Source organism: Streptomyces sp. NPDC049585 (genome assembly GCF_040675615.1).
GTDB lineage: Bacteria > Actinomycetota > Actinomycetes > Streptomycetales > Streptomycetaceae > Streptomyces > Streptomyces luteosporeus.
This window is the reverse complement of record NZ_JBFAPE010000029.1, coordinates 1-57,671: the sequence shown is the minus strand read 5'-3', so window position 1 is coordinate 57,671 and position 57,671 is coordinate 1. Positions and strand designations below refer to the sequence as shown.

37 protein-coding genes and 3 pseudogenes (1 of these 40 running past the window's edge) are annotated in these 57,671 nt (G+C 72.6%); 17 read left to right on the top strand and 23 right to left on the bottom strand.

The genetic code is table 11. The features are described from left to right. The 4 genes from AB0K17_RS24795 to AB0K17_RS24780 form a co-directional block, all read left to right on the top strand. On the top strand, window positions 1-436 hold the 3' portion of the coding sequence (locus AB0K17_RS24795; RefSeq protein WP_365984292.1) for a GNAT family N-acetyltransferase. 377 nt of this gene lie to the left of the window's left edge; only the last 436 of its 813 coding nucleotides appear in the window; the start codon falls outside the window, past its left edge; it ends in the stop codon at window positions 434-436. Window positions 437-480: 44 nt separating this feature from the next. Then, on the top strand, window positions 481-1,458 hold the full coding sequence (locus AB0K17_RS24790) for a pyridoxal-phosphate dependent enzyme (protein WP_365984291.1): 978 nt from the start codon (window positions 481-483) through the stop codon (window positions 1,456-1,458). After that, window positions 1,455-2,321 (top strand): TauD/TfdA family dioxygenase, encoded by an 867-nt coding sequence (locus AB0K17_RS24785; protein WP_365984290.1) that lies wholly within the window; start codon window positions 1,455-1,457, stop codon window positions 2,319-2,321. The genes AB0K17_RS24790 and AB0K17_RS24785 overlap by 4 nt, the downstream gene beginning before the upstream one ends. A 122-nt stretch (window positions 2,322-2,443) precedes the next feature. Further along, complete coding sequence (locus AB0K17_RS24780) at window positions 2,444-3,340, top strand: aminoglycoside phosphotransferase family protein (RefSeq protein WP_365984289.1); 897 nt, start codon at window positions 2,444-2,446, stop codon at window positions 3,338-3,340. Here the strand turns inward: AB0K17_RS24780 and AB0K17_RS24775 are convergent. Beyond that, entirely contained in the window at window positions 3,321-4,163 is an 843-nt protein-coding gene (locus AB0K17_RS24775; RefSeq protein ID WP_365984288.1) for a hypothetical protein, read from the bottom strand. The genes AB0K17_RS24780 and AB0K17_RS24775 overlap by 20 nt on opposite strands. 47 nt (window positions 4,164-4,210) lie before the next feature. Here AB0K17_RS24775 and AB0K17_RS24770 point away from each other — a divergent pair, with 47 nt between their 5' ends. After that, window positions 4,211-4,918 carry a VC0807 family protein gene (locus AB0K17_RS24770; RefSeq protein WP_365984287.1) on the top strand — a complete coding sequence of 236 codons (708 nt, stop codon included), beginning with the start codon at window positions 4,211-4,213 and terminating at the stop codon, window positions 4,916-4,918. Window positions 4,919-5,005: 87 nt separating this feature from the next. On the opposite strand, the gene AB0K17_RS24765 is transcribed toward AB0K17_RS24770, so the two are convergent. From AB0K17_RS24765 to AB0K17_RS24755, 3 genes are read right to left on the bottom strand one after another with little or no spacing between them, the layout of a single operon-like run. After that, a complete protein-coding gene (locus AB0K17_RS24765; RefSeq protein WP_365984286.1) occupies window positions 5,006-6,553 on the bottom strand; it encodes a PfaD family polyunsaturated fatty acid/polyketide biosynthesis protein in 1,548 nt (515 codons plus the stop codon). Beyond that, a complete protein-coding gene (locus AB0K17_RS24760; RefSeq protein ID WP_365984285.1) occupies window positions 6,550-8,979 on the bottom strand; it encodes a 3-hydroxyacyl-ACP dehydratase in 2,430 nt (809 codons plus the stop codon). Before AB0K17_RS24760 ends, AB0K17_RS24765 begins: the two co-directional genes overlap by 4 nt. Continuing rightward, the gene (locus AB0K17_RS24755; RefSeq protein WP_365984284.1) at window positions 8,976-14,876 is read right to left on the bottom strand and encodes an SDR family NAD(P)-dependent oxidoreductase; all 5,901 of its coding nucleotides are present in this window, start codon (window positions 14,874-14,876) and stop codon (window positions 8,976-8,978) included. Before AB0K17_RS24755 ends, AB0K17_RS24760 begins: the two co-directional genes overlap by 4 nt. A 204-nt stretch (window positions 14,877-15,080) precedes the next feature. Here AB0K17_RS24755 and AB0K17_RS24750 point away from each other — a divergent pair, with 204 nt between their 5' ends. Then, a complete protein-coding gene (locus tag AB0K17_RS24750) occupies window positions 15,081-16,703 on the top strand; it encodes a metallophosphoesterase family protein (protein ID WP_365984283.1) in 1,623 nt (540 codons plus the stop codon). Window positions 16,704-16,734: 31 nt separating this feature from the next. Here AB0K17_RS24750 and AB0K17_RS24745 read toward each other — a convergent pair whose 3' ends face one another. Together AB0K17_RS24745 and AB0K17_RS24740 are read right to left on the bottom strand one after the other, a co-directional pair. After that, window positions 16,735-17,268, bottom strand: coding sequence for a YrhB domain-containing protein (locus AB0K17_RS24745; RefSeq protein ID WP_365984282.1), 534 nt, complete (start codon window positions 17,266-17,268; stop codon window positions 16,735-16,737). A gap of 99 nt (window positions 17,269-17,367) precedes the next feature. Continuing rightward, the gene (locus AB0K17_RS24740; protein WP_365984281.1) at window positions 17,368-18,213 is read right to left on the bottom strand and encodes a hypothetical protein; all 846 of its coding nucleotides are present in this window, start codon (window positions 18,211-18,213) and stop codon (window positions 17,368-17,370) included. A gap of 138 nt (window positions 18,214-18,351) precedes the next feature. Between AB0K17_RS24740 and AB0K17_RS24735 the strand changes: the two genes are divergently transcribed. Then, window positions 18,352-20,652 carry an MMPL family transporter gene (locus AB0K17_RS24735; RefSeq protein ID WP_365984280.1) on the top strand — a complete coding sequence of 767 codons (2,301 nt, stop codon included), beginning with the start codon at window positions 18,352-18,354 and terminating at the stop codon, window positions 20,650-20,652. 70 nt (window positions 20,653-20,722) lie between these two features. Here the strand turns inward: AB0K17_RS24735 and AB0K17_RS24730 are convergent, their stop codons facing one another. The 4 genes from AB0K17_RS24730 to AB0K17_RS24715 all read right to left on the bottom strand — a co-directional run bounded on the left by AB0K17_RS24730 (window position 20,723) and on the right by AB0K17_RS24715 (window position 34,973). Continuing rightward, window positions 20,723-26,050, bottom strand: coding sequence for a beta-ketoacyl synthase N-terminal-like domain-containing protein (locus AB0K17_RS24730; protein ID WP_365984279.1), 5,328 nt, complete (start codon window positions 26,048-26,050; stop codon window positions 20,723-20,725). A 29-nt stretch (window positions 26,051-26,079) separates the two neighbouring features. Further along, a complete protein-coding gene (locus AB0K17_RS24725; RefSeq protein WP_365984278.1) occupies window positions 26,080-32,148 on the bottom strand; it encodes an SDR family oxidoreductase in 6,069 nt (2,022 codons plus the stop codon). 80 nt (window positions 32,149-32,228) lie between these two features. Beyond that, window positions 32,229-33,860: a PfaD family polyunsaturated fatty acid/polyketide biosynthesis protein gene (locus AB0K17_RS24720; protein WP_365984277.1), complete on the bottom strand. Its 1,632-nt coding sequence runs from the start codon at window positions 33,858-33,860 to the stop codon at window positions 32,229-32,231. Between the two features lie 3 nt (window positions 33,861-33,863). After that, window positions 33,864-34,973, bottom strand: coding sequence for an SDR family oxidoreductase (locus AB0K17_RS24715; RefSeq protein WP_365968097.1), 1,110 nt, complete (start codon window positions 34,971-34,973; stop codon window positions 33,864-33,866). Between the two features lie 280 nt (window positions 34,974-35,253). On the opposite strand from AB0K17_RS24715, the gene AB0K17_RS24710 reads away from it, so the two are divergent. The 3 genes from AB0K17_RS24710 to AB0K17_RS24700 all read left to right on the top strand — a co-directional run bounded on the left by AB0K17_RS24710 (window position 35,254) and on the right by AB0K17_RS24700 (window position 37,341). Continuing rightward, window positions 35,254-36,219, top strand: coding sequence for a hypothetical protein (locus tag AB0K17_RS24710; RefSeq protein WP_365984276.1), 966 nt, complete (start codon window positions 35,254-35,256; stop codon window positions 36,217-36,219). 127 nt (window positions 36,220-36,346) lie between these two features. Further along, on the top strand, window positions 36,347-36,832 hold the full coding sequence (locus AB0K17_RS24705) for a hypothetical protein (protein WP_365984275.1): 486 nt from the start codon (window positions 36,347-36,349) through the stop codon (window positions 36,830-36,832). A gap of 50 nt (window positions 36,833-36,882) precedes the next feature. After that, complete coding sequence (locus AB0K17_RS24700; RefSeq protein WP_365984274.1) at window positions 36,883-37,341, top strand: hypothetical protein; 459 nt, start codon at window positions 36,883-36,885, stop codon at window positions 37,339-37,341. 205 nt (window positions 37,342-37,546) lie between these two features. Here the strand turns inward: AB0K17_RS24700 and AB0K17_RS24695 are convergent, their stop codons facing one another. The 6 genes from AB0K17_RS24695 to AB0K17_RS24670 form a co-directional block, all read right to left on the bottom strand. Further along, window positions 37,547-38,281 (bottom strand): alpha/beta hydrolase, encoded by a 735-nt coding sequence (locus tag AB0K17_RS24695; protein ID WP_365984273.1) that lies wholly within the window; start codon window positions 38,279-38,281, stop codon window positions 37,547-37,549. A 452-nt stretch (window positions 38,282-38,733) separates the two neighbouring features. Further along, window positions 38,734-38,922, bottom strand: coding sequence for a hypothetical protein (locus tag AB0K17_RS24690; RefSeq protein ID WP_365984272.1), 189 nt, complete (start codon window positions 38,920-38,922; stop codon window positions 38,734-38,736). A 597-nt stretch (window positions 38,923-39,519) separates the two neighbouring features. Then, a complete protein-coding gene (locus tag AB0K17_RS24685) occupies window positions 39,520-39,912 on the bottom strand; it encodes a VOC family protein (RefSeq protein WP_365984271.1) in 393 nt (130 codons plus the stop codon). Between the two features lie 585 nt (window positions 39,913-40,497). Beyond that, on the bottom strand, window positions 40,498-40,764 hold the full coding sequence (locus AB0K17_RS24680; protein WP_365984270.1) for a hypothetical protein: 267 nt from the start codon (window positions 40,762-40,764) through the stop codon (window positions 40,498-40,500). Between the two features lie 836 nt (window positions 40,765-41,600). Next, on the bottom strand, window positions 41,601-41,966 hold the full coding sequence (locus tag AB0K17_RS24675) for a hypothetical protein (RefSeq protein WP_365984269.1): 366 nt from the start codon (window positions 41,964-41,966) through the stop codon (window positions 41,601-41,603). Window positions 41,967-42,281: 315 nt separating this feature from the next. Next, window positions 42,282-42,839, bottom strand: coding sequence for a hypothetical protein (locus tag AB0K17_RS24670; RefSeq protein ID WP_365984268.1), 558 nt, complete (start codon window positions 42,837-42,839; stop codon window positions 42,282-42,284). An 842-nt stretch (window positions 42,840-43,681) separates the two neighbouring features. Here AB0K17_RS24670 and AB0K17_RS24665 point away from each other — a divergent pair. Beyond that, entirely contained in the window at window positions 43,682-44,353 is a 672-nt protein-coding gene (locus AB0K17_RS24665) for an SMI1/KNR4 family protein (RefSeq protein WP_365984267.1), read from the top strand. Between the two features lie 132 nt (window positions 44,354-44,485). Here AB0K17_RS24665 and AB0K17_RS24660 read toward each other — a convergent pair whose 3' ends face one another. Together AB0K17_RS24660 and AB0K17_RS24655 are read right to left on the bottom strand one after the other, a co-directional pair. After that, on the bottom strand, window positions 44,486-44,923 hold the full coding sequence (locus AB0K17_RS24660) for an alkyl sulfatase C-terminal domain-containing protein (protein ID WP_365984296.1): 438 nt from the start codon (window positions 44,921-44,923) through the stop codon (window positions 44,486-44,488). Window positions 44,924-45,043: 120 nt separating this feature from the next. Then, window positions 45,044-45,390, bottom strand: a pseudogene (locus AB0K17_RS24655) (alkyl sulfatase dimerization domain-containing protein); the annotation flags it as partial. Between the two features lie 84 nt (window positions 45,391-45,474). Between AB0K17_RS24655 and AB0K17_RS24650 the strand changes: the two are divergent. Next, a pseudogene (locus AB0K17_RS24650) lies at window positions 45,475-46,089 on the top strand (MFS transporter); the annotation flags it as partial. Between the two features lie 148 nt (window positions 46,090-46,237). On the opposite strand, the gene AB0K17_RS24645 reads toward AB0K17_RS24650, so the two are convergent. Further along, window positions 46,238-46,999, bottom strand: coding sequence for a GNAT family N-acetyltransferase (locus AB0K17_RS24645; RefSeq protein WP_365984266.1), 762 nt, complete (start codon window positions 46,997-46,999; stop codon window positions 46,238-46,240). Between the two features lie 612 nt (window positions 47,000-47,611). Here AB0K17_RS24645 and AB0K17_RS24640 point away from each other — a divergent pair. Genes AB0K17_RS24640 through AB0K17_RS24625 form a run of 4 tightly spaced genes read left to right on the top strand, consistent with a single transcriptional unit; the run spans window position 47,612 to window position 52,371 of the window. Beyond that, window positions 47,612-48,781 carry an AAA family ATPase gene (locus tag AB0K17_RS24640; RefSeq protein WP_365984265.1) on the top strand — a complete coding sequence of 390 codons (1,170 nt, stop codon included), beginning with the start codon at window positions 47,612-47,614 and terminating at the stop codon, window positions 48,779-48,781. Beyond that, window positions 48,778-50,505: a Mu transposase C-terminal domain-containing protein gene (locus tag AB0K17_RS24635; RefSeq protein ID WP_365984264.1), complete on the top strand. Its 1,728-nt coding sequence runs from the start codon at window positions 48,778-48,780 to the stop codon at window positions 50,503-50,505. The genes AB0K17_RS24640 and AB0K17_RS24635 overlap by 4 nt, the downstream gene beginning before the upstream one ends. After that, a complete protein-coding gene (locus AB0K17_RS24630) occupies window positions 50,502-51,245 on the top strand; it encodes an ATP-binding protein (RefSeq protein ID WP_365984263.1) in 744 nt (247 codons plus the stop codon). The genes AB0K17_RS24635 and AB0K17_RS24630 overlap by 4 nt, the downstream gene beginning before the upstream one ends. Window positions 51,246-51,258: 13 nt before the next feature. Further along, window positions 51,259-52,371: a hypothetical protein gene (locus tag AB0K17_RS24625; protein ID WP_365984262.1), complete on the top strand. Its 1,113-nt coding sequence runs from the start codon at window positions 51,259-51,261 to the stop codon at window positions 52,369-52,371. Window positions 52,372-52,403: 32 nt separating this feature from the next. On the opposite strand, the gene AB0K17_RS24620 is transcribed toward AB0K17_RS24625, so the two are convergent. Both AB0K17_RS24620 and AB0K17_RS24615 read right to left on the bottom strand, forming a co-directional pair. Further along, a complete protein-coding gene (locus tag AB0K17_RS24620; protein WP_365984297.1) occupies window positions 52,404-52,751 on the bottom strand; it encodes a hypothetical protein in 348 nt (115 codons plus the stop codon). A 60-nt stretch (window positions 52,752-52,811) separates the two neighbouring features. Beyond that, window positions 52,812-53,351, bottom strand: a pseudogene (locus AB0K17_RS24615) (hypothetical protein); the annotation flags it as partial. Between AB0K17_RS24615 and AB0K17_RS24610 the strand changes: the two are divergent. After that, window positions 53,350-53,931, top strand: a complete 582-nt coding sequence (locus AB0K17_RS24610) for a hypothetical protein (protein WP_365984261.1) — start codon at window positions 53,350-53,352, stop codon at window positions 53,929-53,931. The pseudogene AB0K17_RS24615 and the gene AB0K17_RS24610 sit on opposite strands and share 2 nt — an antisense overlap. A gap of 12 nt (window positions 53,932-53,943) precedes the next feature. Here AB0K17_RS24610 and AB0K17_RS24605 read toward each other — a convergent pair whose 3' ends face one another. Both AB0K17_RS24605 and AB0K17_RS24600 read right to left on the bottom strand, forming a co-directional pair. Further along, complete coding sequence (locus AB0K17_RS24605; RefSeq protein ID WP_365984259.1) at window positions 53,944-56,619, bottom strand: Helicase associated domain protein; 2,676 nt, start codon at window positions 56,617-56,619, stop codon at window positions 53,944-53,946. 43 nt (window positions 56,620-56,662) lie between these two features. Next, window positions 56,663-56,959, bottom strand: a complete 297-nt coding sequence (locus AB0K17_RS24600) for a hypothetical protein (protein ID WP_365984258.1) — start codon at window positions 56,957-56,959, stop codon at window positions 56,663-56,665. Between the last annotated feature and the right edge of the window lie 712 nt (window positions 56,960-57,671).

Sequence of the window (57,671 nt, the reverse complement as noted above, 5' to 3'; positions counted from 1 at the left end):
CACCCCCTTCACCCACACCCCCCTGGACTTCAGCGCCCCCAGCCCGCTCGCCCCCGACGGTTACACCTTGGTGCGGATCGACGCGGAGACCTTCTCCGGCCTCGATTCCCCGATGGCGCGCAGCATTTTCGGCACGGGCGCCCGGTACGCCGACCATGCGGCCGGCTTCGCCCTGGTCAAGGACGGCCGGGTGGCGGCGGACGCGCACGGCGTCATCGGCGGCGGACTGATCGAGCTCGGCATCCACACCCACCCCGACCACCGCCGCAAGGGACTGGCGTTCGTGGTCCTCGCCGCGGTCAGCCGCTGGGGCAGCAGGCGGGGCCTGCGTTCCGTCATGACGTGTCACGTGCACAAGACGCCGAGCATCGCGCTGGCCCGGAAGCTCGGTCTGACCGAGGAATTTTCCTATCCGATAGCGAAAGCCACATGTTGAAACCCTTGTTACCCGAGGCCATTTCCCCCGCCTCGGTACGGCGCGTGCGCGAACTCATCGGCCCGCACATCCGCCGTACGCCGCTGCTGCGGGCGAAGGCACCGAGCCCGGTGGACATCCACCTGAAGTGCGAGAACCTTCAGATCACCAACTCGTTCAAAGCCCGGGGCGCGCTCAGCGCGCTGCACGCCTACCGGCGGTTCCGACCGGAGGTGTGGGCCCGGATCGTCCGCGACGGCGTCGTGACCGGCAGCTCGGGCAATTTCGCCCAGGGCCTGGCCCACGTGACGTCGGAGCTGGATCTGGCGTACACGGTGGTGGTGCCGGATTCCATTCCGCAGGCGAAGCGGTCGCAGATCCTGGCGCACAACCCCAGGGCCCGGATCGTCGAGGTTCCGTACCCGATCTGGCGCCGCACCATGGTCTCCTCCTCCTTCCCCGAGCTGCCGGGCTTCTTCCTCTCCTCGGAGAGCGACCCGTACGTCTCGCTGGGCATCGCCACGATCGGGATGGAGATCCAGGACGACCTGCCGGACGTGGACGCGGTGCTGGTGCCGTACGGCGGCGGAAACCTCGCCTACAGCCTGGCGACCTACCTGAAGGTCCCCGTCTACGCCGTCGAGATCAGCACCGGAGCGCCCCTGTCGGCATCGCTGCGCGCGGGCCGCCCCACGGAGGTGCCGTACGAGCGCTCGTTCGTGGACGGCATCGGCGCGAGTTTCGTCATCCCGGCCCAGTTCGAACGGCTGAAGGACAAGCTGGCCGGGGTGTTCACGGTGACTCCGCAGGAGATCGCCGAGGCGCTGTCGTCGCTGGCCTTCGCCGACAAGATCGTCTGCGAGGGTGCAGGAGCCGCAGCGTACGCAGCAGCACTCAAGCACGCCACCTCGTACGGCTGGCGCAGCCCCGTGGCCGTGGTCAGCGGCGGCGTCATCGACCCCGACGTCCTGCTGCACACCCTGACCACCACCGGTCAGCCCCTCACCCCGTCCATTTCACCTTGTGGAGCGATCTCATCATGAGCACAACCCTGCCCGTCATCGAGCCGGTGAGCCCCGCGATCGGGGCCCGGGTCACGGGTCTCGACCTGTCGCAGGAGCTTTCGGACGAGGCGTGGAAGGCGGTCCTCGACGCCTTCCACCAGTACAACGTGCTGGTCTTCCCCGGCCAGGACATCTCGGTCGAGCAGCAGAAGACGTTCACCGCGCGCTTCGGGCCGCTGCTGACGCACAACCACTTACTGCCGATGACCATCGAGGGGCACCCCGAGGTGATGGTGCTCCACAACAACGAGCAGAAGCCGCCGGGGCTGAACGACTGGCACACCGACAACAGCGGCTGGGCGGAGCCCCCGCTCGGCACCTCCCTCTACGCCAAGATCACACCCAAGGTCGGCGGGGACACCCTCTACGGCAACATGTACCTGGCGTACGAGGCGTTGTCGGCGCCCATGCAGGAGCTGCTCCTCCAGCTGACCGCGACCCACGACGTACGCAAGGCGTTCGGCCCGGACTACGGCAATCTTCAAAAGTCCCTGCGCAAGAAGGGCATCGACCCCGACCAGCAGTTCGCCGACCAGGACCCGGTGGAGCACCCGCTGATCCGCACGCACCCCGAGACCGGGCGCCGGGCGCTGTACATCTCGAACCCGTACGTGACGCGGATCAACGGCGTGACCGAGTCCGAGAGCCGGGCGCTGCTGGCCTTCCTCTGCCGCCACATCGAGACCAACGAACTGATCTACCGCCACCGTTGGACCCAGGGCGACCTGGTGATCTGGGACAACCGCTGCACCCAGCACCTCGCGGTCGCGGACTACTTCCCGCACGAGCGTCTGATGCACCGCCTCAACATCGCGGGAGAAAAGCCCTTCCTGAAGCTCTGACCGCCTCGCCCCACCCGCCACGCCGCGTCCCGGCCGCCGAGCAGGGGCGCGGCGTGGCCCGCCTGCGTTGTGCCGGCCGTTCTCCTTCCGCCGGGGCCGTCGTCGGGAGGTAAGGTGCGTCCGTGCCCGTTTCCGATGCGTCGTGGCGAGCGGCCGCGGCCCGTGTCGAGGCCCGGTTCCCCGGCTTCCTCGCCGAGAGCCTGCTCCGCCGTACGGGCAAGGCCGTGATCCTGGCCGGTACGTATGCCGGCACGGTCGCGGTGGCCAAGGTTCTCACCACTCGGGAGAGGGTCTGGCGTGAGAAGTTCGCCCGGGAAGCAGCCGCCTACGGTGCCTTCACCGCCGACGCTCCGCCGGTGCATGTGCCCAGGCTGCTTGCCGGCGACAGCGACAGCGGCGTCATGATCCTGCAGCGCGTCCCCGGTGAACCGTTGCACGTCGACCGGTACCCGCCCGCGCTGCCGCTGCCCACGGTGCAGGCGGCCGTGGACACGCTGGCGCTCCTCGCCGACTGGAGACCGAGCATGTTCCTCCAGGTGTGGGACTACCCCGAGCGTCTCGACCGGTATCGCGCGCACGGCCTCCTGGACCACGACGACCATCAAGCCCTCACCCGGCTGCTGGAACGAGCCGGGCCCGACCGGCACGTCGCCCACGGTGACCCCCTGCCGGCCAACATCCTCCACCACACCGCCGACGACACCACCGGGATCACCCTGGTGGACTGGGAGTTCGCCGGCTTCTACCTGCCCCACCACGACCAGGCACTGCTGTGGGCCCTGCTCGCGTCCACCCCCGGGGCCCGCCGTCTGATCGAGCGCCGAGTCGCCCGGCACGGCCCGCGGCATGTGGCCGCCTTCACCGTGAGCCGGGCTCTGATCCTCGCCCGCGAGCTGCGCATGCATCGCGAGGCTCTGCCGGCTGCGTGGGCGCGCCGCCGACTCGATGCCGTGGAACGCGACTGGACGCAGCTCCGCGACCAGGTGCGGGGGATGGCCTTCAGCGCTCGGCAGCCGTGACGACCTCCTGGACGTAGGCGGTCACGGGCGGGCCGAAGTGCGCGTACGCCGCACCGACCGCGGCCAGCAGCCCCGGCAGGGGCCAGTCGCGGGGGAGGAGTTCGGACGGGAGGGCGGGCGGGGTGCGGAGGGTGTCGACGAGGCTGCCGCCGAAGAGGCGGGCGTAGGCCGCGAGGCCCTGCGGCCCGGGCGCCGGCGGGACGGGCGTCTCGCGCAGGGCGGCGTGCAGGCGTTCGGTGTGCTCGCGGTAGCGGCGGTCGAGCTCGTCGAGTTCCCACGCGCGGTGGGCCACCTGGGCGGCGTCGGCCACGTCGAGTTCCACACGCCCGAAGTACACCGTGCCCTCCTGCAGGGGACCGCCGAGTTCGGCCAGGAGCTGGTCGCGGCGGTCGGTGGGGGAGATGAGGACACCGGGCTGCATGAGGCCGTAGCGGGCGAGCGTGGCGGCGCGGCGCAGCCGGTCGCGGTGGGCGCGATGCGCTTCGGGGACGGTGTAGAAGACGGCGTGGAAGAAGCCGTCCCAGGTGGGGGACGGGGGGCGGCCGTCGCGGATCTGCCGGAATGCGGCGAGGAAGGGGCCGGTGAGCCGGTAGTCGGCGGCGCGGCCGCGGGGGGTGGCGGCGATCAGGCCGTCGCGGCGCATCCGGGCGATGAGGGAGCGGGCGGCGGCCGGGGTCAGACCCAGGTCGCCCAGGAGCCTCACGAGCGCGGTGCCGGGAAGTTCCTCGCGCCCGGCCACTCCGTACACGAACGGCACCAGGCTCACCTGGGCACCGCGCGAGACGGCGGCCGCACCCTGACGACCTGTTACGATCTTGCTCACGGTCGTAAGTATATGCGACATACAAATGAATCGGGGGAAAGACCGGAATGACGAAGCACGACACGCAGCGCCGAGGCGGCGGCAAGGGCCCGGCCAACTGGGGCCCCGCCATCCTGTTCGCCGTGATCCTGCCCTTCGTGACCTACGGAATGCTCACCGACCACGGAGTGAGCCAGGTCAAGGCGCTGCTGCTCATCTCCCTGTGGCCCGCAGTCGAAACGCTCCTGCACCTGGCGATCCGGCGCCGCGTCGACGAGTTCGGCATCATGATGCTCATCCTCATGCTGCTCGGCGCCGTCAGCGCGACGGCCTACAACACCACCGAACTCGTCTTCCTCAAGGACTCGGCCATCACGGGCCTGCTGGGCCTGTCCTTCCTCGGCAGCCTGATGCTGCGCCGGCCGGTGATGTTCTACCTGGGCCGCAAGTTCGGCACCGACGGCACGCCCGAGGGCCTGGCCCACTGGAACGGGCTGTGGCAGTTCCCCGGCTTCCGGCGGACGCAGTACCTGCTGACGACGGTGTGGGGCCTGGGCTTCCTGGCGGACGCAGCGATCCGCGCCGTCCTCACGTACACCCTGCCGACCGGCGCCATGGTCCTGGTGAACAACATCCTCCCGCTGGTCGTCGTGGCCACCCTGGTCGCCTGGACCACCCGGGTCGCCAAGGCGGGCCGGGCCCGCTCGGCGGCGGCACAGGCCGCCGCGGCGGAAGCTGGCGGCACTCCGGCGGCCGGAGCCGGGGCCGTGGCGTAGGACGGTACGCGGCCGCCGCAACGGCGGAACCGGCCAGGGACGGGCAGCGGGTGGGAGGGCACGGGGCCTCCCACCCGCTTCCGCGCATCACGGCGGCGGAAGCCGGTAGTCGGCACAGGCCGCCGGGATGCGCACGCCGGTGGCCCGCAGGTGGCCCGTCCGCGTCAAGTACGCCGCGCCGCGCATCAGATGCCCCGCCACGTCCGCGGCCCGGCGGTTGCCGGGCGCCGCCAGCGCGGTACCGGCCGTCCAGGCGTTGAACGCGCCCATCGCCGGGCCGCACCAGACCTGCCAGTCGGTGGCACGGTCCGCATCGCCGGAGACGGCCCAGCGGGAGGTCATGCCGAGGTACCAGCGGAACACCATGGCCATCTTGTGCTTCGGGTCGCGTTCGGCCCGGGCCAGCCAGTCGGGGTGGTACTCCTTGAGATAGGCGGCAGTCTCCTCCCACGTCCGCTCCAGCGACCGGCGCAGCACACGATCCTCCAGCCGGCGCCGCTCGGCCTCCGGCAGCTCGTCCAGGCCGCCGTAGTCGTGATAGAGACGCAACAGCAGGCCCGCGCGGGCCGCGAACATCGTCCCGCGCCCCAGCACCTGGACCTGGATGCCCTGCTCGAACATGTCGGCGGCCGGCGCCATCACGCAATCGGCGATGCCCGCCCCCGCCAGCAGCCGCTTGACCGCCGCGGAGGTGTCCGCCTCCACCGTCGCCTGGTTCACCGAGCCGCTCACCACGTAGTCCGCGCCCAGCGCAAACGCCGCGGCCACCGCGTGCGGCGAGCCGATCCCGCCCGCTGCTCCCAGGTGCACGGGCGGCATCCCGTCCCCGTATTCCCGGGCCACCCGCGCCCGCAGCCGCGCCAGTGTGGGCAGCAGCACCGCCAGCGGCCGGCGGTCGGTGTGGCCGCCCGAGTCGGACTCCACCGTCACGGCGTCGCTCAACGGCACCCTGCGGGCCAACTCCGCCTGCTCCGCCGTCACCAGGCCCTGCTGCCGCAACAGCTGCACCAGTTCCTCCGGTGCCGGCCGCAGGAACATCTCCGCCGTCTCCTCGCGGGAGACCTTGCCGATGACGCGGTGCCCGGCACACACCCCGCCCGTCCGGTCGAGCCGCAGCCCGGCCAGGCGGTAGCGCACCAGCTCGGGCGTGACCTGGACGAACGCCGACGCCTCCACGCACCGCACCCGGTGCCTCAGGCACAGGTCGACGACCGTCCGCTCCAGATGCGGCGCCATGGGGCTGTGGATGAGATTGCACGCGTACGGACCGTCGCCCAGCTCGCGTGCCAGCTCGCCCAGCGCCGCATCGATCCGCCTCTCCGGCAGGCCGGCTGCGCCGAACACCGCGAGACAGCCGGCGCGGGAGAGCGCGGCCACCAGGCGTGTCCCCGCGATGCCCCCGGCCATGGCCCCCGCCATGTACGGCAGGCGCACATCGTGCCGCCGCAGGAAACCGGAGTCGCCGAGGGCCTGCGGCGGCATGGCACCCGCGGTGGCCAGCACCTGCGCCCCCGGCGGCGGCTCGTGGCACATGCCCAGCCGGCCCCCGTTGCGGACCAGGTGACAGGGCAGCTCCAGGCCCGACAGGACGCCGTGGATCCCCTCGGCGTCGCTGTGCACGGCGGACCCGGTCACCGGGTGCCCAGGACGATGTTCCGCACGTGGTAGATCCGCAGGTCGTCGCGCCACACACTGCCGTCCGCCCGGACCAGCAGCCGGTCCCCGTCCCGGCGCACCTGCCGGATGTGCACCTCCCCGCGGACCTGCCGGTGCTCGCGCAGGATCTGCCCGCCGTAGTTCCAGCGCAGCTCCTCGCCGGCGACGAGGCCCAGGTCCGCACCGGGCGCACGACCGGCCGGCCCGGTGTACAGGACGAAGGCCCGTACCGCCTGGAAGAGCATCTGCACACCGACCGAGCCCGGCATCACCGGGTCGTGGGGGAAATGCTGGTCGAAGAACCAGTCGTCGGCGTCCACCGGCTGGCTGCACAGCACGTACCCCGCCCCGTGCTCACCCCCGTCGGGCACCAGCGCCAGGTCCTTCAGCAGCGCCAACCGCCCCGTGCCCAGGCGCTCGTCGTCGGCCGCGTCCACCCGTCGCAGGTCGGCCGGCGCATCCGGCTGCCTCTCCAGCCACGGCGGTACGCGCTGTCCGCCGTCCATGCCCTGCTGGAGCTGCAGCGTCTCGTTGGTGAGGTAACCGTGCAGCGCTTCGCCCGAGCAGAACGCCTCGCCTCCTGTGCTCAGTTCGAATCCGTAGCGGTGCAACGCGGCGCCGGGCAGGTCGGTGACCGCCAGGACGGTGACCCGCTGGGTCACGGTCGTGCCCCGGGGATCGACGTCGCGCAGCAGCGTCGCCCTGCCGCTGAGGTTCCGGCACACGAACGGCTCGTCGGGATGGAGCAGCGCCATGTCGAGGAAGACGCCGCCGAGCACGCCGGCAGGCTGCAGGGACATCTCCATCAGCGCCAGCGGGGACAGCGCCCCGGTGCCGCCGTCGCGGCAGTACCACGGGTCGGGCGGCACGTCGTACTCACTGATGCCGTGCGTCCCGGTGCCGTCCGGTGCGGCACCCTTCGCCACCTCCACCCCCCGGTCCACCATCCGGAAGTCGCCCCGGGGCAGACGCGGGCGGACGGGACTGCTCGGCGGGCGCCTGCCCCCGGCCACGGCCAGCTTCCCCGTGTCCCCTTCCGCCGCGTGGGCCATGTGCAACTCGGTGAAACACGCCGGGGCACCCCCGGACGTCAGGCGGATGCCGGCGTGCTCCACGTGCAGCAGGGGCTCGAGTTCGGGCCTGCCGTACAGCGCCACCCCCACGTCCCGCAGGCGGGCCACCACCTCCCGGTCCTGCGTCGTCACCTCCGCCGCGGCGATGAAGAAGGGACGCGGAACCCATCCCGTGCCGGTCACCTCGACCCGCACCCGCAGCCGTCCCCGCGGGTGCGCGAGCAACTCCAGGTGCGCCGTGGAGTCCGGCAGGGGCACGGCGTGGGCCCCCGGAAGGCAGAGGTGGACGCCCTGGTGGAAGGCGTACACCCGCAGCGCCTCGTCGACCGCTGCCCACAGGACGGGCCAGACGGGCCCGCCGTCCGGCACGCGCGCCGGACGGACGGCCGCGCTCAAGGCCCCCTGGCCCGCCCGGCCGCCGTCGGGCTCGATCTCGTCCACCTGTTCCAGGAATCGCTCCGGCCACGGTTCCGGCCGCAGGCCGGCCGCCACGTGCTGCTGGTCGAAGGGGCTGCCGAGGACTGCCGCTATCTGCCCGCGCGCGAGGGCGTCCAGATCATCGGCGGACAGCCGGGCGACATCCGTACGAGCCAGCGGCTTCAGCTCCCGCGGCCACCGGCGGGCGTCCGGGCCCTCGATCGCCCGGTGACCATCGCGGTCACCGACGACGGTCAGCAGCGGACGGTCCGTCTCGTCGTGCACCACGCAGCGGACGGTGCCCGCCGGGCCTGCCGGAGAGGACCGCGGACACAAGGTCACCGGACCCGAGGGCGGCAGACCGTGCCAGGTCAGCTCGATACGGTCCAGGGGACCGGGGCTGTCCTGGCGCAGACGTTCCGCGGCCGCCCGCAGGATCACGGCGGGGCCACCGTGCCGTGCCCACTCGTCCGGGGACATCACGGGGGCGGGGGCAGGGACAGCAGGCGGCGCGGCGGGGCGGCCGTTGCGTCCGGCTGCCGTCGCATACGCCGACCACTCGGCCTTCAACGTGCTCATGACGCCGCCGATCCGCGCCCCGCCCGGCCGGTCCTGCGTGCTCTCCACCGCCCGGCCGGGCGGCGCGGGCGCAGGCAGGGACGCAGGCGCGGGCGCGGAAGCATCGATCCGCGCCGGACCGAGGAACCGCCGCGTCTGCCACGCGCTGATGGCCCGGTGGGCCTCCAGAACGGCGACATGGGCGCGCTGCAGCTGCTGCGTCATGCGCGCGGTCAGCTCGCACGACTCCGCCGGTTCCGCAGCCGTGCCCTCCTCGCAGCCGCACCGCCCGGCCGGCATCTCCTCCTCCACGGGAGCACGGCCCACGGGAACGCCCTCGAAGCCGAGTTCCCTCATGAACCCCCCTCCCGCCCGTCGTGCGAGAACGTGGTGAGCAACCGCACGGCGTGCGTATCGCTCAGGTCCAGCATCCGCAGCCCGGTCCACTTCTGCAGCACCCGGCCACCGGTGTCGCACGCGGTGACGGTGCAGTACGTATCGAGAACGGATGCCCTGCCGGCCTCCACGACGGCCACGAACGGCTCGTCGTCGGGGAGCGGAGCATAGAGGTCGACCCGTTCCGCGCTCACCGGCACGCCGGAGCTGCCCTTGAGCCGATGGGTGACCAGCGCGGCACTTTGCAGCAGGAGGTCGGAAAGCGCGGGGCTGAACAGCCGTCCGGCGTACGCGCCGTGGGCCAGCCCGGGGTCGGCCAGCCGCAGGGACAGCACCAGCCGCCGCTCCTCCTCCTCGAGGACGTCCCGCACCCCTGCCAGGGCCGGGCCGTGGAACAGGAGCCGCTCCTCGTAACACCGGTGCAGGTCGCCGGTGGGGGCGTAGGGCGGAAGGTCGAGGCAGGGAGCCGGCAGCGGCTCGTCGGCCCACGCCACCGTCACCTCGCACCGCGCGCGTGCCGGCCCGCCCGCGCCGCACACCCGCACCCGGGCGGCGTCCTGTCGCTCGACCGGGAGGATGCGGTGCTCGAGGGTCTGCGGATGCTCGCCGTTGAAGTACACGCCGCGCATCACCCGCAGGTCCTCGCACCGCACGACCGGCCGGACACCCCCTGCGGCGCGTTCCACCATGTGCACTGCCGCGCCCAGCATCGCCGTCATGGGCAGGAGCGGATGGCCCAGGACGGAGTGGTCGCGCAGCACCGGCTCGTGCTCCAGCCCGTTGAGCGTACGCACCGCGGTGAGCCCCTCGGCGGGCAGGTCGTCGGCCCGGCGCAGCCAGGGGGCCAGGGGTCCCACCACGGTGACCTCCCCGGCCGGGTGCTCCGGCCTCATCAGGTCGCGGAAGAAGGACGTCCCCGCCTGGCGGGAGAGCACCGGCACGCCGGCCTCGGTGAACAGCTGGTGCACCTCCTCGGCCATGCCGCCCTGCCAAGGGCCCCACACGACCGGGACCACCCGGCATGCCGGGTCCGCCGCCCGGACGGCGCACGCGTGCCGGACCATGGCCTCGTTCGCCAGGGCGTAGTCGGCCTGCCGGACGTTGCCCCACAACCCCGAGACGGAGGAGAACACCACGAGGTGCCGCAGCCGCCCGGGGGCGAGCGCGTCGAGGACGTTCCGCAGGCCGCAGAGCTTGGTCGCGATCACGGGACCCGCGGACTCGGACGTCATCTCCGGCAGGGGCCGGTCCCCGAGCACACCGGCCGCATGGATCACTCCCGTGACGTGCTGCGCGTGCGGTTCCAGCGCGGCCCGCACGGCCGCGGCGTCGCGGACGTCGGCGCTGACGTACACAACGCGCACGCCGCGCGAGCGCAGCGCCTCCAGCGCCCGCCGGACCTCCTCGTGCGCCTCGGACCGCCGGCCCAGCAGTACGTACCCGCACCGGTGCTCGGAGGCCAGGGCTTCCAGGCACCACGCCGTGATGCCGCTCGCGCCGCCCGTGACCAGCAGCAGGTCGTCCGCACCGAGCCCGGCCGCCGTGCCGGGGGCGGCGGGCAGCAGGCTCTGCGGGGCATCGGAGAGCACCGGAGTGCGCCGGCCGCTTGCGTCGCGGCCCACTTCCAGCACGTCGGTGGCCACGTCCGCGATCTCCTCCAGCAGCGCCTCACCCACCGCCTCCGCCGACATGCCCGGAGCGAGGTCCAGTGCCCTGCAGAAGACCGGGGCGGATTCCAGGGCGAAGCTCTTGACCAGGCCCGCCAGCCCACCGGCCAGTGCCGCGACCGGCTCGCCGCCCGAGCCCGCATAGCCGAGCGCCCCGTCGAGCCGGGTCACGGTGACGAACGCCGCGCGGCGACCCGCCCGGGCGGCTTCCAGCAGGGCCGGCCGGACGCGCTTGGCGAAGAGCAGACCGTGGGTCAGCCGGGCGACCGCTTCGTCCCCGTTCCCGGCCGACGACCGGCTCACCGGCAGGACGCACAGATCCAGGCGCCCCACCGCGCCCACAACACCGGCGACGGCGTCCCGCAGCGTACCGTCGGACCAGTTCTCCAGCGGCCGCCCGTCCCCCCGCTCGTCCGGCACACCGGGCAGGACGAGGCGGTGCACGCTCCAGCCGTGCTCCCTCAGCGCCCGGCCGATCGCCGCGCACAACTCACCGCCGTCGTCGAGCATCAGGGCACACGGCTGTCCGGGGTAGGCGTCGGTGACCACGTCCACGGCCGGCAGCGCGCGCAGGGCGACGTACGCCCGGCCCAGGGTCATGTCACTGCTGTGGCGCAGCTGCGATCTCGGTGCCGAGAAGACGTCCGCCAGCATCGTGGTCAGTTCACCCACGGTACGGGCCTCACTGAAGCGGAAGAGTTCTTCTCGCTTGATGAGCGGGTAGTGGCGCCAGACCTCGGCGCCGATCTCGACCTGCTTGAGGGAGTCGATGCCCAGGTCCTCCTGGATGTACATGTCCGCCTCGAGCATGTCGACGTCGTAACCGGTCTTTTCGGCCACGATCCGGCGAATGATCTCCTCGGCCTCCGCCGGATCGACCTGGGAGATGTCGGTGACGGCGCCCTCCGGCACACCGTCGTCGGCCAACAGCGCAGCCAGGGCGGACCGTTCCTGCGTGTCGGCAGCGACGACGGGCCCCTCGCCCTCGCCCGGTATGCGCTCGGCGAGGAGGGCAGCGGGACCGCCGGGCTCGTCCCGGCCGGGGGAGTGTGCCGTCCCCGGCGGCTTCGCCTCCGTCTCTGCGCTCAGCAGCCCGGCGACCACCTCGCCCGCCCGCGTGTGGACCTCGCCCACGGCCAGGCTGTGCTCCGTGATGGCATTCACCGCCGTGGCCAGGGCGGCGTCGACGCCCTGCCCACCGTCCGCCCGGGAGCGCAGCAGCTCCACCAATTCCCGCTGGGTGGCCAGCTGCCCGTCCAGGTACCGGACGTGAGCGGCCAGGTGGTCGGCGGCCGCCCGCGACAGTGGATCCGTCGCCGCATCGGCCGGAAGGCCGCCGGCAGGAGGCCGTGCCGCCGCGGCGGGCAGGGCGGCGAGGCCGCCCTGCCGTTGCAGCTCCCGCTGCCGGGCCACCCACGCGAAGTTGGGCCCCTCCAGCACCCGGGCCACTGCCGACGGTGCCGGGCGGCGGGCCGGCGGCGGCGCGTCGTAGCGGTTGATGCCGGTCACCGGCAGGCCCAGCACGGCCAGGCGCAGGGCCGCCTCCTTCAGCACGGCGGCGCTGTCGGCACCTTCCCCCCGGTCGCAGGGCACGGCCACCACCGAGCCGGCGCCGAGAGTGCGTTCCACCAGCCGCGTCAGCGTGCCGCCCGGGCCGAACTCGACGAAGACGCCGAATCCGCCCGCGTGCATCTGCTGCAGCCGCTGCGCGAAGTCCACCGGCTGCAGCAACTGCTCCACCAAGGTGTGCCGGTCGGCCTCCGGGTCCGGCCCGTAGGCCGCACCGGCGACACCGGCGTGGACGGGTATCCGGGGCCGGGCGAACTCCACCCGCGCACAGGCCTCCGCGAAGGGGCGCGCCGCGTGCGCGACGAGCGGGGTGTGGAATGCGGCGGCGACCGGGAGCCGCTTTGCTGCCAGCCCCTGCTGCAGGCAGCGGGCCACGAAGCGCTCGACGGCCTCGGTGGGCCCGCCCACGACCTGCTCGTCGGAGGCATTGCGGTTGCACACCGATACGTCCGGCTCAGTGGCCAGCAGCTCGGCGACCGTCTCCTGCACCGCCCGCACGACGGCCATCGCCCCCGGGTCCGCACCCTCCTCGGGGCGTTCCTCCATCGCCCTGCCGCGCGCGAGGGCCAGGGCGAAGAACCCACTGTCGTCCAGCACCCCGGCAGCCCACAGCGCCGTCAGCTCGCCGAAGCTGTGCCCGAGCACACCGTCCGGGGCGAACCCCAGCTCCCGCAGGAAACGGTACTGCCCGACCGCCAACGCGCCGATGGCCGGCTGGGCGTACGAGGTGCGGTTCAGCCGCTCGCGCACCGCACGGTCGGCATCCTTGCCACCGGGCGGCGCGAACACCGCCCGGGCCAGGGTGTCACCGGGCGGGAAGAGGGCGTTGGCCTCGTCGAAGGCGGCGCGCACGGGCGGCACGGCCAGCAGGGCGTGCAGCCCCATGTCCGGGTACTGGTTGCCCTGCCCGGTGAAGAGCGCCGCGACCTTCGTGCCGGCCGGCAGGCCCGTACGCCGGTAGTGCACGCCCTCGGCGAGCTGCCACTGCTCCTCGCCCGCTCCACCGTCGCGCAGACGTTCGGCCGCGGCCGCCAGCAGGCGTGCGCGGTCCTCCTGGCCGGCCGCGACGAAGCCCAGGCGGGCGTGGCCCGCCGGCACCTCGCCCTCCACCGGGGCGGCACCCTCCTCCAGCAGGGACAGCAGCGCGCCGGGATCCGGGGCGTGCCACAGGCAGGCCCGCGGCACCCGGTGCAGCACCTGCTCCCGCTCCGCTCCGGCGGGCGGCTCCTGCAGCACGGCGTGGTAGTTGACCCCGCCGAAGCCGAACGCGGAGACGCCCGCGCGCCGTACCGGACGGCCCGGATCGCGGACCCAGGGCCGGGCGGCGGTGTTGACGTACAGGGCGCCGTCCTCGGTGACGGCCGCCGCGGGGGTCTCGACGTTGATCGTGGGCGGCAGCAACCGCTGATGCAGGGCCAGCGCCGCCTTGATCAACCCCACGGCGCCCGCCGCCGCCTTGGTGTGGCCCACCTGGGACTTGATACTGCCCACCGCGACATGCCGGGCCTGGCCCGGCACCGCCATGAGCTCGTTGAGGGCGTCGACCTCGACCTCGTCGCCGGTGGGCGTGCCCGTGCCGTGGGCCTCGACGAGCTCCACCGACGAGGGCGGGCAGCCGGCGTCCTCGTACGCACGCCGCAGGGCCACCAACTGACCGTCCTTGCTGGGTGCGTAGATGCTCTTGGCGATCCCGTCACTGGAACTGCCCAGTCCGCGCAGGACGGCATAGATGCGGTCCCCGTCGCGCTCGGCATCGGCCAGCCGCTTCAGCGCCAGCATGCCCACGCCCTCACCGATCAGCGTGCCGTCGGCCTCGGCGTCGAAGGGACGGACCCGGCCGCTGAACGACAGCGCCGGCGTCTTGCTGAAACACATGAACGACACGATGGAGTTGTCGGCGTCGCACCCGCCGCTGATCATCAGGTCGGCGCGGTGGCAGACCAGTTCGTCGACCGCGGCCCGCACGGCCGCCAGCGAACTGGCGCAGGCGGCGTCGACGGTGTGGTTGGCCGCACGCAGATCCAGACGGTTGGCGATCCGCCCCGAGACGACGTTGCCGAGAATGCCGGGGAAGGAGTCCTCCGTCCACGCCGGGAGCTCCTGCAGGTAATCGCGCGTCGCCTGCCGCGCCTCCTGCTCGCTCGCACCACGGGCACGCATGCGCTTGACGAGCAGGGGCGCAAGCAGCCGTGCGGCGAGCGCGATCAACGTGGTGTTCGTGCCGCACACACCCAGCACCACGCCCGTGCGCGCGGGGTCGTACCAGCCCTCGCGGCCCCGCGCGCCGTCGTACAGCACCTGACGCGCCACCATCAGGCTCAGCAACTGGACGAGCCCGGTGGAGTCGACGGTCTTCGGCGGCATGCCGAAGTCCTTCGGATCGAACGTCGCGGGCGGCAGGAAGCCGCCGCGGCGGCCGTACGTTCTGTCGGGCGCGAAGGGGTCGGGATCGTAGTAGTCCTCCGGATCCCACCAGGCGGTGGGTACCTCCTCCGTGCAGTCGCGGCCGGTCACCACGTTGTCCCAGAACGTGCGCAGGTCCGGGGCCTTGGGGAACATTCCGGCCAGTCCCACGATGGCCACGGGATTGCGGGCAAGGCGCCAATCAGGTTCCTGCGGCATCACGTGAGACCCCCTCGCCCCCGGCAGTTGTCCCGCACGACCGTCACAAGGCTGCCCGGCCGTCGAGATGAAGACACCGCCCTCACCCTGACGGGTGAGACGGGGAGATGCAGGATCGGAACACCGGATCGTCATGGGCAGATCAAGCAGTGATCGTTTACAGTGCGCGGAAAACAGCAACCCCCCACAGGAACAGGGTGCTTCATGGCGATCACGCGCAGATCCGTACTCAAGGGCTCGACGGCCGCGGCCGCCGTCCCGCTCGTCGCCGGCTCCGCCGGGCAGGCCACGGCTTCGCCATTACCGGCATCGATGCCCGGGCCGCTGCTGCAGAGCCGGCCGCACCGGCTGGGCGCGCCCGGAGTGCTGGGCGTCCACCTGCAGTTCGGCACGGACCCGTCCTCGCAGATGACCGTCTCCTGGATCACCCCGCAGTCGGTCCGCCGCCCCCAGGTGCGCCTCGGTTCGCCCGAGGGCGGGCACGGCGGCCGGGTCGTCGACGCCGAGACACGCACCTACCGGGACGGGCTGTCGAAGGAGGAGGTGTACGTCCATCACGCCCGGATCACCGGCCTGCATCCCTCGACCACATACCTGTACGCGGCCGGACACGACGGCGCGACCCCGGAGACCGGTTCGTTCACCACGGCGCCGCGCGGCCGCGCCGCCTTCACCTTCACCAGCTTCGGCGACCAGGCGACGCCCAACCTGCGCCGGATCATCCACCTGCCGGACGGCGTCCCCTCACCCGTCAACCGCTACCCCCTGCACACCAGCAGCCAGGTCGGCTCGCCCGCCTCGGCGGACATCGTCGCCGCCGTCGAACGCGTCGCCCCGCTGTTCAACTTCGTCAACGGCGACCTGTGCTACGCCGCGATCGCCGGTGCGTGGGGGACGAGCCGGGTGGCGACCTGGGCGGACTGGTTCATCAACAACAGCCGCTCCACCCGGCTGCGCCCGTGGATGCCGTGCGCGGGAAACCACGAGAACGAAAAGGGCAACGGGCCCATCGGCGCGGCCGGATACCAGACCTACTTCGCCCTGCCCGCCTCGTCCGCCTCCTCCGACGAGGAAACACGGGGCATGTGGTACGCGTTCACCGTCGGCGCGGTCCGCTTCATCAGCCTCGCCAACGACGACGTGGCGCTCCAGGACGGCGGGGACACCTACATCAGCGGCTACTCCGGCGGCGCCCAGCACCGCTGGCTGGAACGCGAACTGAAGGCCGCGCGCGCGGACAAGGGCATCGACTGGATCGTGGTGTGCATGCACCAGCCGATGATCTCCAGCCACCGCAGCGCCGGCAGCGATGTGGGAGTGCGCCGGGCCTGGGGCCCGCTGTTCGACGCCTACGGCGTCGACCTGGTGGTCAGCGGGCACGAGCACCACTACGAGCGGTCCCACCCGGTGCGCGGCACCCTGCCCAACGAGGCACGTACCCCCGTTCCGGTCTCCACCCGCACCGATGTGATCGACACGGGCAAGGGCACCGTCCACATGGTCATCGGTGCCGGCGGCAACATCGCCACGAGCCAGGACGACCTCTTCGACACGCCGCAGGCCCGGGTCCTGGTCGGCCTCAAGGACGACAAGACCTCCTCCGGCCACCGCGAGCCGGTGTGGATCCCCGAGGAGGCACCCTGGGCGGCCGTCCAGGACCGCAGGTACAACCGCGGCTTCGCCGCATTCGACGTCGACCCCGGTGACCGCCGCGAGGGCCTGACACGCATGCGGGTCACGTACTACACCTTCGACGGCCCCCACGGCGACCTGACCCCCGTCGACACCTTCACCCTGCAGCGCCCGCGTTCGGACGCGCGCCGCTGAATCCCGGCCGGTGACCGTCCCCACCGGATCGCTACCGCACCGGGCCGGCCAGCGTCTCGATCGGGCCCGCCTCCCATGGACGGGGCGTGCGGGTGAGGCGCGCCAACTCCTCGGGCGGCTCGCTGCCGTCCCTGACGCCTGTCACGTAGGCCTTGGCCTCCCGCAGGTTCATCCGCGGGGCCTGCTTGCGCAGGTACTGCATGGCGGCGGCGGTCCCGGAGCAGTCCGCGAGGTGGCGGACGTCCGCGGCGAGGGGGTCGGGCACCCTGATGCCCTTGACCTGCCGAAGGTAGTCCGCCTCCCAGCCATCGGTCCAGTCGGTGCCGGGAACGAAGTGGATGCTCCCGTCCTCCCGGTCGACCAAGTAGGGGCCGCCGAGGAGGTTCCCGCGCATCTCGGGGTTGCGGGCACCCTCCGCCGAGGTCCAGTGGACGAGCCACCCGACCGACCGCTCCTCGACGGCGTGGACGGCAAGCTTCGGGATCAGCCTGGCCCATGGCCAGGTCGGCCGCTCCCGCTCCAGCAAGGACTCGACCAGCTCGATCGCTCGTTCCCGGGAAATCATGCGTCCCATTCTTCACTCAGGGTCAACCGGACTTCGGCGGGCACGGGACTGTGCGGCAACGACGGCGACGCCCGTCCTGCCCCAGGTCCGGTCACCTGGCTAAGAGGCCCCGATCGCCCAGAAGACGCCCACCTCGTTCCGGTTCACCGCGATCAGCCCGAGGTCGTCGAGCAGGTCGATGCCGTTGACGTACGCGCGGGTGAGGAAGCTGTGGGAGCCATGGCCCGGCAGCCCCGTGGCAAGGAAGTCGGGAGCCGGGCCGTAGGCGGCCGAGAGCGCATTGGTCCAGTAACGCGCCGTGGGGCCGTAGCGGTCGAGCAGGGTCCGGGCGTCCGCCAGTATGGCGTCGCGGTCGGGGCGGGACCGTACGGGCGCGGGTTCGTACTGCCACTCCTCGCTCATGACGGCAAGCGCGCAGACGGCCGCCTCCACCTCCAGGGGATACAGGCGGTGGAGGACCTCGGATGCGGCCGGCGGGTCGAAGGGGTAGGCCGCAACGGTGTGGCGCGCGGTGTTGGTGCGGTCCCCGTCCAGTCGTATCCAGCCCCGGGGATCGGCAACCGCCCGGTGCATGACGGCGAGCACGTCGTGCGCCCAGTCCTCGTGCCGGCGGGGGCCGGTGGCCACAAAGGTGTAAGGGTCGCCGAGCAGCCGGAGCGCTGCCGCGTTCCAGGGGCTGCGACGCCTGCGGAAGTCCTCCAGCAAAGTGCCCACCTGACGGCGGAAGTCCTCCTTCGGCTCCGGCGAAAGACCGCGGAGTCGGCCGAGGACCCAGGACAGAAGTGCCTCACCGCCCCTGTCGGGGCCCTGATCGGCGGGATCGGGAACCCCCCAGTCGGGGAGAGCACCCAGATCGTCACCGACGCCGTCCTGCAGCGAGTCCCAAAGAGCCTCCAGGTACGCATCGACCCGGTCGAGCGGTGACTCGGCGGCAGAGACATGCATGTCGATCACTCTAATGGAGCGATCCGATCGGCCAGTGGGCGATGAACCCAAGCGGACACGGGGCCGGTTTCCACTCGTTCGCGGGCTCAGCCGCGGCGGTGCGCGGGCCGAAGACGGGAGGAGGGACGCCGAACACCGATGCGGGGAGACCTGGACGAGATGTCCGCCGAGACGACACAGACGACACAGACGACCGAGGCGACGGGGACGACACCGCTCGCACCGGCCCCCGCCCCCGGGCAGGCCGGGCCGCAGCGGGCGCCGTTCGCCGTGCGGCACCGGTACGCGGTGGCGGTGCTGGCCGTCGTGGTGGCACTGCTGGCAGGGCTCGCCGGGCACGACATCGCACAACGCGTCTCGTCCGGCGGCATGGTGCCGCCGGGGGCCGAGTCGGTGCGGGCCGACGAGATCCTGGGCCGCGACTTCGGCGCGGACGCCCCGGACATCGTCCTGCTGGCCCGGGTGAAGGACACGAGGGCGACGGTGGACTCCGCGGCGGCCGGCGCGGCCGCACGGAGCGTGGCCGCGCGCCTGGGCGCCGATGCGGCGGTGAGCAGAGTGCGGTCGTACTGGGACGGGCGCACGCCGCAGCTGCGCTCCTCCGACGGGCGCGGCGCGCTGATCCTGGGCTGGCTGCGGGGCGACGAGCACGAGACGGGCCGTTCGGCGGCACGGGTCGTGCCGCGGGTGACCGGGCGGACCGGGCCACTGGAGGTGGCGGCGGGAGGAGACGCGGCGGTACGGGCGGAGGTGGCGCGGCAGGCGTCGCGGGACGCGCAGGTGAGCGAGCTGATCGCGCTGCCGGTGACCGCCATCCTGCTGCTGCTCGTCTTCGGTTCGCTGGTGGCCGCGTTGCTGCCGGTGGCCGTGGGCGTGTTCGCCGCGCTGGGCACGATGGCGGTGCTGCGGGTGCTCGCCGGCTTCGGCGAGGTGTCGGCGTACGCGCTGAACATCAGCACGGCACTGGCCTTCGGCCTGGCGATCGACTACTGCCTGTTCCTGGTGAGTCGATTCCGGGAGGAGCGGCGGGCAGGAGCCATGACCACGCCGGCGTTGCGCACCGCGCTGCGTACGGCGGGCCGGGCGGTGGCGTTCTCCGCCGGGACGGTGGCCTGCGGTATGGCGGCACTTCTGGTCTTCCCCCATCCCGTCCTGCGCTCGATCGCCTGCGGCGGAATGGCGGTGACCGCGATGGCCGCGGTCGGCAGCCTGGTGGTGCTGCCGGCGGTGCTGGCGCTGCTGGGCGACCGGCTGGAGAGGTTCGACGTCTTCGCGCGATGGCGGCCCGCGAAGCCCGGCGGCGCGGCTGCCGGGCTGGGGCGGTGGGGCAGGATCGCGAAGGCGGTGACGCGGCGACCGCTGCTGTGCGGCGTGCCGGTGGCGTGCCTGCTGGTGCTGCTGGCGGCACCCTTCACCCAGGCGCGGTTCGGGTTGTTCGACGACCGGGTGCTGCCGGCCGGTTCGGCCGCGGGGCGGGTCGGCACGGTGCTGCGCGAGGACTTCCCGCACAGCGGGCTGGGGGCGACCACGGTCGTCATGCCGCGGTTCGACGTGCGCGCCCGGGGCCGGGAGCTGGACGCCTACGCCCGCCGGGTCTCCCTGGAGCCGGGGACGGCGCTCGTGGAGACGGCGACCGGCACGTACCGGTACGGGCGGCGGGTGGCGGCGCCGGGGACGGCCTCCGCCCGGTTCCGTTCGGCGCGTGGGGTGTTCCTGACGGCCGTTGCCCACGGCGAGCCGGGCGGGCCGCAGAACGCGGAGCGGGTCCGGCGGATCAGGGCGCTGCCGGCGCCGGCCCGGGCGTGGGTGGGCGGCATGGGCGCGAGGGTGACCGATGTCCGGCGGCCGATCGCCGCGCGCCTGCCGCTGGCCCTGGCGCTGGCGGCCTCGGCGATGTTCGTGCTGGTGCTGGCTCTGACCAGGCGTCCGGTGCTGGCGGTCAAGGCGCTGGTGCTCAATGCGCTGAGCCTGTGCGCGACCTTCGGTGCACTGGTGTTCGTGTTCCAGGAGGGACATCTGCGCGGGCTGGTCGGCGATTTCACGGTCACCGGGACGACGGACGTGCTGCTGCCGATCGTGGTCTTCTGCATCGCGTTCGGGCTGTCCATGGACTACGAGTGCATTCTGCTCGCGCGCATCGTGGAGGAGCGGCGTCGGGGAGCGGGCACGACGCTGGCGGTGGCGCGCGGGGTGGACCGGACGGCGAGCCTGTTCACCTGGTCGGCGGTGATCCTGGCGGTGGTGATGGCGGCGCTGGCCGCCTCGGGGCTGGTCTTCCTCAAGGCGGTGGGTGTCGGCCTGGCGCTGGCCGCGCTGCTGGACGCGACGGCGGTGCGGGGCCTGCTGGTGCCCGCCGTGATGCGGCTGGCCGGGCGCGCGAACTGGTGGGCGCCGGCCTGGCTGCGGTCCGGTCCGGACGACCGCGCACGCGGCCATTGAAACGTTCCGGTCCACCGGCACGCCGGCTCGCGGACGGCGCCGATGACGTCCTGCCTTCGAGCCGAAACTGTCAGCGTGCGACGGAGACGACGCGGACCCGGTCGTCCTCCTGGGTGACCTCGACCGCGTAACGCCTCCCCGGGTCCTCGTCGGCGTGCGCGCTGCGCAGGTCCGGCGCGACGGTCACCGCGCAGGGGTGGACGCGGGCGAGGCGGGCGACGTGGTCCTTGACCGCGAGCACCGCCAGACGGCCGGCGAGCGCATCGCGCGGGGGCAGGCCGTAAAGGGAGAGGACCGTGCCGGGCAGCCAGTCGTAGCCCTGGGCCTCGGCCAGGGTGAGGGTGGTGACGCCCTCCTCGGTACGGGAGATGCCGGCGCCCGCAACGTAACGGCGGTCCCGGTTGAAGGCGTTGCGCACCGAGAACGGTACCTCTCCCCAGGCTCCGGCGGGCAGCAGGACGGACACCAGGGTGAAGGCGGCCGCCACCCGGTCACCCGCGCAGAGCTGGAAGTCGACGACGGGGAAGACGGGGGCGTCCGTGTCGAACCCGCGGAACCGGGCCTCGCAGCGGACCGGGCCCGAGTCGGGCAGGGGCTCGTACACGTCGAGCGTCTCCAGCCGCCACGGGTAGGCGACGCAGTTCCGGGAGACGTCGGGCGACCAGCGCCACAGCTGCCCGAACGGGACGGTGTGGCAGGCCCCGTCGAGCAGCCCCTGGTGCAACAGACCGCGCGGGACGCCGGGGTGTCCCGCGTCGAGGACGGCGGTGGAGCCGCCGCTGCCGACGCGCAGGGAGGTGACGAAGTGGAAGGCCGGGCCGTGGAACATGACCTCCGTCTCGTACGGCAGGGGCTCGGGGAGGGCGTCGGTGAGCGGCGGGAAGGGGCGGGGGCGCCCGGGCCGGGCGGCGGGCGGCAGGAGGGCGCCGGTGGCGGCGGTCTCCCAGGCGGGCCCATCCGCGGTGTCCTTGTGGCGCAGGAGGGTGAGGTCGGCGCCTCCGTCGGCGGTGGGGCGCACCTCTGCGGCCAGGTGCAGGGGCTCGTCGACGGTGAGCCACTGGCGGATGTGAACACCTCGCAGGCAGAGCCGGGAGGGCTCGGTGCCGGTGGCCTCGCAGGCGGCCGCCGCGAGCCGGTCGGCGACCGACATCATGGGGAGGGTGGGCAGGGTGAACGTCGGGCAGTGGTCGTGCACCCAGGTGTCGGTCGCCGGGTCGACGGTCTCCGGGGGAAGCCGCCGCACCGGCCTTTCCCCCGCCGCGTCCTGCTGTTCGCCCGTGCCGGCCGCGGGCGGGGCATCGGGGACCAGGCGCAGGGACATGCCCCGGTTGACGAAGGCGGGGACGCCGTCCACGCAGACCAGCACGTCGGCGTAGAGGGCCGGTTCGGGGCCGCGCCGCAGGCCGCTGACGTGGACCTCGTAGGCGATCCGCCGGTTGGCGGGCGTGGCCTGGCGGCGGCAGACCGTGGTGGTGGTGCGGCCGGGCACGGGCTCGAAGCGTGCGCCGTCGTGGCCGAGCGTCAGCCCCAGGGCCGCCATGTGGAAGGCCATGGCCTGGAGGGCCCCGTGCATCATGAGGCTGCCGGGCACGCACGGATCGTTCTTGAAGTGGGCGGCGAAGTACCAGGCGTCCGGCCGGATGTCCGCCTCCGCCTTGAGACGGCCGCGGCCCCAGGCGCCTGCGGCCGGGTCGAACTCCGTGATCCGGTCGATCATCAGCAGCCGCCCGCCGTCCAAACGCGGCGTGCGGGTATGGGTGCGGGCGCGGTCCCAGCCGGGGCCGAAGCAGTCGTGGGGGCGGCCGTCGGCGAACGCGCGGACGGCCTCGGGCGTGAAACCGCGCGGCGCCGGGCCGTCCATAGGGGGCGGGTCGAAGGGGAGGTCCGGGGGCGGGGCCGGGGCGGGATCCCAGCGGGCGCCGTCCGCGGCGGCGAGCTGCTCGTCGGTGAAGAGCCCGGCCTGGGCGTTGCGGACGCTCAGCAGGAGCGTGTCGCCCACGAAGCAGTCGGCTTCGAAGAAGGTGAGGTGCACGCCGTCGTATGCGGCGTGCCGGTCGACGCGGATCTCGTGACGCAGGGTCCGTCCCGCCGCCGGCGGGCTGCCGTGGAAGGTGACCTCACAGCCCAGCGCCCGGTAGACACGGTCGCCGTGGTGGAGGAAATCGATGCCGAGCCAGCTCAGCAGGACCTGGTTGGCCTGGCCCGCCTCGACGAGCAGCGCGGCGGGGATGCGGCCGCCGGCATCGAGGTACCACTCGCCGGCGCGCAGGTCCGTCTCGCTGCGGATGACGCCTGTGCCGAGGGTGGCGGGCGGCGCGTCGATGCCGAGCACGCGGTCGATCAGGAGCAGGGGCGGGGCCGGGAGACGGTTGCGGCGCCGGTGGCCGTCGAGGGCCCGGAAGCGGGGGCCGAAGACCTCGGAGACGGTGCCGAGCGCCAGTCGTTCGAGCTGCGAGCGGTCGAGAACGGGCCCCGGACGGCCGCCGGGGCCGACGGGCGCCGCGGGCGGAGCGGGGAGCGACGGCGGGACGGGCAGGGACGGCAGGGTGGCCGTGGCGGCGGGCCCGAAGGCGCGCGCGGTCAGTACGGCGTTGCTGCGGCGCCGGCTCTCCAGGAACCGCAGATGTGCTTCCGAGCAGGCCGCGAGATGGGCCTGGTGGGCGGCGACGACGCGGGAGCGGTGCCGGACGGCGGCGGCCGTCCGCGGATCGTCCGCGCCGACGGGTGCCGCACCAGGCAGCAGCGGTGCGGCGGCGGGCCGCGGCTCCTCCAGCACCGGAGGCAGGCACGGGGCGGGGGGCATGGTGGCGGGAGGCGGTTCGGGCAGGGGCAGGAGCAACGGGCTCGGGTGGGCGGGGCCCTCGACGCGCGGGCCGCCACCGGCGGCCTCGCCCGCCCGGTACGCCTCGTGCGCGGGCCGTCGGCGCAGGGCGTCCGGCGCGGCGTGCAGCCGGATCCGTTCGGCGGGCCCTTCCAGGACGGGGACGACGACCTCGGCGGTCCGGGCACCGGGCGCGGGGCCGGCCGGTGCGCCGGGGCAGGGGCGTACGCCGTGGTGCAGTGCGGTGACGGCGGTGGCGACGGCGAGCAGCCCCGCGGCGGCGTGCGGGTGCCCGAAGAGCACGCTGTTGTCCACCACGTCATCCATCGGATGGTCCGCCATGGCGCCGTCCGCGGTTGCCCCCGCGGCCGCGTCGTCGGCGGTGTGGGAGGCGACGACGAGGTCCGCGGGCGCGGCGTGCGCCGCGCTCCCGTCGTCGTCCAGCAGGGCCAGGACGATCTCGCCGTCCCGCTCGGCGTCGGCGAGGCGTTTGAGGACCAGGACCACGGCCGCGTCCCCCGCGGCGCGGGGCCGACCGAGCGCGTCGAGGGCGGCGGTGTGCACATCGTCGTGGGAAAGATCGACGGCTCCCACGAGCGCGGCGTCGGCCTCCCCGGCCCGCAGGGCCCGGGCGGCGATCCGCAGGGCGGCGGTGCCGGACGCCTCCTCGCAGGAGACGGAGAAGCTCGGGCCGGCCAGGTCGAGCTGGCTGTTGATGCGGTTGGCGACGATGTTCGGGAAGGCGCCCAGGGCCATCGCGGGAACGGGCGGGTCACCGACGGCGTCCTGCAGCGTGCCCGCGGGCCCCGGTGGCAGGGGCAGCCCGGCCCGGGCCCACTGCACCCCGATGCGGCGGCGCCAGGCGAAGCGGGTGACGAAGGGTTCGGCGCCCATGCCGACGAGGACGCAGGTGCGTTCGCGGGGCAGGGTCCGGCCGCGGACGGCTTCGCGCGCCGCATCGAAGACGAGCATCTGCTGCGGGGCGGCCTTCTCGACGTCGACGGGCGGGAAGCGCAGCCCCTCCAGACCCGTGGAGATGCTCTTCCTGGGTTCGCGGTCGGGCTGCCCGCCGAGGACGGCGGCGGTGAACTCGCCGGTGCCGCCGTCGCGTCCGGCGCGGACGGCGAGGGCGACGACCGCCAGGGGCTGCCGTGCCGGGGGCTCCCGCGGCGGGGGAGGCGGCGGCGGGGCGCAGGCGGTGCCGTCGGGCCATTCCTCCACGACGACGTGGGCGTTGGTGCCCCCGAAACCGAAGGCGCTGACGGCCGCGCGGCGCGGTCCGGTCCCCCGCTCCCACTCCTCCGGTTCGGTGAGCAGCCGCAGGGGCTGCCCGCGCAGGTCGGCCGTGGGCTCGTCGGCGTCCAGGGTCGGCGGGCGGACGCCGTGGCGCAGGGCGTCGACGGCCTTGAGCAGCCCGGCGGCGCCGGCGGGAGCGAGCAGATGGCCGAGATTGGACTTGACCGACCCGATGGGCAGGCCGGGGTGGCCGGCGAAGACCCGTGCGCTGGAGGCGATTTCGGCGGCATCGCCCACGGGCGTGCCGGTGGCATGGCACTCGAGCAGACCGACGGTCGCGGGGGCGATGCCCGCCCGGGCGTAGGCGAGCCGCATGGCGCGCTCCTGCCCGGCGGGGTCGGGAGTCAGGAAGCCCGTGCCGCGCCCGTCGTTGCCCAGGCCGACGCCGCGGATCACGGCGAGGACGGGCCGGCCGGCGGCGAGGGCGTCGGTGAGCCGCATCAGGGCCACGATCGCGGCACCCTCGGCGGGGACGAGCCCGTCGGCGTCGCGGTGGAACGGGCGGCTGCGCCCGGTGGGACTCAGGGCGTGGACCGCGGCGAAACCGCTGTGGACGAGCAGGCTGTCGGCGCCGTTGACGGCTCCGGCGAGCATGAGATCGGCCGCGCGGTCGTGGAGCCGGTCGCAGGCGAGTTTGACGGCGTACAGGGCGGAGGCGCAGGCGGCGTCGAGGGTGAAGGCGCCGGAGTCGAGGTTCAGGGCGCGAGCGGCGAGAAGGGCGGGCAGGCCGGTGCAGAAGCGGTTGACGGCGTCGGGCGGCAACGGGGCCTGCCGCAGCAGGGCGTCACGGACGGCCGGGTGCTGGACGCCGGTCCAGACGTGCTCGGCATAGCGCATGGCCGCGTCGGTGGGAAAGGCGAGCGTACCGAGGACGAGACCGGTACGGCGGGGGGCGAGGTCGAGATGGCCGGCCTCGCGGAGGGCCTCGCGGCCGGCGTGCAGCACCCAGTGCAGGAGCGGGTCGAAGGCGGTGACGTCGGCGGGGTCGAGGGCGAACCCGGCGGGGTCGAAGACGTCGGCGAAGCCGCGCACGAATCCGCCGGTGTCGGTGGGCAGGCGGTCGCTGCCGTCGGGGTTGCCGGCGGCGTCGGAGCCGGCGGGCAGCCGCCAGTGGCCCGCCGGCACCGGGCCCAGGGCGCTGCGGCCGGCCGCGACGTTCTCCCAGAACGTGCCGGGGGTCAGGGCGCCGGGCAGGACGCAGCCGCGGCCGACGACCGCGATCGGTTCGAACGGCCGGTCTGCCGTGCCTGTCGTGCGGGGCGTGCTTGCCGTGCTGGTCATGAGCGGGTGCACCTGTGTCCGGTCGGCGGTCAGTCGGGGCGGCGGACGAACTCGATGTCGCGCAGGTCGGCGAAGGGACTGCCGTCCTCGTCAGCCAGGTGCACGTGGCACTGGGCGTGGTCGCCCTCGGCCCACACGGGATGGACGGCGCAGTGGAGCGGTCCCCGGGCGGGGCCGCGGTGATGGGGGTGGAAGGCGCCGACGGCCATGGGCAGGGTGGCGCAGCCGAGCGCGCGGGTGGCCCACAGGCCGGCGAGTTGCAGGGCGCCGTCCACGGCGGCGGGGTCGGTGTGCCAGGGTGCGTCGGGCCAGCCGAGGGCAGCCAGGCCGCGCAGCGTTCCGCGGGCCCCCTCGGGGGTGAGGACGTCGAGGGCGGTGAGGGAGCGCATCAGCGGGCCGTGGAAGAGCAGACTCCCGTCGTAGATCGCGTCGTCGATCTCCTCGCCGCGCCGGACGGTTGCGTCGGCCGGCAGGCCAAGCTCCTCGTGGGCGCCGGGCGGGGTGTCGGGGGTGATGAGGGCGCCGTAGTGCAGCCGGTCCGCGGCACCGCGCAGTTCCGCGGCGACCGTATGGGGGGTGGCCGGGTCGATGCGCCCGGTCAGGGTGAAGAGGTCGCCGTCGTCCTCCAGCCGGGCGAGGGTGGCGGGGTGCAGGACGCGGACGTCGCGCAGGGCGGTCGCGGTGCCGGGGAGCCAGTCGCGGGCGGCGGCGGTGAGCCATTCGAGGGCCTGGGCCATGGGCAGGACGGGGGTGCCGCCGATGGCGTGGTGGGCGAGGTACGGGTGGCTGCTCGCGCAGGCCCGGACCCGGGCGGGCCGCAGGGCCGGGAGCGCGGCGGGCGCCTGGTGCGCGTCCTGCTCGGGGGCGGCCGCGGTGAGGACCACACGGGTGTCGCGGCCGGGCGTGGTCAGTTCGCGGACGAAGGCCCGGGCGCCGGCCTGCGGCGACAGCAGCGGGACGCCGGCCGCCGCGAAGTGCGCGGCGAGGGACGGGGTGACCATGCCGCCGTCCCAGGGGCCCCAGGCGAGGGAGCGGACGAGGCAGCCGGGGCGTTCGGCGGCCTCGGCGGCGGCCACCTGGTCGAGGACCTCGTTGGCCATGGCGTAGTCGGCCTGGCCGGCGTTGCCGTGGCAGGCGGCCACGGAGGAGAAGAGACACAGGGTGCGCAGCGGGTCGCCGGCGGTGGCGTCCAGCAGGGCACGCAGACCGTCGGTCTTGGTGCCGAAGACGAGGTCGAACTGTTCGTCGGTCTTCTCGGCGAGGTACCGGTCGGCGAGGACACCCGCGCCGTGGACGACGCCGGTGACCGGGCCCCAGTCGGCGCGGACCGTGGCGAGGACGGCCCGCAGGGCCTCGGGATCGCGGGCGTCGGCGCAGAAATGGCGGACCGGGGAGCCGGCCTCCTCGAGGGCGGCGACGGTCGCCTTGATCTCGCGGACGGCGAGGATGTGCCGGGCCCGGTCGGTCAGGACGGCCGGGGCCAGGTCCGCGCCGGGGCCGGCGGCGAGGGCGCGCACCAGCTCCGCCTCGTCGGCGGTGGGCGGCAGACCGGGCGGCTCCTCCTCCATTGCGGTGCGGCCGATCACCACGATGCGGGGCCGGTGGGCGCGGGCGAGCTCGATCAGGGCGGCGGCGGTCACGCCGCGGGCGCCGCCGGTGGCCACGATGACGTCGTCGGGGCCCAGGAGGGCCGGCGCCAAGGCGGCATGGTCCGCGGCCGCGGTGCCGGCGCCGTCCTCGCCGTGAGGGGCCGGGACGGCGACCGGGGTGACCCGGCTGCCGTCGGCGCGCAGGCCCGCGTCCAGCAGGGGGCCGCCGGTGAGGAGTTCGGCCACGATGGCGTCGGCGGTCTCCTCCGGGCTCCGGCCCGTCCGCTCGCAGTCGATCGCCTTGACGGCGGCGGCCGGGCATTCCCGGGCCACGGTGCGGGCGAGGGCCGCGAGGCCCCCGGACCAGGCGCGCAGGCCGTGCCCGCCGCTCAGGCCGAAGTCGCCGCCGGTGTCCTGGACGGTGACGAGGACGCCGCCGCGCTCGGCGAGGCGCGGCGCCATCAGCCGGGCGGCGCGGAAGGCGGCGCGCTGGCTCTGGAGCATCTCCTCCACGCCGGCGCCCTGCCGCAGTCCGCCGAGCAGCAGGACGCCGTGCGCCTCGTCGGGGATCTCCTCGGCGGTGGCCACGCTCTCGGCGGTGACGCCCTCGCACGCGAGCCGCTCGGCGACGAGCTTGCCGAGCCCGGAACCACCGTCGACGACGGTCAGGAGACCGTCGGTCAGGCCCGCCATGGCCAGGCCCGTGGGGGGCGCGGCCACGGCGCGTACGGCGTGGCGGGCGGTGCGGGCGCAGGGCACGGGGACCGGACGGCCGGGTGCGGCGGACGGCAGCACGGGCTCCTCGGCGACGGGCGCAGCGGCGTCGGGTACCGGCGCGTTGCTGCTCCCGTCGCTGCTCGTGCCGTCAGCCGAGCCGTCAGGCGCGTCGGTGCTCGCGTTGCTGCTCGCGTCGGTGGTCGCGGAGGGGGCCGGTGACGGGGCGGGCGGGGCGCCGTCCGCTCCACCCACGGCTTCCGCGAGCTTGTCGGCGATCTGGCGGAGGGTGCGCAGGGTGGCCAGTTCGGCCGGGTCGCCCTGGGGCAGGGCGCCCAGCCGCCGGCGCAGCGAGGAGAGGATCTCCACCTTCTTGATGGAGTCGATGCCGAGGTCGGCTTCGAGTTTCATGTCGAGGTTGAGCATCTCCACGGGATAGCCGGTGCGTTCGGCCACGACGGACAGCAGCACCGTCCCGACGTCCTCCGCCGGTGCGGCGGGTTGCGGCGTCTGCGCCGGTGGCGGCGCGGCGGGTGCCGCGGGTGCCGCGATCTCGACGGCGGCCGTCGGCGCGGGAGCGACGGTCGAGGACGGCTCCGCAAGCGGCGACGGCGGTGCACAGGGCAGTGCCACGGTGTCGGGGAGGGCATGGTCGGAGTCGACCGGTGTGCCGAGCAGGGCGGCGAAGGAGCTCTCGGCGACCTTCAGGAAGGCCAGGTGGCTCTCCGTCATCATGCGCTGGTAGGCCGCGTGGGCCTCGGCGGTCTGCCGCTGGGCGTCCTCGACGAGCCGCGCCCAGGGCTCGGGCGCGGCGGGCGCAGGGGGAGGGGCCGCCGCGACAGCCGTGGGCGGGAGGGCCGTAACCGGCAGGGGGGCCGGCGCGTTCGCGGTGTCCAGGTGTACGGGGACCGGGTTCTGCCGGGGCGGGTGGGCTCTGCCGTGGTTTCCGCCGTCGATCTTCACCGTCATCGTGGGTCGTCGCTCCTGCTCGGGTTCCGCGGGCGGGGAGTAGTGCCTCCAGTAGGGGGCGAAGTCCAGGGGGATGCCGTGGACGGCGAGCCGGGCCAGGCCGTCCTGGAGGGCCGTCACACCGTGCCGGTCCCGGTGGTCGAAGGAGACGGCCAGGTGCGGGCGGTCGCCGAGGATCCGCCCGACCAGGGCCGTGAGCACGCTTCCGGCGCCGACCTCGGCGAAGACGCGTACCCCGGCCGCGTACATGGCCTCGATCTGCTCGGCGAACCGGACGGGGCTCGCGAGGTGCCCGGCGAGGCGGTCGCGGATGCGGGCGGGATCGGCCGGGTGGGGGGCGGCGTCGGTGTTGGACCACGCCTCCAGTACGGGGGCGCCGACGGGCTCGCCGGCGAGCGTCTTCGCGAAGGGCTCGGAGGCGGCGGCGACGAGGGGGCTGTGGAAGGCGGCGGCCGCCGGCAGCGCGGTGGTGTCGATCGAGGCGGCGGCGAAGCGGGCGGCGGCGGCCGCGAGGCCCTCGGCGGTGCCGGACAGCACGGTCTGCCGGGGGGCGTTGTGGTTGGCGATCCACACGTCGGCGAGGCCGGCCGCCTCCAGGACGGCGGCACTCTCCTGCGGCGAGGCGGCGACGGCGAGCATGCCGCCGGGGGTGCCGGCCGCCGCGTCGTGCATGAGCTCGCCGCGGCGGCGTGCCAGGCGCATCAAGGCGGCCGCGTCGTAGGCGCCGGCCGCGTGCAGGGCGGTGAGTTCGCCCAGGCTGTGGCCGGCCGTGCAGTCGGGGCGCAGCCCGAGTTCGCCGAGGACGGCGAGCAGGGCCAGGCTGTGGGCGGCGAGGGCGGGCTGGGCCCAGCGGGTGGCGGTGAGCAGCGCCTGCTGCGCGGCGAGGGTTGCGTCCTCGGTGGCGGGCGGCGGAAAGACGACCCGGTGCAGGGGTGGTTCGCCGGCCTCCTGCAGCTCGTCGGGGCCCGCTGCGGCATCCCAGGCGGCGTGCGCGGCGGGTTCGTGGACGGCGAGGTCGGCGCCCATGCCGACGTACTGGGAGCCCTGGCCGGGGAAGAGGAAGGCCAGCCGTCCGGGTTCGCGTCGGCCGGAGGCGTAGTGGAGGGTGCCGGGTTCGCTCCAGGAGTCACCGGCGTCCTCGCCGCTGCCGATGCGTTCGGCCGCGCGGGCGAGGCGGTCGGCGAGGCCGGCGGCGTCCTCGGCGATGACGGCCAGCCGCAAGGGGTCCTCGGCGCGGAACGCCTCCTGGGTGCGGCGGGCGAGGTCGGCCAGGCGGAAGGTGCCGTCGGCACGCCCGGCCTCGGCCTCGGCGCGCAGGGTCTCGACGCGCTCGTGCAGATGCCCGGGGGTCTCGCCGCAGAGCAGGACGAGTTCGGTGGGCGCCGTGCGGGCCCGGGGCGGTGCGGCCGTGCCGGGCGGCGGGATGTGTTCTTCGAGGGTGACGTGGAAGTTGCTGCCGCCGAAGCCGAAGCTGGAGACGGCGGCACGGCGGGGGTGGCCGGCGGGGCGGATCCAGGGGCGCGCCTCGCTGTTGAGGTAGAAGGGGCTGGTGTCGATGCCGAGGTCGGGGTGGGGCCGGCCGGCCTTGAGGGTGGGCGGCAGCACCTTGTGGTGCAGGGCGAGGACGGCCTTGAGCAGGCCGACCGCGCCGGCGGCGCACTTGGTGTGCCCGATCTGGGACTTGACGGATCCGAGGGCGCACCACTGCAGGGCGTCGGGCCGGTCGTCGTGGTAGATCTCGCGCAGGGCGGTGAACTCGGCGCTGTCGCCCGCGCGGGTGCCGGTGCCGTGGGCCTCGACGAGTTCGACGGTGGCGGGCCCGTAGCCGGCTTCCGCGTAGGCACGGCGCAGGGCGCGGGCCTGGCCCTCGGGCACCGGGGCGTAGATGGCGGTGCCGCGGCCGTCGGAGGAGCTGCCCATGCCGCGGATGACGGCGTAGATGCGGTCGCCGTCGCGCAGGGCGTCGTCGAGGCGTCTGAGGGCGAACATGGCCAGGGCCTCGCCGAGCATGGTGCCGTCCGCGTCGGCGGAGAAGGGGCGGCAGTCGCCGGTCGGGGAGAGCGCGGGGGTGGTGGTGAAGCAGCGGAAGGTGCCGATGTCGTTCGAGGTGTCCACCCCTCCGGTGATCACCAGGTCGGAGCGGCCGAGGGTCAGGTCGTCGAGGGCGGTGGAGAGGGCGGCGAGGGAGCTGGCGCAGGCGGCGTCGGTGGTGTGGTTGGTGCCGTGCAGGTCGAAGCGGTTGGCGATGCGCCCGGCGACGATGTTGCCGAGGCCGCCGGGGAAGGTGTCCTCGTCGGGTTCGGGGTAGTGGGCGGCGATGCGGTCGCACAGGACCTGGGCGCTCTCCTCGGTGATGCCGGCCTCGCGCAGGGCCTTGAGCCAGACGGGCCGCTGGTTGCGATGGCCGCTCAGGGTGAGCAGTTCCAGGCTGCCGGTGCCCAGGACGACGGAGGTGCGGTCCCGGTCGAGGCTCTCCGGGTCGCGGCCGGCGGTGGCGTCGCGCAGGACCTGCCCGGCGACAACGAGGGCGAGCAGCTGGGCGGTGTCGGTGGAGGCGAGGGCCGAGGGCGGGATGCCGTGGGCGAGCGGGTCGAAGTCGACCTCGGGCAGGAAGGCGCCGCGGTCGACGTAGATCTTGTCGGGGGTGCCGGGGACCGGGTCGTAGTAGTCCTCCACGAGCCAGCGGGACGCCGGGACGCCGGTCATCAGGTCGCGGCGGCCGAGGATGAGCCGCCAGCTCTGTTCGACGTCGCGGGCGTCGGGGAGCAGGGCGCCGAGGCCGACGACGGCGACGGGGACCCGGCCGGGGATGCGGGTGGCGTTCATGCTCGGGCTCCGTAACGTGCTGGCGGCCGGTGGCCGGGCCGGATGGGGCTGTCGGGGGCTCCCGGTGCTGCCGGGGGCCGTCAGGTGAGGGGGCGAGGGGGGTAGGCGAAGGCGGCGTCGGGGACGGGGACGCCGTAGCTGCGCAGCTGGTGGGCGCGGGTGAGGACGGCGGCGCCCTCCAGGAGGTTGCGGGCGATCTGGACGACGGTGCGGCGGGCGGGGTCGGCGAGGAAGCCGTGGGCGGTCCAGCGGTTGAAGGCGCCCATGGCGGGGCCGCACCAGATCTGGTAGTCGGCGCGGCGCTCGGTGCGGCCCTCGATGGCCCAGCGGCTGGACTTGCCGAGGTACCAGCGGAAGACGAGGGCCATGCGGTGGTGGGGGTCGCTCTCGGCGCGGGCGGCCTGGGCGGGGTCGCGCTGCTGCCAGAAGCGGCGGGTCTCCTCCCACACGGTGGCGAACGGCGCGCGCAGGATGTCCTGTTCGACGGTGGCGCGGCGCTGCGCGGGCACGTCCTCCCAGGAGGTGTGGTCGCGGTAGAGCTCGTAGAGCTGGGCGGCGCGGGAGGCGAAGAGCGTGCCGCGCCGCAGGACCTGGAGTCTGACGCCGAGTTCGAACATGTCCGCGGCGGGGGCCATGGCGACGTCGGTGACGTCGGCCTGGGCGAGCATGGCCTTGGCGTCGTCGGAGAGGCCGGATTCGACGGCGGACTGGTTGACGGAGCCGGTGACGACGTAGGCGGCTCCGAGGGCGAAGGCGGCGGCGACGGCGGCGGGGGTGCCGAGTCCGCCCGCGGCGCCGATGCGCACGGGGCGGTCGTAGCCGTGGGCGCGGGCGAGTCTCTCGCGCAGGGCGAGCACGGCGGGCAGCAGGGCGGTCAGCGGCCGGTTGTCGGTGTGGCCGCCGCTGTCGGCCTCGACGGTGACGTCCTCGGCGACGGGGACGCGCGCGGCGAGCTCGGCCTCGGCGGCGGTGAGCCGGCCCTCGGCGACGAGGGGCTGGAGCAGTTCGCCGGGGGCGGGCGAGAGGAAGGCCTCGGCGGTCTCGGGACGGGAGACCTTGGCGAGGATCCGGGTGCGGCGCACGACGCGGCCGTGGGCGTCGCGGTGCAGCCCGGCGGCGGCCACGCGGACGACGGCGGGGGTGAGCGTCATGAAGGCGGACGCGGAGACGGCGGGGACCCGGTGGTGGACGAGGAGGTCGGCGACGCGGTTCTCCAGGGCGGGCTCGGCGGGCGAGTGGATGAGGTTGACACCCCAGTTGGGGCGCTCGCCCAGCCGGGCGGCGAGGTCCCGGACGGCGGCCTCGACGCGTTCGGGGCCGAGGCCGGCGGCGCCGAAGAAGCCGAGCATGCCGGCGTCGGCCAGGGCGGCGACCATGTGGGTGGTGGCGATGCCGTTGGCCATTTCCCCCGCGATGTAGGGGAAGCGGGTGCCGTGTCTCTCGTTGAACGAGCGGTCGCCGAGCCATTCGGGGTAGAGCGGCGGCAGGGTGCCCAGGAGGGGCAGGCCCTCGCCGGTGCCGTCCGGCTCGGGCGAGCCGTCGACGGCCACGCCCACACCGCCTGCGGGAACGGCGAGCAGCCGGGCCGGTTCCCGGATCCGGGACACGAGCGGCAGCACGCCGGCCGCGCTGCAGGCGGGCGGGTGGGGACCGGGGTACCAGCGGGCGCCGGCCGGTGCGGACGGGGGCGTCTCGTCGAGCAGTTGGGTCATCGCTCACGTCCTGGGGTCGGTGGTGGGGATCGTCCCGGCCAGCAGGTAGGCGAGGCCGACGTCGGGGGGCGGTGGCAGGCCGCCTAGCAGGCGGCGGGCGGTGGAGTCGTCGAACCGGCGCCGGTGGCCGAGGTAGGGGGTGAAGCCGGGGTAGAAGTCGGCGAGCTGTTCCAGCTCGGTGGGGTCGGGCACGCCGTCGGGGCGCAGGTCCAGGCGCACGGGCAGGAAGCGCTCGAAGAGCCGGGCGAGGACGGTCATCGGGGTGTCGCGGGGGTGGACGACGTGAAAGGTGGCCAGGGAGTTTCCGTGGAAGCGATCGGCGATCAGCGCCATGGCCTCGGCGGCCCAGTCCACGGGCAGCAGATTGAGGTGGCCGTCGGCCCGGCCGGGCACGCGGACGACGGGCACGGGCGCGCCGGGCGGGGGCGCCAGTCCCGCGCGGTCGACGGCCTCCAGGCCGGAGCGGGCGATCTCGGCGATGAACTGCAGGGGGTGCGGGGGCACCGCGGGGTGCGGGGCGAGGTCGCTGACCAGGATGCTGGGGCGCAGGATCACGGCGGGACGGCGGTGCCGCCGGCACCAGTCGTGCACCAGCAGTTCGCCCTCGTACTTGGACCGTTCGTAGTGGTTCTCGAAGCCGTGCCCGTCGCTCAGGTCGCCTTCGCCGGCAACGCCGTCGTGGCGGCCGCCGGCGACGAAGGCGGTGCTGACGTGGTGCAGCCGGGGACAACGGCGACCGGCGGCGGTGAACTCCAGGACGCGCCGGGTGCCGTGCACGTTGACGGTGCGCAGGCTGGCGAGGTCGGCGTTGAGGCGGATGTCACCGGCGCTGTGCCATACGGCATCCACACGGTCGGCGAGCTCCTGGAACCGGCGCGGCGTCATGCCCAGGCGCGTCAGGCACACGTCGGCTTCGGCGATCCGTACGCGGTGGCGCAGCGCCTGCAGAAGGGAGCCGGGCGCCTTCAGATGGGTGAGGGTCTCCTCCAGCCGTTCGCGCGTGTCGCGCGGGCGGGGCCTGGCGAGCACGGTGACCTCTGCGCCGCGGCGCAGGAATTGCACCAGCAGCCGACTCCCGAGAAACCCGGTGGCACCGGTCAGCGCGATATGCACGGCCCAGTTCTCCCGACATTGGAGACGATGACACAGCAGAAAGGATGATGAACGCTATTTATCCTGAAATATGCATTTTGTGTACCCGTCAGAACATACACGGCAAGGAGCCGGACGGCGGCCATGCGAGGCACGGCGTGCCGCTCCCACCCAAAGGAAACCGCCCCCTGGTGCGTCCCCCACCTCGGCGAACGGCACCCCCAGCGGTCCGCCGTACGGGGGAGGGGCCCGGTCCTGGGGCATGACGCACGGCCGCGCACCGCGCGCAAGAGTCGACCCCATGCGTGATCACCCCGAACGCCGTGCCCGCGGGCGCCGGCTCCTCGCCCGGCTCGCCGTCGTCGCCTGCCTGCCGTATCTGACGCTCAAGCTCCTCTGGATCGCCGGGGTCGACGTCGGGGTGAAGGACCTCGGCAGCCTGTCGCGGGGACAGTGGATCGCGGCGAACGCCGTGACGTTCGGGATGGACGGGATCGCAGCGTTGATCGCCCACGTCCTGACCCGGCCGCACGGGCGGCGCGTGCGCGCGTGGCTCGTCCTCTTCCCGATGTGGGTGGCGACGGGAATGCTCGTCACCCTGATGATCGCGGTGCCGGTCGGCCTCGGCGTCATCGCGGCGACCGGCGCCCCGAATCCGGCCACCTCCAACACCATGCTCCGGCCCTGGGTGTTCGGCGTGGTCTACGGCGGCCTGATCGCCGAAGGGCTGGTCCTGCTCTCGGCGTTCGCGCTGTACGCCGGCGAACGCTGGGGTCGGCTGCTGCGCACCCGGGTGCGGGACCTGACCGATCCGGCCGGCACCCAGGGCATGCAACGGGTGCTCACCGCGCTCGCCGTGGGCTTCCTCGTCCTGGCGGGCGTGTTGCGCCTGGCGTGGGGACTGGGGGCGGACGTCGGCATGAACGCGCAGTGGATCGCCCGCCGCAACGCGGTCGGTCGCACGGGTGATCTGGTGCACGGCCTGGCGGCGCTGGCCGGGGCGGCCGGCATGTCCGCGCTGGTGTTCCGCCGGTGGGGCGCGGTGCGCGTGCGCGTGCCGCTGGCGATGGCGTGGACGGGTGTGGGCGTCGCATTCGGCTCCAGCGGCTGGATGGACGTGGGCCGTTCGCCGGCCACGTCGGCCCTGCTCGGCGTCGGCAACACGGCCGACCTGATCGCCGGACTGCTCACTTTCTGCGTCGGCTGCTTCGCGCTGACGGAGCTGACGTCCGGCAAGGACCGGACCGCCACGCCGACCGGTACCTGACAGGCCCGGGCTTCACGATGTCCGGAACACGCCCGCTCGTTTGACCCCCAGCCACTGCAGTAGTGACGTGTACGCGTCACACTCGATGGTGTCCGATGCCGTATCGGACACAGGGGAGGGGAATCCAGTGCGTCTACGCAGCGCTCTTGCGACGGCCGCGGCCGTCGCGACCACCACCTGCGCGTTCGTCACGGTGCCCACCGCGGCTCACGCCACCGCCCGGGCCGGCGAATGGTGCCGCGACGCGGTGTACACCGACGCCAACAAGGCCCAGCTCCAGCCGTGCATCGGCATTGACCAGGGCGGAAACCTCTACATATCCGGCAACCTGCTGGAAGGGCCGACATACTGCGACCACCGCGAGTGCGGGCTGAAGCCGGCCAAGATCTGGTTGCAGCTCAACCGGGTCGTCAACGGACAGGTCCAAGGGGGCGGCCCGAGGTGGCTCAACGACGTGTGGCTGGACGGCAGCCAGTCGTTCACCGTCAGGTTCGGCGGTGTGAACCCCGATCCACCGCACGGCAGTTGGTACAACGTCTCGATGGGCTACATCTTCGGCCCGGACCACAAGTGGTACGACAACGTCCAGTCCAAGGTCATCTACTACGGGTGAGCCGCCCTCACGCCACCGCCCCGCCCCATCCTGCCGCTGAGGAGAACCCCGTGAAACCAAGGCGTTACGCCGCCGCGATCGCCGTGCTGGCAGCGGTGACGGCAGCCTCGGCCCCCACCGCGCACGCCGGCGACTACAGCTCGCTGGAGTGCCGCGGCGGATACAGCACCCCCGGCACCGACCCCGCCCCCATCGACAAGAACGGCGTGCAACTCGACGCCTGCCTGGAGACCCTGAACAACCAGATCGTGGCCATGCGCGCCTACACCTTCACCACCTCAGGGCGCTCGGTCGAGCTGGTGCTGCGCCTGATGGAGGACCCCTGGGAGTCGGGTCACCTGGTGCGGATCTCCACGAACCGCTCCGGCCGGACGATCCACGGCAAGGACACCTACCGGTCGGTGCTCGGCCCCATCGAGCACGGAACCTACTACGTCGCGTCCGCCGGCTACATCCTCAACGGCGTCGAATACGACGACGTCCAGTCCCAAGTGGTCTGGCAACCCTGACCCGACCCAACGCCCTTTCCCTACGGCTGGTACACCCGCCCCCCGACGGCCGCCGCACCTGCGCCCGCCGGGCAGCACGGGCCGCTGCCAAGAGTCTGGCAGGGGCCCGTGGCGCAGAGAGCCGAGGAGGGCCGGGATCTGTCCCTGGACGAGCAGCATCCTGACCGACACGGCTACCGTCTGCCGGTGGCCTGACGGCCCGGCATCACTTCAGGTGCCTGGTGAAGAACTGGGCCGCGGCGTCCGCCGCGAACGCCGGAACGCCTGTGTGCCCGCCCATATTGGCGTGCAGGGTCTTCTCCTTGGAGCCGAAGGCGTCGAACAGGTCCAGGGCTGCCTGCCGGTCGTTCCCTTCGTCGTCCCACTGCAGCAGGACGTGCAGAGGAATGGTGACCTGGCGGGCCTCCTCGAACATGGCGCGAGGGACGAAACTCCCGGCGAACAGCACAGCGGCCGAGATGCGAGGCTCGACCACAGCCAGCCGGGTCCCGATGGAGATCACTCCCCCCGAGTACCCGACCGGGCCGCCGATCCCGGGCAGCGCGAGGAGGGCGTCCAGGGCGGCCTGCCATTCCGGGACCGCCTTGTCGACCAGGGGGAGGACGAGGGCGTCGATGATCTCATCGGTGACCGGCTCGCCGGCCTCCATGACCCGGCGCAGCTCGGCGCGGGCCTGCTCGGCGGCGGGCCAACGGGGCCGGTCGCCGCTTCCGGGGAGCTCGATCGTGGCCGTGACGAAGCCATCCGCCGCGGAGTGCCGGGCCCGGGCCACCAGTCGGGGGTACGCCTTGCGCAGCCCCAGGGGAGGCGGGCTGAGCAGGATCAGCGGCGCCGGCGCGGATGTGGACGCAGGCGTCCACAGGATGCCGGGGATCTCACCGAGGGTGAATTCGCGCTCAAGGACGCCGTCGTCGAGGCGTCGTTCAGAAGTGAAGTGCATGGTCGTGCCTTTCGGGAGGGCTCGGAAACGGCGCTCCCGGACGACCTATCGCCCGACCGCGACCCCGGAGGGGAGCACCCACGTCGATACTGCGTTCACGGGTACCACCTCCTCGCTCTCTTGCACGGCTTCCGGAAAGATAGCAGTGGCTGCCATGGTTCCGCCAACGGGTTTTTGCGCACGTCCCCTAACCAGCGTGAGCACCCTGAGCTCCGGTCACGCCAGCTCCCTGGCCTGTGACGTCAAGTTGGCGAAGGCCCAGTGCACAGCATTCGGGCAGTGCGCGAGGTCGTGGGCGGGTATGGGGGGTGCACCGGCACCGTCAGCTTCCATCCATGGGCCTGGGCGGCAAGGGCGAGCGGGCCGAGCGGCAGGATCCGCTTTCAAGCTCTTTCGGTAGGCGATGAATCGGGCCACGAGAGCTTCCTCGAAAGCTCGCCGGCGCAGAGCGTCTAGCCGATCAGCGGCAGGTCGATGTCCTGTTCGCCGTCGGGAAAGCATCCGGTGCTCAGCGCCCCGAGGTCGCATTCCGCCGCGGACCGAAGCGCCAGGGTCGCCGTCTCGTCGAGAGCCGGCTCCGCCACGTTGCAGGCGGCGACGTGGTCGAGGAGCTCCGGTGACGGCCTGTGACCGTAGGCCATGCGGTGCCGCCGTCCCAGGACCGTCCGGCGATGTCGTCCAGCGTCCGACCATGCGCTGCCCGTCGACCTCGTGCCACTCCACTTCGTGCACGGCTGCCACCCTTCCTGACCTTCCCGGAAGGGGGCTGGCACGCCACCAGCAGGCTCCGACAGCGCCCGGCAACCGCCCGCCCTGACCTGATCACCGGTAAGCCACGCGGGCGGCCCTGGCCCGGCAAACTCGGGGCACCACTCCAGCTGCGCGCCGCCGGCGTTGCGGCCGCGTTCCCCGGCGACCGCACTGCCTTGCAGGCGACCTTGCGGCCACCCGGAAGTAGATCACCCGGGAGCGCGCGCACGTGCACCGTGCCGACGTCGTCCTGTTTCGGTTCTGTGTGCGTACCCGGAGGACAACGAGCTGAGGTAGGCAGACGGAGTCCAGCCCCCGGCGCGGGGCCGGCACCCCGACCGCGTCCGGTCCGGGCGGACGGAGTACGGCCTGGGCCAGGACCTCGATGCGCAAGGGGTGCGTGGATTCACCCTGCCGGGAGCAGCGACTTTGCCGGGGATGGGGGCGCGTACGACGTGGCGGGCCTGGCGTCGGGTAGGGCTGATTGCCTATTGCGGTTGTGTTGCGATCTGGATCAGGTTGCCGCAGGTGTCGTCGAAGACGGCGGTGGTGACGGTGTCCATGTCCGTGGGCTCCTGGGTGAAGCGGACGCCGAGGCGGCGGAGGCGTTCGTATTCCGTCCTCACGTTGTCGACGGCGAACTGGGCGAGTGGGATGCCGTCCTTGACGAGGGTGTCGCGGTAGGTTCTGGCGGCTGGGTGGCTGGCTGGTTCCAGGAGGAGTTCGGTGCCGCCTGGGTCGTCGGGTGAGACGACTGTCAGCCACCGGTCCGTCTCGCCCACTGGCACGTCGTGTTTCTTCACGAAGCCGAGGATCTCGGTGTAGAAGTGGAGGGCTTTTGCCTGGTCGTCGACGAAGATGCTGGTCATTTGGATCTTCACGGTGCTCTCCTTTGCTCCGGTTTGCAGGGTACGAGCCATCGCTGGACGATGTGCCGTGGCGTGGCCGTGTTCAGGTGGTCTGTAGTGGCTCTCCCGCCTGCCCTCGACGAGCCCGGCGGCCTTCCGGGACTACCACCGTCGCCACGGTGCCGTGCGCGAGGAAGCCGACCGTCACGCTCGAGGGGCGGTGACGATCCCGGGTCATGCGCTCGCGGATACGGTGTGGACGGCGAGCCGCGTGGGCGGCTTGACCGCCGGCGCTCTCGTGCACCCGATGCCGCTGATCGAGGCCCGCTCCTACGGGCCGGCAGCTCGCGCTGCCCGGTGGCGTTCTGGGGGGTGCGCGAGCCCCGTATCCGGCCACAATGCCGGCAGGCTCTCCGTCGAGCTCACTGCCTTGGCCACTATCCGTTGATCGTGGTTCCAGGGCGCCGAACACCAAGCCAGCCCGCACCCGGACGCGGCACCAGCCACACTGCCCAGATCTGGATGGTTGTGAGGGTGGTGGTGAACGCGGCGAGGATCTTGTGAGGTGCGCGCAGTATGAGTAGGCAGTGGGTATGGCGGCGACCTGCAGCGCGGTGTTCACGGACGCGTCGACGTCGCCTTGGGCGAGCTGCTCAAGGGCAACGTATGCCGAGTACGGGGTGCGATTGCGGTGCTGACCAGGCACTGGCGGTCGGTCCGGGTGAGGGTGATGTCGGTTGGCCCGTCCAGCTCTTCCTTGGTGTGGAAGGTGATCCAGTCGGGGGGCGGGGAGGGCGCGAGCGAGGGGGCGAGGGGGTGGTCGCGGCGGGCGGTGCCGGTTGCCCGGCTGGCCTGGGCGAGCTCGCCTCGCTGGGCGGAGAACATTGGCGGCGGTCTTCTTGCCCGTGGCGGGCCAGCCGGTGGCGGCCTTCCGTATCGGCGCCCGCTCCCGCCCGCACGGTGCTGGCGTGCCTGGCCGATGCTGCTCTGCAGCGCCTCGATCAGGTCGACGGCGTCGGTCGCTTCGGGCGGCGTCGACGCCGGCCTCCCCCATGTCGTGCCCACGTGCCGTGGGCACGATGTCGACCATGGCGCCCGCGAGGCCGCATCCGGTCTCCTGCCGCAGCCCGTCCTCGCACACGCCGCGATGCTGTCCGCGCTCGCCTGCCTGGTCCGACTGCCACGCCCGGCCGGCATCATCGGTCGGCGCGAACGACCGGGTTGCGGTGTACGCTAGCTCGGCCATCTACCGCACGCCTCACTTGCCTTCCCAGGACACCACCGCCAACTGGACCGCGGTGACCGGCATAAAGAACCGGGGCCGGCGTAGGCCTGGCTGCGCCAGTCGACCATGGGCTTCGTGGTGTTCACGAGGGCTGCCGGGCGGGGATCCTGGCTCCGCAACCGAGAGGAAGAGACTCGGCCGTACGTCAGATCCGCGGGCAGTCGAGGAACCCGGCCTCCCAGAGCCGGCGTACGGACGCGGGTCATTCCCTCCGGCCATCGTGACGCCGGCCGGGCCCAAGCCGACGTCACCGTTGTTGGACGGGGACGTCAGCGGGCATGGTGGTCCGGTCATTGCCCTGAGCTCGGTGAAGATGTGCTGCGTGCCCCGTATTCGCTCCGTCTCGTACGACCGGATCGCACGCCCGCCGCTCGGACCGGGTGAGCTCGTCGGTGACGGCAGCTTGACTGAATGCCAGGGCCTCGCCGCTATCCGGTCAGGAGGTCTTCTGCAGCAGCCAAGCGTTCGGCGTGAAGGAGGAGTTGACGAAGACCACACAGCCGCCGCTGTAGTAGGTCTGGATCTTGGTCCAGCCCTTCGGCGGGAGCGCACTGGCGCAGGCGTTGACCTGGGTGCCGACGGGGAGGCCGTCCAGTTGCTTGATCATCTTGATGTTCGAGCCGCCCATGGCGCGGCACGAGGCGCTGGTACCCCAGTTCACGTCGACCCAGCCATCCGGAGTCATCGAGTCGGCGCACACCGTGCGGGTCTCGCCCGGCGACGCCTGGGCCGGACTCGCCGTGACGGAGGCGACGAGCGCCGCGCCGAGAAGTGCCAGACCCGCGGTGCGGAGTCGTCTCATGGGGTGTCTCCCAAACGTGAAGAAGTGCACTGATGCGCTGATGAGGGATCAGTGTTGGCCAGGGCATTCAATGGCTTGTGTGAAGGTCTTGAGGAGAGTATTTTCGGCCATGAACGCCGGGAAGGGCCCTCTCAAGGTTCTTCAGGCGTTGAGGAATCCGCGAAAAGCCGCTGTGCCGCATGGGCGCGGGTTCATTCCTCGGGGGCTGTCCTGGTCTTCATGCCGCATAGGCCGGCGGAGCGGTGAAACCGCCCAACCGGCAGCGACCGGTGCGCGCTGGAGTCCTGCTTTGCGTGATCATCCCATCCGGTGGGGTCACGGTTCGATCGTGACGGGCTTCTCGTCGCGCAGGTTGCTGGCGAAGGCGTTCTTGGCCGCGTGCATCCTGTAGGAGTGTGCCCGGACCTCCGCGGGGATGCCGGGGTCGCGTTCCAGCGTGCGGTCCATCGAGGTGGCGTCGGCCGGGGCGTTGCGCTGGAAGGTGTAGGGGTGCCAGATGCCGACCTCGCTGTTGTAGAAGGGCTTGGTTTCCATCAGAAGGACCTGGTCGGGGTCGCCCTGTGCGGGCTCCCAGGTGACGCGGACGGTAGGTGCCTCGAGGCGGTCGACGGACTTCAGCGCCGGCGCCTTCGGGATCACCGAGGCGGTGGCAGGCTTGACGTCGCTGCTGCGGATCGTCCGGGGCACGGACGGTTCGTAGTGCTCCGGCTGTTCCAGCTTGCCCGTGACACGGAGCGCGGCAGGGGCCCGTCCCTGGCCGCCCGCGCACGCGTCGACCTGCATGACCTTGCGCCAGACATCGGCGATGCGGACGAAGTCCTCTTTCTGGAGCGGCAGTTCGCGGGTGCTGCCGTCGGCGGACACTGCGCTCACGGAGTAGGCATAGCGGGAGTCGTCCGAGCGGACCACTTGGTAGCTGCACCGGTCCACGGCCGCGGCACGCGCGTCGACCGCCGCTTGTGCCGACGCGCCTCCGCCCGCTCCTGCGGTGTTTACCGACGAAGCCGCCGCGATCGCGCTCGCGCTCGAGACGAGGGCCGTGAGGGCGAGGGTGCCCGTGGCGATGACGGTGGCGGTGGATATAGGAGAAGGCATGAGTCCTCCGGTGAGTGACGTCCAGCGGATGACGTACTGGGCCGGCCCTGCACAAGATCACCGACCGGCTCCGGACGCTACCGGCAATGAACATCCAAAGGGAAGTCAAAATACGGCAAAGTAATGGCAGTGTGTCGGCTTGCAACGCCGAAGAAATCACCCACACCCTCCGGGCGACAGCCCATGCCCAGGCACGCCGGGCGAAGCACGGCTGCGCACTCCGACTCGGACAGAGGCGGAGGCACTTGCTGCCCCGCGGACGCTGATCAGCCGCAGCTGTGCCCGTCACAGGGGGGAAGTTCTCCACGATCGGTTCGGCCTGCCGTCGGCGCCCTCGCACCCCGTCACCGCGAGCGGCCAATGCCTCACCGCCTGCGGGCCCGACGAGGACACCGCCAAGGGCGACCAGGGCGGCTCGTCCGCGGCGGCGAAGCCGTCGTCGTTTTCCGTTGCACGTACGCGACCCCGCCCGGGCAGCGGTCGTGCGGCCCCGTCTCCGGGCGGTGCAGGAAGTGGTCACGCGGGAGCGCGAGCCCAGGACGTGGGAGGGGAAGCCGGATCGCCACCGCCTGGTCGGATGGGCCGGCACGGCTGTCATGGGGTCTGGGTAGCGTGGAGGCGTGACGAACATATGGACGGGAGTACGCGAGCGCGTGCTGGCGCTGCGCACAGCCCCCGGGATGGGCGAGGTCTTCGGCGCGGTCTGGCTCGAGGATCAGGGCCACCGTTTCGAACTCCTGCCGCCGCTCACCCCCGACGAGCTCGAAGAGCTCGAGCGCGAGATCGGCGTGCGGCTGCCCGAGGAATACCGCACCTTCCTGGTGGAGGTCGGCGCCGGCGGCGCCGGCCCCGACTACGGAATCTTCCCCCTGCGACCTGGCACCGACAGCACCAAGGAACGTGCGAAGAACCTGGCCGTGCCCTTCCGCCCCCAGGAGATCGGCGACCTCTTCGACGAGCACCAGTACAACGAGCCGACCGGCGAGCATTTCACCGACGCCGAGGAGTTCTCCGCCGCCTACCGCGCCTGGGACGCCCGCGACGACGAACTGCGTGAGGAACTCTTCACCGGCACCCTCTACCTCAGCAGCCAGGGCTGCGGCTACTACACCGTGCTCGCCGTGACCGGACCCGAGGCAGGCACCGTCTGGGACGACGTCCAGGCTCTGGGCGAGGGCGTTGCCCCCAAGCGCCACAACGGGGCCGAGCGCATGACTTTCGCCCAGTGGTACCTCGATTGGCTCGCGCACGCCGAACGCACGGCGTGGAAGGGCCCCCGGCGGACGGCGTGACGGCAACCGTCCCTCGCCACCGGCTCACATCAACACCACCGACGGTGACCAGTACAGCGGCGGTAACCCCGTCGAGGCCCTCCCGCGGGCGCGGCTCGCTCAGGGCCCGTCGTGCTTCGCAACGCCTTTGCGTCAGTCCTTGGAGCGTGTGGGATATCCCGCCTGCGACGGATGGGTGAGATCGGCTCGGGGCTGTGCTGTGCAGTTGTGTGCGTGGGGGGGGAGTGCTGAAGACGGCGTCTGCGGCTTCCTGGGCGTTGTCGCCTTCCAGGGTGATCTGCTTGTCCTGGAGGGCCTGGTCGAAGTTCTCCTTGAACCGGGGGTTGCGGCCAGTTCGTTGAGGGTCTTGCGGCTCGGCGTGATGGTGGCCTGCGGTACGTCGACGAGGCGGTCCTGGCCGTGGACGAAGACCAGTACGCCGTTGCGGAGCGTCGTGGTGCACGTCTCGACGACCTTGCCGTCGGCGTCGGGGTCGGTGAAGACCCACTTGAGCGCGATGGGGGTGCGGTGCTGTTCGGCGGCCCTCGGTCCGTCGATGCTGCGGGCGAGGACGGAGAAGTACTGCTCCAGGGTCGTGCTGCGGACCAGGTCGGCGGAGGACTGGCTGGTGATCAGCGGCTGCGGGCCGCTGACGACCTCCTGGGCACCGGTGAGGTAGGCGTTGCGCCAGGTGCCGTTCTCGCTGCCGTAGCCGAGCTGGGTGAAGACCTTGGCCTGGAGTTCCTTGGCGCGTGAGACCTGCGGCTCGACCAGCGGGCTGCCGTCTTCGGCGGCGGCCGCGAAGAGGATGTGGTTGAGGAGTTCGGCGGCCCGGCGCAGGCCGTCGGTGGTGTCGCTGTCGTAGGCCCGCTGGGCGGTGTCGACGAGGCCTCGGCGCCGCCCATCGCCTGCACATAGGCCGCGCCCGCCTTGACGGGCGGCAGCTCCCACAGGCGGGCAGGGTTGCCGTCGTCCCAGCCCATGTACCGCTGGTAGACCGCCTTGAGGTTGTGGCTCATCGAGCCGTAGTAGCCCTGGTTGTACCAGTGATCGCGCAGGCCGGCCGGGAGGGCCTGGAGCTGTTCGGAGGTCTCGATGCCCGTGTGGCCGGCGTTGATCAGCCGCAGCGAATGGACTGTTTCTTTCTCTCCCGTGGCTTCATCGCGTTTTTCCTGTTTGCGTCGTTCGGCACTTTGTGGAGTGGAGTCTCTCTGCCGCTCGCGGACGCGCCGTGGTACCTGAGCGAGAGCCGGATCGCCCTGTTCGGCGTCGTCGGGCTCGCCGGTGCCCTCGGCGCGGCTTGTGCCGGACGGTGGGCGGACGTGGGACGAGCGGTTCCGGTCACCGGGCTCGCCCTTCTCCTGCTGATCCTCGCCTGGGCGGCGATCGGCGAGCTCACCTGGGTCTTGTGGCTCCTCGTCATCGGCATCGTGGCCCTCGACTTCGCCGTCCAGGCCGTGCACGTGAGCAACCAGCACCTGCTAATCTCCGCGCACCCCGATCGCCTCAGCACCGTCATCGGCAGCTACATGGTCTTCTACTCGCTCGGCTCCGCCCTCGGTGCTGCCTCGACCACCGCCGTCTACGCCTTCCACGGCTGGGCGGCCTCCGCCTTCCTCGGCGCTGGCTTCGCGGCCTGCGGCCTGATGGTCTGGGCGACGAACAGGCGCATCCCGGCGGCAGCCGCCCCCGCCCGGCTCATGGCAGCGGCGGACACGGCACCCCGGGTGGCGCGAGAGGAATCGCAGGTCCTCTGAGAACTGTGGCGTCGTGACAGGATGGCCCGGCCGTCCGGCCGGGCCATCCCCATGCGGCCACCGTAGGCGCCTTCGCTTGAACTACCGCTCCCGTGCATGTCGAGGGCTGGGACGGGTCATCGAGCGCAGTCCGGTCAGTGGCTGCCGGTCAGTGGATGCGGATCCGCGCGGCCACGCAGGGGTCCTCGTTGCGGTAGCCGAGGCGGGTGTAGAGCCGGTCCGCAGGGGTGTTGTCGGCAAGCTGCCACAGTGTGCAGACGCCGTACCGGCGGACGGCGTACCGGGTCAGCCACGAGGCGAGTGCCGCGCCGAGCCCCTGGCCGCGCAGGGCCGCGTCGCTCGCGACGGACGCCATCAGCGGCGCGCCGCTGTCCCGCAGACTGCTCATGGCACCGCATGCCACCAGCCGCCCGCCCGCGTCACGGATCCCTGCCCAGAGACGGACGCCCGAGGAGCCGGGCCCGGTCGAGTGGGCCGGGCTGTGTTCGTTGAGGAAGGCGAGCAGTTCGTCGTGGTGCGCCTCGTCCAGCTCGGTCACCTGCTTCTCCGCTGGATGGAGCGGCGGCTCGTCGAGCGTCCATCGGAAGGCCCAGGCGACCGGGTCGGCCACTGCGAGGTGACGGCCGAGCAGCACGTCGGTACCCCGTGGTCCGGTGAACTCTCGTACGGTGCCGGGAAGTTGGTGAGCCGCCCGGAGGGTGAGGCCGGCTGCTGCGGTCGGTTCGCCGACGCTCCACAGGTGGCCGCGCGGCTCGTCGAGCCAGGCCACCGCACCGTCGCCGGACCAGCTGATCCGGTCGGCCGGGCGTGGCCGCGCGGCGCCGAAGCGCAGCAGGGCCGAGCCGGTCTGCAGCTCCAGGCCCTGGGTGAACAGGTCTGCGGTCTGGGGAGAAAGGGTCGTCGCCTGCATCGTTCTTGGGGGAAGGATTCCTCTGTGACGGAAGGGCGGGCGGATGGTCCGGATCTGCGCAGAGCGGGGCCGGAACCGTGGTTCGGGGATGGGGGATGGGGGATTCCGGGGGCCGCCGCATCGGTGGCGGAGCGCCTGGCGCATCGCAGGGCCCACTGTGGCATAGCGTCCCCGGCCCGATGCAAATCTGCACTCGTGTGGTCTGCCCCGGTGGTCTCGGTCCGGCGCTGCCAGGAGCGGGTCTGTCCAGGCTCCTGGACGAGCTATGTCCGATTGCGGCGGGCTGTCCGGACGGCATAGAGAAGGCGCCCAAGATCGTTGCGATCTCTCGGGTTGGTGTCGGTGGTGGTGAGAGTCGGTCGCGCTAATCCAGGGGTTGGTGTTACGGGACTGGTCAGTGGGTGTTTTTGGGTGGGTGGGCTGCTGTCATGAGGTGAGAGATTGAGGGGTGGGATCGCTGTCGTGGGGCTTTACCGCATGGCAGCTGATGCTGTCTCAGGTTTGAGAGTTCTTATGCGGTGAGGTGGGCCGGGCCGGTGTGATCGTGGGGTGGATCAAGAGGTAAGGGCCAGCCGTGGAGCTGTGCTGCCCCGGGGGTTGGTGGTGCGTCGTTTGCTGGAGCGGCAGCAGGCGGGGGAGCTGGCCGCGCGGCATGTGCGTGCGGTCGCTGAGACAGTGGGTGTCTCGGAGCGTACGGTGTGGCGCTGGCTGGAGCAGGCCAAGACGACCGGGCAGCTGGAGGCGCCGGTCCGGCAGGGCTATGCGGTGTCGGACGAGGTGTGGGCGCTGCTGGGCGAGGTCGGAGGGAATGTCGCTGAGCTGAGGCGCCGGCTGGCCGCGGCTGGCGGCGGGGATTCGGTGCCGTCGGCGTCGACACTGCACCGGGTGATCCGCCGGGACCGCCGGGCGGGCCGGGCGTTGATGGTCGAGCGGGAACCTGAGGTGGCCGGGCCGCGTAGGCCCGATCCGCTCAGCGAGCTGGGCTTGAACGTCGTGGCCGGCCATGGCACAGGCGGGCAGGTTTTTCTGCGGGAGCAGAAGCATCTGGCGCAGGTCCCGGTCCTGGTGCCGGGCGCGCAGGTGGTGCACACGCCTGCTGTGCGGTCGGTGCTGCGGACGGTCGCGCACGCGGCCGCGGTCGGGGCGGTGGTGTGTCTGTACGGCGACGCCGGCCAGGGCAAGACCGTCGCGCTGCAGTACGCCCTGTCCCAGCTGCCGCACCCCGCCCGGGTCCGTCGGGTCCACGTCGGTGTGCACCCGACGGTTCCCGAACTGCGCCGCGTGCTCGCGGACGCCCTCGAGCTGGGCAGGCGTCTGCCGCGCGGGGCGGGGGAGGCCGACCTGATGCTGGTGAACGCGCTACGGCAGCCCCGTGTGCTGGTGCTGGACGAGGCACAGCGCCTTCCGGGGCCGGCGCTGGAGTTTCTGCGCGGGGTGTGGGACCACCCGGACACGGACACGGCCCTCGTGCTGGCGGGCGCGGGCAGCGAACGGGCGCTGCGCCGCGTGCCTGCGCTGGCCTCTCGGGTGCTGACCTGGGAGTTGGTGCCGCGCCTCATCCCGCGCGAGGTGGCCACCGTGATGGCTGCCTTCCACCCCCTGTGGGAGGACGTCAGCGAGGACGATGTCGCGTGGGTGGACGAGCATGTGGGACACGGCAATTTCCGGACCTGGGCGAAGCTCACCTCGCACCTGACCGCCGAGACCTACGGCAAGAGCCGGCCGGTGGTGGACCGCCGGATGCTGGAGCGGGCCTGCGCACGGCTCATGGGGCCGCTGTGACCGGCGCGGCCGGGCCGACAGAGGGCGCTTCCCGCTCCGGCGTGCACGGGGACGGCCCGGACGCGCGGGGAGGTCTGCCTTCTTCCTCCCTGTCGGCGCTGCGCGGCCCTGCCGTGCGCAGGCTGCTGGCCCTGCGGCAGGAACAGAAGCTGACGACCCGGCATGTACGGCTGATGGCTCAGTCGTTGGAAGTGACCGAGCGCACGGTGTGGCGGTGGCTTGCCGCTGCCGAGCGTGACGAGTCCGCGGCCGCGGAGCCCGGGGCGCGGGCCCAGAGCAAAGACCGCTTTTCCGTCACTCCGGAAGTGCGGCGCCTGCTGGCCTTGTGGAAGGGCAACGTCGCGGCGGTCCATCGCGAGCTGACCGCTCGAGCGGCCAAGGGCGAGGGGGAGCCGCCTCCGTCGATTCCGACGCTGCACCGGGCGATCCAGCGGGATCTGACGCTGGGGGAGCGGGCGGGGCTTGCGGGTGGGGAGGGGGCGGCGCGTAAGCATGATGTGTTTCTGGCCCGGCCGCGGGGCTGGCGGAACCAGGTGTGGGAGACCGATCACGTCCAGGCGCCGGTGCTGGTCGATGTCGATGGTAAGGCTCGCAGGCCGTGGATCACCTGGTTCACCGACTGCGCGACCAACGCGATCACCGGCGTCGCGGTCACGCCGGGGCATCCGTCGCGGGAGTCGGTGCTGGCCGCGCTGCGCTCCGCGGTCCTGCGCGAAGAGCCTTACGGCCCGTTCGGCGGGCTGCCCGAGAAAGTGCGGGTGGACCGCGGCAAAGACTTCCTGTCGAGGACGGTGACCGCCGCGTTCGATCTCCTCGACGTCACCGTGGAGGACCTGCCCGCCTACACCCCTCACCTCAAGGGCACCGTAGAGGGGCTGAACCGGGCGGTGGAGAGCATGTTCCTGGCCGCGCTGCCCGGCTATGCCCGCCAGCCGCGCCCCGGCAAACGCCCCTCCCGGCCGAAGGACGAAGTGCTGCTGGGCTTCGAGAACTTCACCGCTCGGCTTCTGGCCTGGACGCTCTGGTGGAACACCGAGCACCACCCCTCACCGTTGCAGGGCAAGACCCCGCTTCAGGCGTGGCAGGACGATCCCACCCCGCTGCGGGATGTGCCGGCCGCGGATTTGTGGACGTTCACCCTGGAGGACGCCGGCACCCGCACGCTGACCACCCGCGGCATCCGCTTCAAAAGGCGCGACTACGTGGGGCCGTGGATGACCGGCCAGGCCGGGATCCAGGTCCGCATCCGCTTCATGCCCCACCACGACCACCGCATCGAGGTCTACCACGCCGCCACCGGCCGCTACCTGGGCCCCGCGGACCTGGCCGACCAGGCCACCGACGAACAGATCAGCGCCGTACGAAGGGCACGGTCCGCCCGTGCCCGCCGTCTGAAGAAGGATCTCGAAGCTTCCCAGCGGGAGCGCTACGCCGCAGCCACCCAGGCCGAGCCCCCTCGGCGGCTCGGTGCGCTGACCGGTGCGCAGGCCGATGCCGAACTCGCCCAGAGCGCCGACACCGACCTCGCGCAGCTCGCGATGCCGGACCTCATCCCGCCCGCCGCACCCCCGGCCGACTGGCGCACCCCGGCGTCCCTGGCCGCGCTGACCACACCAGGCCCGCCCGTCCCGTACCCGTCCGGCCGTGATGGCGCTTCCGCCCCCGACGGCCCAGGCGGGCGGCCCGCACCTCCCACCACCGACGAAGACGGAGACGCCTCGTGACCGCGGCCACCTACCAGTACGTCGACCTGCCCGACGCCTCCGTGGTCACCACCCGCGCCCTGCTCACCGCCAGGGAGAACATCACCGACACCGTTGCCGCCCGCGCCATGATGTGCATCCACGGCGGCGCCGGCTTCGGCAAGACCCTCGCCGTCAACACCTGCCTGCGGGGACTCGAACCGCACGAGGACGTCCGCAAGATCACCTTCCGGGCCCGTCCCACCGCCCGCGCGGTGCGCTACGAATTGTTCACCGCCCTCGACCTGGCCGGTGAACCGCCGCGCCACCCCAGCGAATTCGACCGGCTGCTCAAGACCGCCCTGGCCGAACGCCCCCGCACCTTCCTGGTGGACGAGGCCCAGTGGCTCAACGGGGAGGCGTTCGAATACTTCCGCTACCTGTGGGACGAGCCCTCCACTCAGCTCGCGATCATCTTCGTCGGCGGGGAGGGCTGCCACACCGTGCTGCGCCGCGAACCGATGCTCTCCTCCCGCATCTTCATCTGGCAGCACTTCACCCGCCTCACCCCCAGCGAGGTCCTCGACGTCATCCCGCTGTTCCACCCGATCTGGGCCGATGCCGATCCCGAGGACATCACGTTCGCCGACCAGCACGCCGCGCACGGCAACTTCCGGGCCTGGGCCCAGCTGACCGCCCACACCCGCACCGCCCTGGCCCGCACCGGCCGCCCCCGCGTCGACCAGGAACTGCTGCGCTGGGCCTTCAGCCGCCTCGCCTGACCACCTCACCGCCATGCCGCTCACCGCGCCACCGCCGTCCGTCGTCGTGGTCATCGACCCGGGCGACGACGTCATCCACACGCACACCGCCCTGGCCGCCCACCATCTGCCGTCCGGCCGGATCACCCTGCACCCCGGCCCGGGCACCACCAGCAAGACCGGCCTCGCCCATGACCTTCTCGTCGCCCTGGGCAAGCCGCCCCTGCTACCGGGGCGTTTCCCCGCCGGCCGTCAGCCCGCCTGGGAAGCCGCTGCCGCCTGGACGACCGCTCTGCCCGTGAACCGGTTGACCGTCCTGCGCGCACACCGCTTCACCGCCCGCCGCGCGATGCGCCTCCTGCAGCTACAGGCCCTCACCGGGATTCACCTGACCCTGGTCTGCCACCGCCCCCGCCTTCCCGCCGCCCTGCACCAAGCCCTGCGGACGGTCGAGTACTCCGTCACCACCGATTTCCAGGCAGCCCGCCGCCACTACTACGGCTCACCCGTCGCCTCACCCTCACCACCAGACGAGCCCGCCCGGCCAGCAGACAGGTGGCTCACCCTGCCCGCACTGGACCGTCTCGTCTCCTACGACAGCCCCCGCCCCTGCGCCGGCCCGTGCACACCGCCCCCGATCATCTGGCGGCACCGCCCACCACCCGTGCCGCTCACCGTGCCCACCGCGCAGCGAGTCGCCCGCCGGCTGCACGCGGCAACCGCACATCCTCGCCTGGCCGCGGCTGTCGCCGCCGCGCTGTTCACCGGCGCCTCTCTCCAGCAACTCGCCACCGCACGGCCTCGCGACTACGACGATGCTGCGGCCACGCTCGCCCTGCACGACCGCGCCCGCTACACCGACGGCTGCGCCGCCCACTCCGTACCACCCTGGGCGGGCATTTTCCTGCGGGCCGCGGCCTGCTTCACCCGGCTCTTCTCCGGCGAGGATCAGGAACTGCTTGCCGCGCCAGGTGACCGTGGGCACCTGCTGCGTGTGGCGGAGACGGCCATGCTGCGCCCGCCCCAGCCGCCCGCGGCCCGCCGCAAAGGCCCGGTCGGCCGTGTGGAGTGGGACTGGCGCGAGCGGCAGGAAGCCGAGAGGTACGAAGCCATGCCGGCCAGTCGCGTCAGGCCCTCGCGACGCTGAACACCCTGACCTGGTTACGCGACGGGCCAGGCTCAGCCGATTGAGAAGTCGGCGAACTCGACGTCGCTGAAAGCGATGTGCAGACCGTGGGCCCGGCGGCCCTCGTCACGGAAGTAGGTGTGTCCCAGCGCGCGGGCGAGGATCACCGTCTGCTGCTGCTCGCCTGCGCCGGCATCCCGGGCGGCGAACAGCTCCCGGGCTACCTCTCCCGGCAGGTCCTGGGTGATCCACCGCACCCGCGGGTCGTCCGAGGAGCCGGCCGCAGCAGCGAACCCGAATCGCGCCCGGGTATGGAAGACGAACCCCTCCGCCTCGGCCTGGGCACGCAGGCGTGCCCGTACCCGGGGCTGCCATCGGGCCAGGACTGCTTCCTCGATCACCCGGATCTGCGTCGGGCCTGGAGGACGACGCGCTCCTGGTCTCTTCGTCACCCACCGCTGCACGGTGCGCTGCGACACCCCCAGCACGGTGGCCACCCTCCGGGTGGAACCACGGTGCGCTGCCAGCAAAAACCGCAGGCGGGCCTCGGTGCTTGAAGGAACGGGGCGGGTGCGCAACGCGCGCACCAATCCCTGCTCGATCTGTCCCACGACCGCCTTTCCCAGCGGCCAGCCGGCAGAGCCGGCACCTGCAGTTCGTCGCCTCAGTTCTCCCACGGCGTCTGCCCCGGCCTGCCAGTCTCTGCATTCTCGGGACAGCGCTGGCTGAGGCAAGCTACAAGCCCGTCCGTACGCGGAGAACACCACCGCCTCGTCGTCGCCGACGAAGGGAAGAGCCGACGGCCGAGCCGGTATCCTGCCCGCAGGGCCGACGCCCTGGGCTACGCCGACGCCCACACCGCACCCGGACACCCACACCGTCCGGAACACTGGTGGAAGGTCTTCCGGGATCAACGGACCGCTCGACGAACACTTTGACGATCCATCGAGCCGGGGTTGCCGTGTGGGGGCGAGAACCCGGTGCCGAGAGGACCCGTCCATGACCAAACGCACTACCGAGCAGCAGCGCGCCCGCGAACTCCAGCGCACTGCACGCGAGCAGGGCACAAACCTCAGCTACCACGAAGCCCTCAACTGGGTACGCGCCACCGCCGAGGCGCAGGCTGAGAATCCGGGCAAGATCACCGTCTGCGTACCGCACGCGCACTGCATCATGGTTTTCGGCGCGGACGAGGACCCCGAGTACATCCGTCAGTCGATCACGCCGTCTCCCGCGGCCGAAGTCGAGCTCGCCGATGAGCTCCTCCAGCGGAGGAACGCTCTGATGCGCGACCACTCCAAGGCGGAGATCATGGCCATGATCCTCAGCAAGCGGCGCGTTTCGCGCACGGATCTCGCACGCTGCACCAAGCAGGAACTCGCCAACGATCTGGTAGACGGCGAGGACAGCCGCGAGCGCTATGAGGCGTACGGGCGGGTGGCGCTGATCAACGGCAGGCCGGCGCGCGACTCACGACCTCTTTGCGGAGGCGTCGGCTGCTCCGGCCACCACAGCGCGACGCCCTGGCCGCAAACCCGTGTGCGCTTCCGCGCCCAAGAGCCCTGCATCGACGCACAGTAGCCCGAGTGGCTTCTACGTCCTCGCCCATTCCAGTCCGAGCGCGGCGAGCGCGGCGAGTTGCTCCCCCGTGAGTTTGTCGCGCCTCTGCTTGGTGTTCGATGCCCACACGCCCAGCTTCACGACGACCGGTTCGGCCTCGCCGTCGATGGTGATCTGTTCGCTGTGGCCGCGTGGTACAGGCCGGTGGCCTTCCCGTTCCACCCACTGCGTGAGGGCCGTCAGGCCCCGCTGGAAGGCCTGCTGCGCCTTGCTCGGCCCCTTCGCCGCACGACCGGCCGCCGGGGTGGGAGAGGGCTTCTCCAGCGGCTTGATGCCCAGCGTGGTCAGCCGCTCCTGCTGCTCGGTCGACAGCTGTGCCCAGGCGCCCGGCTCGCGCTGCTGCTGGAGCCACTTGCCGATGTCGTCGCCGTCGAAGGTGACGCCGGGGGCGATGTAGGGCAGGTGGCCGTCGGCGTCGACCAGGTCGGCGAGGACGCGGTAGTGCCGCTGCCAGTTGAGCGGCCACGGGCAGTTCCAGTCGGGGTCGATCGCGGCCAGCTGCGCCGCTCGCTGCTCCGCGCGCTTCGGGTCCTTGCCCAGGCCGTTCTTCGCGCCCTTCCGTCGGAGGTTGGCCATGTGCTGCCCGATGGGCACCATCGCCTCGCCCTCACCCCACACGGCCTCCTGCCGGGGGGCGAGGTGCCCGGTGGCGCGCCGGTACGACCTGAGCGCGGCGAGCTTGTTCTCCCACGCTTCCTCGCCGGGCTCCCAGACCATCCCGGCCTCTGGCGCGTCGAGCAGCTCCTTGCGGTGTGGATCGAGTTCGCCGGCGCGCAGCGTCTTGCGCTGCTGGTGGACCCACCGCCCGAGGGGGAAGTCCTTGGTGACGCCGACCTCGACCTCGGTGTCATACGGGACGGCGTACAGGCCGGTGATCTCGTTCTCCCGGCGCCATCGCAGCAGCGCCTCGTAGCCCTCCAGCCAGGCCAGGGATTCCGGACGGTAGACCCGGGTGCGCAGGAACGCTGCGATGGTCGCCGCGTCGCGCGGGCTGGAGAAGTGCAGCAGCGCCGACTCGGCAGCGGCGTCGGTGGCGTCATGCTCCTGGTCCTCGCCGTCGCCCTCGCCGCCGGCCCCGACGATCCGCCCCTCTTCGTCGCGCCGGATGTACACCTTGCGCTGTCCGTGGGTGAGGGCGCGGGAGGCGAGCTGCTCGACCAGGCGCTCATCGTGGCTGCGCAGGCCCTGGAGGACGGCTACGAGGGGGCGGAAGCTGGCGGAGGCGACCATGTCCTGCGGGTCCTCGCCGGGCTGGAGGAAGACGGGTACGATGATCCTGGCCACCTTGGTGCTGCCGTCCTTGTTGAGCCTGAGCGCGCGGCCGATGTTCTGCACGATCTCGACCTGGGAGCCGCGGGTGTCGGCGAAGCAGATCGCCTCCACACCGCGCTCGCCGGTGATGTCGACGCCCTCACCGAGCACCCGCACCGAGGCGAGGAAGGCCCGGTGCACGCGCCGGCCCGCCGCGTCGACGCCGTTGGCGAACTGGCGCAGCGCCTCTCGCCGCTCGGTGACGAGGTGGTCGCCGCACAGCCACGCCGACCAGACGCGGTCCGGGGGTACGTGGCGGCCGGCTTCCAGCTCGTAGAACTTTGCGTCGATCGACGATGCGGGCAGCTTCTCCGCCTTCGCCAAGTCCTCGTCGGAGACGTCGTTCAAGTACAGCTCGCCTGCGGTCTCGGGGAGCTTCTCCGCGAACGCGGCGGCTTCCTCCACCCGCTGGTGGAACGTCATCACCGTCTTGAGGTTCCACCTGGCGGCGTGCTCCAGGAGCGCCGTTTGGAGCAGCGCCATGCGCCGGCCCCGCAGCGCCTCGTCCGATTCCCCGAAGACCGGGGAGGGGTCGCGGATCTCCAGGACGTCGATCTCGAACCCGGCGAGGATGCCCCGCTCGATCGCCTCCGACAGCCCGAGCTCGGCCAGCCACGGCCCGTAGGTCTCGGAGTCCTGGCTCATCGACGCCAGCACCAGTTCCTGGCCGTCCGCGCCCCTCTGAGGCCGGGGCGCGGCGAGGATGCGCGGAGTCGCGGTCAGGTACAGCCGGAAGTCCGCCGGGATCCGGGCGTTGTCGTGGATCGCCGCCCACGGCCGCCCGAGATCACCGGCGGTGCCGTGGGCTTCGTCCACGATGGCGAGGTTGAAGCCTGCCATCTGCTGCCCGTACAGCCGTTCCCCGCCTGCCAGGGCGGCCTCCAGGGGCCCGCGAACCTTCCGCGTGCCCTCGGGAGCGTCGATGTCCTCGCGGTCCACCAGCGAGGCGTAGGTGGCGAACACGACGACCGGCCCGGACCCGGCCCACAGCGCGAGCCGGATCGGGTTGGTGGTGGTGCGCACCCCCAGCTCGTTCAGCACGGGGTCGTTCTCCAGCGAGCACACCGCGACCATCGGGGCCCGGTGCCCCACCAGACGCCACGCCTGGGCGGTCTGCCCGAGCAGGTCCAGGGTCGGCACGGTCACCAGGATCCGGCCGTCCCGGAAGCACTCCAGCGCGCAAGCAGCGGCCATGATCGTCTTTCCGGACCCGGTAGCTGACACGATCGTGGCCCGCGCACCCTCCGGCGGCACAGACGATCTTGCGGGAAATCCCACCCACTTGCGGAAAGCCGCTTTCTGGTCGACCTGGTGTTCCTTGAGCGGAATCAAGGACATTGAGAATTCCTCTCCTGGTCTTTTTAGTATCCGCTTCGAAAATTCACCGGTGAGGGGTGAAGGGCGGGACGGACACCGTACCGTCCGCATCGACTGCGACGCGCTCGACGAGCTGCGCCAGGACCTCCTCCGGCCGCATCCCGGCCCGCTCGGCTGCTTCCCGCGCCAGCCGGCCCGCCCCCGCGGACAGCCGGACCCAGGTGTCTACCTCGTGCACGGCCTGCCGCCGCTGCTCCATGAAGGCCGCGTGACGCTCCAGCGCCTGCCGGCGCCGTTCGTCCCGCTCCCCGCAGCCCAGGCAGACCCCTCGCGATCCTGCGCGGGCAGGTACGTCGACCAACCGGAGACCTCCATCAGCGCGGCGACCCGCTGCCACTCCACATGCTTCGCGGCCCATAGCTCCGCGAGCTCCGCCGGGTCGGGGCTGAGAAGGAGTGCCTCCTCCCTTGAGGGGTTCCGCAACTGCTCCAGCGTCTCCTGCTCGCGGACAGCGGCCTCGGCCACTCGGTTCCGCCACCTGCGCAGAGATGAGACTGCTGCTCTGCCGCCGTACCGAATCCCGGGCCTTGTCCTGGACCGTCCACTGCATTCACATCCCCGCCCATCACCTTGCCCCAAGCTCCCATGAGCCCCCCCGGGGGTGTCTCCCATTTCCTCCGACGGTACATGCTGTATCAAGCTGATGCACCCACTACACTGGAACCCGACATGAACAGCGACCCCCACCCCCGTAGCCAGCTCGGCCCGCGGCAGCGGGCCTTGACGAGGAGCCGGAGGCGAAGCCGCAGGCACCTCGTCACCAGGTGTGGGAGCGAAGCGGACACACCCACGGGAAGCGCAGCGCCCCGTGACACTTCTTCAGCCTCCGAAGCGAAGCGGAGGAGGCGTCCACGGCGAAGCCGTGGCGGGCCGCGAGCGAAGCGAGCGGCCCAACTGGCCCGCGAAGCGGGCCAGTTCGCACCCGCGGAGCGGGTGCGCAACCGCCGCGCGAAGCGCGGCGGTTCGCTCTCCAGCGCGCAGCGCTGGAGGTCCCGCGGAGCGGGACCTCCAGC

Bases quoted from the DNA above. Each gene is read 5' to 3' on its own strand.
- AB0K17_RS24785 (WP_365984290.1), top strand. From the start codon at position 1,455: ATGAGCACAACCCTGCCCGTCATCGAGCCGGTGAGCCCCGCGATCGGG.
- AB0K17_RS24770 (WP_365984287.1), top strand. From the start codon at position 4,211: ATGACGAAGCACGACACGCAGCGCCGAGGCGGCGGCAAGGGCCCGGCC.
- AB0K17_RS24760 (WP_365984285.1), bottom strand. From the start codon at position 8,979: ATGAGGGAACTCGGCTTCGAGGGCGTTCCCGTGGGCCGTGCTCCCGTG.
- AB0K17_RS24755 (WP_365984284.1), bottom strand. From the start codon at position 14,876: ATGCCGCAGGAACCTGATTGGCGCCTTGCCCGCAATCCCGTGGCCATC.
- AB0K17_RS24750 (WP_365984283.1), top strand. From the start codon at position 15,081: ATGGCGATCACGCGCAGATCCGTACTCAAGGGCTCGACGGCCGCGGCC.
- AB0K17_RS24745 (WP_365984282.1), bottom strand. From the start codon at position 17,268: ATGATTTCCCGGGAACGAGCGATCGAGCTGGTCGAGTCCTTGCTGGAG.
- AB0K17_RS24740 (WP_365984281.1), bottom strand. From the start codon at position 18,213: ATGCATGTCTCTGCCGCCGAGTCACCGCTCGACCGGGTCGATGCGTAC.
- AB0K17_RS24735 (WP_365984280.1), top strand. From the start codon at position 18,352: ATGCGGGGAGACCTGGACGAGATGTCCGCCGAGACGACACAGACGACA.
- AB0K17_RS24730 (WP_365984279.1), bottom strand. From the start codon at position 26,050: ATGACCAGCACGGCAAGCACGCCCCGCACGACAGGCACGGCAGACCGG.
- AB0K17_RS24725 (WP_365984278.1), bottom strand. From the start codon at position 32,148: ATGAACGCCACCCGCATCCCCGGCCGGGTCCCCGTCGCCGTCGTCGGC.
- AB0K17_RS24720 (WP_365984277.1), bottom strand. From the start codon at position 33,860: ATGACCCAACTGCTCGACGAGACGCCCCCGTCCGCACCGGCCGGCGCC.
- AB0K17_RS24710 (WP_365984276.1), top strand. From the start codon at position 35,254: ATGCGTGATCACCCCGAACGCCGTGCCCGCGGGCGCCGGCTCCTCGCC.
- AB0K17_RS24695 (WP_365984273.1), bottom strand. From the start codon at position 38,281: ATGCACTTCACTTCTGAACGACGCCTCGACGACGGCGTCCTTGAGCGC.
- AB0K17_RS24690 (WP_365984272.1), bottom strand. From the start codon at position 38,922: ATGGCCTACGGTCACAGGCCGTCACCGGAGCTCCTCGACCACGTCGCC.
- AB0K17_RS24680 (WP_365984270.1), bottom strand. From the start codon at position 40,764: ATGTTCTCCGCCCAGCGAGGCGAGCTCGCCCAGGCCAGCCGGGCAACC.
- AB0K17_RS24675 (WP_365984269.1), bottom strand. From the start codon at position 41,966: ATGAGACGACTCCGCACCGCGGGTCTGGCACTTCTCGGCGCGGCGCTC.
- AB0K17_RS24645 (WP_365984266.1), bottom strand. From the start codon at position 46,999: ATGCAGGCGACGACCCTTTCTCCCCAGACCGCAGACCTGTTCACCCAG.
- AB0K17_RS24625 (WP_365984262.1), top strand. From the start codon at position 51,259: ATGCCGCTCACCGCGCCACCGCCGTCCGTCGTCGTGGTCATCGACCCG.
- AB0K17_RS24610 (WP_365984261.1), top strand. From the start codon at position 53,350: ATGACCAAACGCACTACCGAGCAGCAGCGCGCCCGCGAACTCCAGCGC.
- AB0K17_RS24605 (WP_365984259.1), bottom strand. From the start codon at position 56,619: ATGTCCTTGATTCCGCTCAAGGAACACCAGGTCGACCAGAAAGCGGCT.